We start from the raw sequence: 41,150 nt of genomic DNA on the forward strand, positions 1-41,150 counted from the left end.
GCGTCCGTGCCGTCGGCGACGGTGCCCGCGGACAAGCAGCAACTGGCGGCGCAATGGGACGAGTGGAAGTCGCACCAGCGGCTGACCGGGCCCGACGCCAAGCCGGACTACGCCAACCCCGCGCAGATGAACCACTTCACCTGGTACCAGGCGCACGAATGGAAGAAGCCGTACCCGGGCGAGGACAAGATCTTCGCTCCGGAGGACGTGCCGGGCGCCTACATCCCGTCGCCCGAGTCCGACGGCTGACGCGGCTAGTTCGCGTCACCGGGCCCCTGGCCGGCGTCATCGCCCGGCCAGGGGCTCCGCCTATCCCGGGACGCAGCACAGGGGCAGGGCGGCGAAGAGAATCCGGCGGACGGTGCTACGCCCGGAGCCCGCCGCGCCGATGCGTCAGTGCGGGAGAGGCGTGGGTGTTCCGCTGCACAGGTTGGCTGTTCAACTGCTGGCTGTCCGGCGCGCGGTCGCCGGTGTCCCGACGGTTCCACCAGGGGCCTAGACCGTCGGTGTGCCTCGAAAACTGTCTGCTCCCGCCGCGGCCGCGTCCATCCCGGCGGCCAGCCTCGTCCTTCCCACACCGGCCCAGGCCGCCCCGCTCGGCGGGTTCCGGCTCTCGGCGACCAACGGGACGGTCGACGCCTCCCCGATCTTCACCAGCGCGAGCACCTCGGCGCCCTGCCCGGCCGGCTTCGGGCGTAACGCCCAACTGCGAGAGGGGCCGCCCGGAGGGCCGTACAGCAACCTGGCCCGCCCGATGACCGACGGCGGGTACGACCAGCGGGCGGTCACGGCGCCGCGCTGGTCGGCGGGGGTGTGGCGCCGCGGTGGACTGCGCGGCGGCGCGCCCCCGCGGAGCATTGGCTGAGCCGGACCGGCGGCTGACGCGGACGCCGCGCCGAGCCCGCCCGCAGGCCACGACGATCGTTCCGGCTGCGAAGGATCACTGTCGCCGAGCTCGACTCACCCGCAGCGATGACCAGGCTGGTGGTGGGGCGCGGTGAGTAGGTAGGCGCCGCAGGAATCCCAGTCGACCCGCCAGCCGACCGCGAGCGCCTGCTGCAGCACGCCGCCGACGGCGCGCTGCCAGGCACTGGCCGCGGCCGGGTCGTCCCGTGCCATCCTCAGTGGTGAACGGACTGGCCGCCCGGCTTATCCCCGATCCGACACACCGTCGCCCGCCTTGGGGAAGGGCAGGGACTGCTCGTGCGTACTGCGAGCCAGGGGGTTGCATCATGAAGTCTTCGACCAGGGCGCGCTCGTAGGCGGCGACGACGTCGTCGGTCTGGTACGTGGTGGCGTAGGCGTCGAACTTCGGCGGAATGGCGGTGGCGATCGAGACGCTGGCAGTGGTGACCGGCGATCCAATCCACGTCGATGGCAGCGCTGATGCGCCAACTCCGTCGGTACACCACCGCTTGTTGGGGCTGCCCGGAGGTCGGCTTCGGCGTCGACACCGGCATGGCCTGCTACGTCGACGCCGACTCCGCCGACCAGCTGGTAGACGTCTGGCGCACGCTCGACGGCCTGGTCGAGCCGCGCTACCGCACAACCGATTCGGAGGACATGGTCGCCTGGTCCAGCGGCTGGGGCGACGGCGCTTACCCCACGTGGATCGGCTACGACACCTCCTGTGCCGTGACCTGTTTCATCGCCGACATGCTGCTATTTCCCATCAACTCGGAAGACGAGAACGACGAGGACGAGGATTGACGATTACGCCGCACCCGAATCTCGGCTTGTGAGTGCACGGGGTCGGATCGATCCGTGCGCCAGTTGGCTACAGAGGTGGACGGGCGTTTGGGTTGTGCCCATCCATGAGGAGTGCCCGTGTGGCTCCCGGCACCGGGTGGACTCGTTGACAGCCCGGGGCCCACCCGGCCAGGTAGGGGTGATTATCAGCCGATCGGGATGGCGCCGAAAACGCGCAGCCCGGGTTGGGGATCGGTTCCTGTCGATCCACCGACACCTACCCCATGCCTGCCGTGGCGGGTCCGAATGGATGGGCACGTCGTTCTCTTGATGACGGGAGGCCCCGATGGTGGGGCGGCGGGCGCGGTCGGATCCTGACGAGCCGGACATGCACGCCAACCCGCCCCGACGATGGACTCAGACACGCAGGGCGGGCTGGTCAGGCGGCGAGGCGGCGCGCGACAGCGGGGATCACGATCGCGGCCGCGACCAGGTGGGTGAGCATCAGCAGCACCTTGGTGGCCGCCCCGGCGTCGGCGATCACGTCCGGCACCAGCGACAGAACCGTCAGCACCACCGTCGTGCGGACGAACGTCCGCCGCGGACGCCGGGCGAAACGGAACAGCAGCGCGGCGATGACGACGCCGAGCAGCGAGAAAGCAGCGGTCAGCACGCCGAACCCCGCCACCGGAATCGGGGCACCGCCCATATCGAGGCTGACCCCTGCCGCGTGGCCGGCGGCGGCGACGGCCATGGTGGCGGCGCTCGCGGCAACCGCGGCGATGACACCGGTCCGGATCATCACACCGAAGGTCGAAGTGGTGGCGTGGGTCGTATTCACAGTGGTGGTCATCGTGCCCTCCAGTGGGTGTATGGACCGGCTCGGTACCGGGCTCTCACCAGGACGACGAAGAGGACCAACCCCAATCGACAAGCGCGCCCAAATCTTTTCGAAGACATTCGCCACCGGTATACGGCGAGGCAGTCCCGGGCGCGCTGCACGACGCGTTCGGGGCCGGGATCAGCCAGCGGCAGAACCAGAGCATCCGCTTCGACGCAGGGGGTTCTGTTCGGCGATCAGCGATGGCGAGGGCCCGCTGCACCAGCTGGGCGGTTACGCCTGGCCGGTGCAGGGCGACGTCGAGTACGAGGTCGCGCAGGCGGCACTGGGCTTCTTCGCCCACCTGCACAACGAGCGGTTCGGCGGCTACCCGGACACCAGCTCGCGCACCCCGCGAGTCGGGTCGCAATCCAGGGGGTGGTGACGAGCGTTTTTGCCCGGCCGGGGCATCGGACGGGCTGCAGTTTTGGCTGACCAGGAGGTGGCTGCGGTCGCCTCGGTGAGCCGGTTGGCCGACGCCGGGGGAGCGGGCCGGGAGCTTCGGGATGCGGTGAGCCGACGCGCGCGTGCGCGTTGCAGGGGAAAGCTCTGCGTCCCGTGTCCGGCGCCCATACGGGCGCGGGTCCTGCGCGACCGTGCCAGCCGATCAGGTGCCGCCGGTCCCGCAGCCGGAGATTGGGGAGCAAGTTGGGTCGCCAAGCCCGTGGCCTGCCGGAGCTCGACAATTCCCAAGCTGACAGTCGGTGCGAACTCTAGACCGTCCCCTGCTGTGGGAGTTGCTCCTCATCGCCGAGGCTCAGCATGAACGGCGATCCGGGTTGATCCGGCTGCCAGCCACGGTCAAGCGCTTGCCGTATGGCGCTAGCGACTGCCGAAGGCAGCACCGGCGAGGCCGGAGCGTTCATCCAGTTGCCAGGATGAGGGGACGCCAGCCGGACGATGAGGGTGGCACCGCCAGGCGGGTCCGCCCGCTCAACGGCAAAGCTCAGCGGCGACCAGGTCAAACCCTGGCTGTACGTCGGCTTCCGGCGGACGAACCAGCGGTAGCCGATCCCGTCGACAACGATCGGCCTACTGCCCCGCTTCTTGAGCGCCACCCGTTCTCCCGCCGTGTTGTGGCCAGCGTCCCGCCGCCATGCAGCCATTCGTACAGCCGAGACCGCTGGCCCAAGCCGACGTGATACGACAGTGACGGCGTGAGCAGGGGCAGGTTACCGTGACCAGTCATCCGCAATCTTCCTCCGATCCTCAGGCCGCTCCCGGCCGCTCGGCACCCAGAGAGGTTGCGACCGTTAAGGACGGTCGATGAGCGCAACCCCTCCGGCGATCGTTGCCGCTGCCTCCGGAGCCCAGCGATTCAACCAATGGACGATCCGCGTCCGTTCGTGCAGCTGCAGATCACCGTAGGGCTCATACCTCAGCCAACCGGAGTGCAGCAGCCCGATTGTGGTCAACCGCGCGTTGTCATGCCCTAGCAGTTCCAGCCACAAGTCTGGCCGGCACATCAGGGCCGCGACGGCGGTGTCCGGTCGCAGCATCAGCGCTGCTCGCAGTTGGTTCAGCGCGTCGGTCCCATGGTGATCAGCGAGGACTGGCGGACGGTCACGCCGTTTGCGAGCGAGTTGGCCCGGGACGCCCGAGTGGTACACGCGTACTCGAGTCGTTCTGGCCAAGATCTCCGCCACTGCACTAAGGGGGTTGCCGACCACGCCGTTATTCTTCTCGGCCGCAGACGCGACGACCAGTTTGAGTTCCCCCAAGTGGCAGTCTGGGAGCCACGCATGGGAGCCACCGGGGCGGACTGGTCCGGACCGGATGGTACCGACCGAGTTGTCGAGAGCCTGAGGACCAGGACCAGGCGGACAGCGTCGGACGGCCTAGACGTGGAGTCTTGGGAATCTACGGATCAGATGGTTGTTCGGGTAGAGGGCCCTCGTCGCATCAGCAGTGCGTCAGGCCCTGCAAGTCATGGTTGTCACCATGGTGCACGATCGAGTACCCATAATCGTCGCTATGTGACCCGCCGCGCCGCCCCGGCGCCAGTACCCGGCGGGGAAGTGCCGCGGTCCTGCTCCCGCCACTGGCCGGCGGTGTCGGCGCGCAGCAGGCGATCAACCATCTCCAGAGCCTGTGGCTCCGAGCCGAACTCCCAGCGCAGCACGTTTCCGGACTCCGTGTCCCCAGCCCGGGCCATCACCGTCCAGCGCGTCTGGCGGACCAGCCGCACGTCGCGCCGGGTCAGGCGCCCCCAGACACCGTTCCACCACCGCCGTACCACTTCCTGCACCCCCGCGATCGTACATACGTTCGATCAGGTAGCCGCCTCGGATGGCGAGCGTGTCTCGCACGCCCGTAGCGAAGGGCTACTCGCAGCGGTCCTCCGCGCCCCGGCCGTAGGGCTCGCAGCAGTCCGGGCGGTGCCGATACACCCGAAGATCACGTCCGCTACGGCGGGCGAACTCCGGCGTGATCTCGTACAAGCAGGCCCGCCACACGACGGTCTCCCCGCCGCCGGACACCGCCCGGCCGTCACCAGGCCCGCCGCGCAGCAGCACCTCCACCCCTACGACCGTAGGTGATCTGCGAGGGCCGGGCCCGAACTCGACCGATCACCCTTGCTGCCTTGGGCGGATCGAGAAGTGAGGGTCTCCGCAGCGTGACGTGCGCGCCGCGGGGACCGTGCGTCGGTGGCCTGCGCCCGGGGCGCTCGCGCTCTGGTCGGGCTGAGATGCTGGTGGCGAGGGCGCAGTCAGCATTTGCTCCGGCCGTGAGGGTCGCCGGGCCCGCCTATGGGGTGGTCTCCGTCATCGCCTTGCGTGCCTCGAGGAACTGGGCGGTGCGGTCGGCCTGCGGCCGGGACGAGAGGAAGGCGACGATGCCTACGGTCTGGTCGTCGGCCCAGGCGCAGGCGACGAGGTAGCTCTCTTGGTCGAAGCGGCCTTGGCCGCAGCGCGCCGTGCCGCCGAGGTCCCCGGGGTCGACCGGCTTGTGGGACGTGATGCGGTATGGCTGGAGGGAGCGTTCGATGAGCCCTTGCCGATCAGTGACGGTGCCGGAGACGCCGGTGATGAACACCATGTCGGCGTCGGTCCGTTGTTGCCGTAGGCCCAGCCGACGGCGCTCGTGGCGGGAGCGACCTCCCGCTTGAGCGTGTCGAGGTGTCGTTTGGCGGCGTCGACGGCTTCGCGGTCCATGTTCCGGGGCAGGCCGAGCAGCGTCTCCGGCATGCGCAGCTTACGGATGATCGGTGAGGGTGGTGCGGGGGCCGTGGACGCCGTCGCCGGCGGGGTGGTGGCTTTCGAGGTGCATGCGGCGGTGGGCAGCGTGGTGGCCAGCAGCGCGACAGCGATGCCTGCTCGGAACAGTTTCCTGGTGCTCTTCTTCATCCCGTCACATCCGTGGCCGATCCGGCTGCTGTTAGCGGTGCAGAGCCTACGGCCCGCGGTCTCGCCTCCAGCAGTTGGCCGTCGTGGTGGCAGACGGTGGTGGCGTCGGTCTCGCGGAGTGAATTCGCATCGTCGGTGACCGACTGGACGTCTCACCTTGCTCACCGGAGGCGTGTTCCCGTGCAACTGCCGGGCCGGCGACGGGCGACCGATGCTAGCCCTTTTCGTCGTATCGCTTCTGGGCCGGGTACCTGACTGTGGATTGCGGGTTGGGCAGCTGGGCGAGTCCTGTTGGCAGGGATTGTTGCCTGCGTGCTCGATGCTGAGCTGCAGTTGCGGGGCAAGCCTCACCCGTACTGCGCGATCATCGAACGCCGGCTCCGGATGCACGAGTTGAGGAAGCACGACGGTCGGATCGGTCCGGTAGCTTCGACAGGTGGTTGATCGAGCGGTGCGAGCCGGCGATGTCGCGGTGATGAGGCTGTCTGACGGCGCATGGGGTGCATGTCAGATTACGGGCGCCGAAGGCCGGGTGACCTCGGTGTATGCGCTGCTTTGGCACTCGGTGGAGCCTCCGAGCCTGGACGAGTTGCGTGGGGTTGAGCCGCTGAAACTCGATCATCATGCTCACGACGGGCAGCTTGCCCACTTGTCGATCGACAGATGGCATGCGGTGCCGCCGGGGTTCACCTGGATCGGAAGCTTGCCCGTACCGGAGGGTGTGCCAGCTTTCTCGAGCACGTACTCGGGCTGGCAGTCACTTGCCGACGATGTGGTCAGGCAGCGCCGCTGGGACCGGGAGCTACCGGCGGCAGTGAAGTCGGCCTATCGTGCGGCGGCCACCCGGGGTCAGGTCGATGTTGACTTCGGTGCCGGAGCGGTGACGATTGGCGCGGCCACGCCTCGACTGGATTTGAGCGGTGAGGGGCCGATGCGGGTGCCTACGTCCGGGCCGGTGCGCTGGTCCGCTCTCGATCAGTTGCCCCGCTGTACGGCGCTGGCGTGGACCGGCCCGGATCGGGGCCTGGCCCGCGCGTTGGCAGACCGCCCTGTTGTCTCGTCGCTGACGTGGCGGGACGCCCCGGCGGTCGTGGATCTGGCCGACACTGGTGTGCAGCACTTGTCGCTGGCTGGGGCGGATGTTTGCGAGGTGCGGCTGCCCGGTGGGCTGCACGGCCTTGAGCTGGCGGCAGTGAACCAGGGCCTCACCGTGTGCGCGGCGGACGGCGGCCGATGGCTTCATCTCACCCTGACGGGCGCCGACGCGGAAACTACGGTTCCTGCCGGCCTGCATGGCGTGCGAGAGGTCGCCCTGGACGGCAGCGGCGCTATGTCCGCTGCTGCCGTAGCGGAACTGAAGGACTTGGAGAGCCTACGGATCTACTGGCGCAAACCCCCGGGGCGGCTGGTCGACGCCGCGGCTCTGGCCGATCTGCCGCGTCTGGCGGTTATCCAGCTTGTCGATGGCTACGGCCTGGACGCGGACACCCTGCCAGACACGGCCTCGCTGACGCAGCTGAGCATCAGCGGACTACGCCGATCGATCGTGCCCGCCCTGAAGGCCCGATACCGCGGCGCTGCGGTGCGCCTGGTTGTTGAAGGCGCGAAGCCTGACACGTGGCTGGCCGCCAACCTCTACAACCCGTTCCGAGACTGGGTCGACGACGACGCCCGAGGTGGAGCCGCCGCCTGCAAGGCGTACGCCAACACCTTCCGCATCATCGACAAGCTTCCACAGGAAGGTGATGGGCGTGCCGACGAAGCAAAAGCGGCCTTGCGCAAGCTGGTCGAGACGCTCAACAGCATCGACCAGAAGTACGAGATCGTCGACACGCTACGCCGAGAGGAAGCCTTCGACGCGTTCATGAAACTCGCTGCCCGAGCCGGCGTGCCACCACATGTGGCCGAACAGTGGTTCGACGAGTGGCGTGACTTCTAACCCGCTCCATGTGGGCCTACTGCCCGCCGGTGCACGACGCTGCTGATCAGGCGGGTCTCGGGCCGAATCGGAGGGCTCAGGTAGCCGTTGGAGTCCTCACGAGGGCGAGATGGTAGGGGAGTATCTGCGGCTGAGGACGGTGAGGAGCCACTCGATGGCCCGGCCTTGCATCTGGGGCAGCTTGGCAAAGTGGTCACCGCGCCCGAGTGCTCACCGCAGCCGGACGCGGAAACGCGCTAACCTGCGGTGATGTGGACGAGCCGGCTGGCGTGACGTCCCAGAGGGGGCGCGAAGAATCACGGCCTACGGGAACTGGCGGGCCCGTAGACTGCCGCGCCATGGGAGAGATCGTCACGCTCGGCGAAGTCCGCTGCCCGTCTGGCCAGTTGGTCATCGTCGACGGGGGAATGCTGGGCATGTGGTCCGGAAGCAGACCTCCGAACGAGCTGGATCCGCGCGGTCTTGGAATCGAGGATCCCGACCTGCTGGCTGAGGTTGCCGGGGCAGCGGACTACACGGTGGTCGGCCCGGACGCCGAGCGCGCGGGGGCGTCGTTCCAGGTTCGGCCCGGGCGGTATCACTACGACATCCCCGCTTCGCGTCGCGACGACTGGGTGGAACGGTTCGGCGGTCACTGCCGGGAACATGGGTGGATGGCTGGGTTGGAGCGCTCCGAGACACAGGTGTCGCACCGGGAGCGGGCCCGCCGGTGCGCCGTCGAACGCCAGCGGGGGTTCAGTGTCTTCGGGCTGCCCGCGGTGGCGGTGGATGGTCTTCCGGGCAGGGCCGTCAGGGTGGAAGCGGAACGCTCGAACGGGCCGTGGGATGGCTGGTCCCAGATGATTGTCCGGGTCTGTGACGCGCCGGTTGCATCCACGGTCGACGTGGGCGTGGTCGGTGTCGACGCGGCCCGGCTGGCCTTCGCCGACGTGCACGCCCTCGATCTGTGGCGCCACGAGGAGCCGTTGGACGGCCTCGCCGATGTGGCGTTCTGGGGTGCCGACGCGCCGGCGGCAGCGCAGGAGTTCACCGCTGAGCCGCTGACGACGTCGGGTGATGAGGGCAGCTACGGCTGGACAGGCCTGCCGATCCGTTCCGCCCTCCGACGGGCGATGACGGTGCAGGCGTGGCGGGACGCCGAGCCCGGCCGGGGCCTGGCGGTCGACTTCCGGCCGCACTCCCACCACTGGCAGGTGATGCGCCAGGTACGGGCCAGCGACACGGAGAGCGGCACCCTGCCCCTCGGCGACGCGCAGATCTTGTTCGCCATGACCAGCTGGGGCGATGGCGTTTTCCCGGTCCAGGTCGACCGCGACGCTGCCGGCCACCTTCTCGCGGTCCGGATAACCCTCGCCGAGGGCTGAACAGCGCCAACCGGCGGTACCTCAAGAAACACCAGAGCAGCCGCCACGTGACGGCGGCTGGCTGGCGGGCGACGGACGAGTCGACCCGTCCGCCGGATTCTGGGTTCGGTGCATACTGGGCGCCTTGGGATGAGCACGGTGGCAGTGGCGGCGACAGAACTCGACAAGGCTGTTGCGCGGATCCAAGGCAGCGGCGGCTACCGCGGCCTGGTCTGGGGATACCGTTGCCTCGCCACCGGGTTGATCTTCGGTATGTTGGTCCTCGTATCGGCGCTCGTTCGCTGCCTGCCGGTGACAATGGCGTTGTTCGCCATGGCGGCACTGGCGGTGGCCGCCGGTGTGGGTCTCTGCTGGACGGGCATGATCAAGCTGCGGGTCGACCGGCTGATGCCGCTCGGCGGGGCCAACCGTCATCGAGCCCTGATGCGAGGACTGTGGCGCGACGTGCTCGAGCCAGTGCAGCGGAACCGGCGTGAGTAGCAGCTGGCAGCAACGGGCCGAGACGACGGAGACCGTGGTCGGCCCTGTGAGGACAGTCGCCCGAGGTGGCCGATGTCCTCGCACTCACGCGGACGCCCCCCGCAGTGCTTACGAGGGAGGGGTCCGATAGTCACGATGGGGCGCTGTCACCGGTTGGCGCTGGAGCATCGAGGCGGCGAGACGGGTGGGCCAAGTCTTCGGTACCGAAGTCAGTACCGGCCAGGAGATCGCGCTCATGTCCCGCTGGTTCTAGTTGGTCCATTGGACGGGCCCGATCTCCGTAACCTGGGCCCGGCCGATGGCCCGAAACTCGCGTAAAGGACGCTCTCGTGGACGACCTCGACGACGGTCCCAACTCCCTCGCCGAAGGCACCGCCCTGGCCTTGCGGGCTCACCTCCTTGCCACGGCGCGGCCGGAGCTGCTGATAGCGGCAGACGTGAAGCGTCATGGTGGTCCGGACCTCGTATGCTGGCAGTGGCAGCCCGGCCAAGCCTGGGTCTGGCAGCTCCGCTACATGCACGACCCTAGAGCACCACAGCAGTGGCCCGCCGCTGCGGTGCTCGCCGCAGCTGCCGCCGACCCACTGTCGGCCGGCCTTGAGGTCGTCGCCGGGCCGTCGATGCAGACGTTGGGGCTTCTCGTCGAGCAAGAGGCCAGCAACATGGCGGAGCCGGAAGAGGCGGTGACCGTCCGGGACGGCCCGATTCCAGGCCTCCAGCTTTACTCCATCGCCTGCCAGAAGGCGGAGAGCCCGGACTTCGCCCGACGAGAGGCGTCGATGCGAGCCGCGAAATACAGCGCCTCCCGCTGTAACCGTATGGTGGCCGCTGCACGGGCAGCCGCACAGCCTACATAGCACCAGGGTCGTGCCGCCGGCTTCCCCACAGGGATCCGGCGGCCGATGGTTACAGCGGCGTCGCCATTGGCGGGGGCGCTGACATCATCCGGCAGGCGCTCGCGGCGGGGTGGTCGACCAGTTGGGCATCTTGGACGCGGGTCGAGGTCTCGTCATCGAGCGGCGCTGCGGTCGGCTCATGACTGCGGACCCGGCGAATCGATGCCGGCCATTGACGGCTCGTCGGGGTCCTGACAACTACCATGACGTCATGGCCGAGACCCTCACGTTGACGTTGACGCTGGAGCAGCACGGTCCGGCTGGAGCATTCGTGCTGTCCGATGAGCAGGTGTCCGTCCTGGGGGAGGGCCGCAGGACGTTCCCGGTGCGGGTCAGTGTCAATGGCGTGACGCTGCCGCTGCGCCTGGCCCGGATGGGCGGGGAGAACCTGATCGGGTTGTCACGCGCGGCGCGAGCGCAGGCTGGGGTCAGCATCGGGTCCACGTACGAGATCGGCATCGCCCAGGACGCGGAAGCGCGTAACGTCGAGGTGCCCGGGGACCTGGCCGCCGCCCTGGCCGACGACGCCCAGGCGCAGGCGGCATTTGAGGCGCTGGCCCCCTCGCATCGCAAGGAGTTCGTCCGCTGGGTCACCGAGGCCAAGCGAGAGACCACCCGGACGCAGCGCGTCACCAAGACCATCGAGATGCTCCGTGCCGGCCGACACCGCTGAACAGGCGAACCCCTGAGCGGCCCCGGCGAGGAAATTGTGCGTCGCGCAAGGGCCGAGAACCACTTCAACGGGCGACTGACGGTCGGCAGCCACGCGGGAGAACGCGCTGCTCGGCGGGGCCGACCACGAAGAGACCGTGTCCTCAGGCGAACTCGCGCGCGGTGGATTCCAGCCGTTCGCGGTAGGCGGCCCACCACGCCTCGTCGCCCTCGACGACGTTGTCGCCGGGCCGCCGCCAGCCGACCTGGCCGTCGACCAGTTCGCGCACGATGTCGGCGTGCCCGGCGTGCCGGTTCAGCTCGGCAAGCACGTGCACGAGGATGAGGTGCAGCGTCACCGGCGTGTCTTGCCACCACCGCACCAAGCCGGGCGCGTCGATCGGGAGGGTCTCGATCGTGGCGTCCGCGTGTGCCCAGACTCGGTGCCACAGGCCGATGATGTCGTCGCGGGACTCGTCGGCTGCGGCCCACATGTCCGTGTTCGGCTCGGCGTTCTCGTCCAGGCCCGCGACGGGTTCGGGAAAGGGGCGGTCGAACACCTCGCCGAAATACCCCGCGGTCACCGAGGCCACGTGCTTGACCAGCCCGAGCAGGTTCGTCCCGGTCGGCACGAGCGGGCGCCGTACGTCGTACTCCGACAGCCCGTCGAGCTTCCCGAGCAGCGCCTCGCGCGCCTCCCGCAGGTACCGATAGAGATTCGCTTTGGCGTCGACGTCTGTCATGCCGCCCAGGATCTCACCGCCCGCCCGCCGCGATGCCCTGTACGCCCGCGTTCCGAACCGCGGCTCTGTGGCGGCGCCGGCGTGCCAGTGCTGGGAGGCACCTCGAGCATCTGTCAATCGACGATCTGGAAAAGTCCGACAGCCACGTCATGCTGCGCGGGAATCGCGCACTCCGGCGTGATGGCTGTGCCATAGACTCCGCCGGGTGTTTGAGGTGTCGGGGGACTTCGAGATCCACATTACGGCTCACGCCTATCACGCCGAGAAGCTGTCGGCGTTCGCCACCCAACATGGCGTGAAGTTCGTCCACATCGTGCTCGATCGTGGCGCGTACGTCTCTCAACCGATGCTCACCCTGACCGGGCGAGGCACCCTGGCCGAACAGCACGCCGCGGTGCAGCGTTGGAAACGCGAACTGCGCGAAGCAGGGATTCACCCCTGCCGTTCAAAGATCGAGGCGGCGCCGTGGTGCGTCGGGGTGCCAAAGTCGGATGAGCAGGCGGCAGTCGAGCCGGGTGGCCGGTACTTCGAGCATCACGTCAAACTGCTGCTACCGGGTACGGCGGTGGCGGATCTGGTGGCTCTCACCGATCTGGTCGCGCCGCACGGGGCGCGCCTGTCACGCAACGCGCGCCGGGAGTTCGTGGACGGCGCGCAGGAGCGGTTCGTCACCCAGCGCTGCCACGGTGCCGGGCTCGCCACGGCCACGAAGCGGCTCGACGAGCTGCCCGAGGCCCTCCGGGCCGCGGGCCACGAGCCCACGACGGTGGAGCAGGAGTACGTCGTCTTCGACAGCGACCTCCACCACGACCAGGGCTGGCTGGCCTCGCCCACAGCGGGCGCTAGCGGTTGGGCAATGGAGCGCGAGAACAGGATGAGGTACGCGCCGGCTGGCTCCCCGCACTACCCGCCGACCTACCAGCCACTACCCGCCAGCCCGACCGTCCGACAAAAGGCTGCCTTCGACCCCGCCCTCAAGCAGTACCCGAACGCCTACCGCGCCGGCGAGCCCGACTTCCTCGTGGCGGCCACCGGCCAGCAGTGGACCAACGCCAGACGCGCCGCCATGCGCCACGTCCTGGCGGCTGTCGCCGCAACCACCTGGGGTCAGCATCTGGTCCTGCGCGGCAGCGTCACCATGGCGGCCTGGGTCGGCGATGCCGCTCGCGAGCCGGGCGACCTCGACTTCGTCGTTACCCCGCACGCCCTCACCAGCGACAGCGCCGACGCCCGCACCCTGCTCGACGGCATCAAGACCGCCGTCCGAACCGCACCCGGCGCCGGCCTGCAACCAGACCGGATCACCGAGTCCGCCATCTGGACGTATGAACGCGCTGAGGGACGCCGCCTCCTCATCCCGTTCAGCACATCGGAGGCACCGGACGGCCACGTACAGATCGATGTTGTCTTCGGTGAAAAGCTCCCCCTCCCACCAGAGGTGCTGATACTGCCCGACGTCGACGAGCCGTTACTGGCCGCGCCCGCCTCGCTGGCGCTGGCGTGGAAGCTGATGTGGCTGGCCACCGACATGTACCCGCAAGGCAAAGACCTCTACGACGCGGTCCTGCTCGCCGAACACACCACCGTCGACCAAGCCCTCGTCCGCCAGCTCATGCGACCGGAACTCGGCGCCGAAGCCGATACCTTCACGGCCGAAACCGTCTTGTCCTGGCAGGTCGACTGGACCAACTTCACCGACGAGTATCCCGGAATTGCGGGCACCGCCGAGGAGTGGACCAGGCGACTGGCGCTGGCCCTCGATCACGCCTGGACCTGACCAGCCCGAACAGTTGCCCTGCACCAGACCGAAGCAGTCCGAGCGTGGTGGATGTGACCTGATGCGGGGCGCGAGGATGGACCAGTGGACGGCGATCTGTCTGTGGCGGTGGCACGCCTCAAGGAGGCGTTCGTTCGGTACCCGCGCAGGGTGGTGCTCGAAGGCTGCCCGCATTGCCGGGGGCCGGTGCCGGTCGACGATCATGACCTGTTCTCTTTGACCATCAGCCTCGGCAACACGGGGGTCACCCTCTCGGATCGAGAGCCGACAGCAGCGGCGACCTGACATCAGCCGTTGACATCAACTGTGCCGGCCGAGGTCGGACCAGCGCGGACGGTTGGCGCCTCCGGGCCGGCCCCGATGGACATCGACGGACGATAAGGCTCTCGCCGGAACCACCTTACAAGCGAGGGGTCGTCCGTCGAGAGTTGACTGCTGAGTAGGCCACACCGCTCGCGCCCGGGTGGTGCGTGGCAAGCGGTCCCTGAGGAGCAGCCGATCGGCAACGCCGAGGCGCTGCTCACTGGTCGTAGACCGATCCCGAGCGCTTCCGAGAGCAAGCGGAAGTAGGGAGTGAACCCCAGTGCAGATGTGAAGTTCAGTGCGGGCAAGAAACCCGTCCCGTTGACCGACCCCGGATGTCACCGACAGCACAGACGCGGCCCGGCTCCGGCGGGATCCTGAAGCGGGCTCCTACGGCCCGGTTTGACGCGCGCCCCGGTAGGGAATTTCGCGGACACCTCAATGAAGGAGGCTGTATGGAGACGTCCGCTAGCGCCGGGCGCAGTTACCGACAGCCGACACGCCCATGCGCGGCGGCGCGTGTTGCAGCGCCAACCACAAGGGGGCGAGCTTAATGGCTCGCGTCGGTCGCTACGGGATCCCAGGGTTCGTGTGGTTCCTGATCTGGCTCGTCGTCTGCATCTTGATCGTCATCCTGTTGGCCCTGCTCATTCACCACTTCGGAGGCGCCTCGCTATCACTCAAGCTCGGCCACTTCTACCTGAACATCGGGGTCACCTGACCCGCCGGATTCGTCGACACTCCGGCGTCGGGATTGCACAAGCCGTGTTAGCCGTCACCTTCGGTGACGGCTAACACGGCTTGGAAGCGAGCAATCGTGGAGTGCCAGCCCGGTACGCAAGCGCTTGCCGAGGGGGCTGGATAGCCCGTCGTTGCGGGAACTCGCTGGGCTCTCGCGGGGCGAGTACAGCGAGGCACGCGAGCTGATGGACCAGGTGGTCGACGAGTTGGGCTACCAGGCCGCGACGGATTTCTTGTACCCGTCGGGCAGCCGTAGCGCTGCAGCCTCAGCCTTCGTGAACAGGCCGACCTCAAGGTGCTCATCGCTGAGGACAGGAGCGCTCCCGGCGTCAGTGTGGCAGCCGTATGTCACGACGAAGACGTCCGCCCCATCGCGGATGTGGTACAGCCAGGTGTTGAGGATCGGGCCGATCGTTACTTCCCAGCCGATCTCCTCGGCGATCTCCCGTGCTAGGCGCCCTCCGGCTCCTCACCGGGGTCGAGCTTGCCGCCCGGCAACTCCCACTCGCCGCGATTCGCGTTGGCAGAAGCTGCTGCGATGCCTGCAGCAGGCCATGGTGCTCGAGGTCGGTATCGAACGCCCCGACGGGCCCGTCGTCGAGGCCCTCCTCAGGGCGGGGCTCACGGTCTTCGTGATCGCCCCGAACCAGATCAAGCACCTGCGCCGCCGCTACGGCGCAGCCGGCAACGAAGCGCTGGATCGAAAATCGCTCGCCGCGCTGAAGACCCCGTCGGCACAACGACTCGCCGACGCCGCGCTGTCCGGACAGCCACTGGCCTGGCTCAACCCGCCCCAACCGGCGACGTAGCTGCCCATTCCGACCCGACAGCCCGGGTGCCGCTCGTAGGATCGCAACCATGCTCGGGCAGCGGCCGTACCAGGCAGACAACCAACCCCATACGCTGCGGTGGCGCTGAGCCAAGCGGGCAGTCTGTGGGCGACCCTCGCGGTGACGCTGGTCCTGGGAGCCCTTCACCTGCTGGCGCCATACATCCGGCGGACGCTGCCGGTGCCCACCCAGGCGGCGACCTCACTCGGCGGCGGCATCGCCGCAGCGTACGTCTTCCTCTACCTCCTGCCGCGCCTCGCCGAGGGCAACGAGGCGGTCGCCCACGTCCTGGAGGAAGAGGTCCGCGCCGGCCGGGTGCGCGGATTCATCCTGTTCCTCGTCGCGCTGATCGGCTTCTTCACGTTCTACGCCCTGGAACGCGCCACCCATCGGACGAAAGGGCACGAGCAGGAGCCCACCCGGCTGGTCTTCGCGTGTCAACTCGGCTTCTTCGCGCTCTACAGCGGCCTGATCACGTACACCTTGGCCACGAAGCTGGACGCCGGCCTCGCACCGGCGGCGCTGTTCGCCGTCGCCATGGGGCTGCACGTGCTGGCCACCGACGGCGTGCTGGCCGAGCACTTCCCGGTCAGCCTCACCACGCGGTGGCGCCTCGTTCTCGTCGCCGGCGCCGGCGCCGGCTGGTTGACCGCGGTCGTCGCCCAGCCCACCAGCGTGGTGATGAATCTGCTCACGGCGTTTCTCGGTGGCGGGATCCTGCTCAACGTCTTCGTCGACGAACTGGCACCCGAGCGGCACTCGAGCTTCGCCTGGTTCACTGTCGGGCTGGCCAGCTATTCAGCGCTCCTCGCGATCGCGACCTTCACCACGGAGCTGGGGGCCGCATGACGGCGAGGAGAACCCAGTTACCAGCACCGTTACGGGCAGTGGAGCCGGCCGCCGGCGTTCGAAGGAGGTGGCCGGCGGGCTCGTCTCGACCGCCGACGACTACCTCGCCTTCGCCTCGGCCCTGCGCGCCGGCGGTTCCCACCACGGCGAGCGGGTGCTCCCGCGGCCATCGGTGACGCTGGGCCAGGTCGGTGTGCCCCACCAATGGCGGCACGCCAGCCCACCGTGTGCCGCGGTGCACAGGCGGCGTGTCGGCCACCCCGTTCCTCGGCTGCGGCTGCCCACCCGCCCAACACGTCGGCGACGTGGTCGCTGAAGTCCGCGAGGTCGTCGCCGGCAATCTCGACGAGCCGTGAGCCACCCGGGAGCAGGCGCTGCGGGTTGACCAGCCAGCGCCAGATCCGTACGGCTAGCCAGTCCCAATCGTCCCGCTGACGTCGTCAAGCTGCCGAGCGTCGGATTCCGGAGGCTGGCACCTGGGTGACCCGTCGCAGTGGGAAGCCAAAACGCGAGGACGTCCCGTCCTGGTTCGCTCGCGCTGACGGATACGCGCCTGCTGAGCTGCTGCCAGCACTTACAGTGGGGGAGTTGCCGGAGTCCTGGGGGATGAGGTTCGGTAAGTGAGGTCCTATCCGTTCGTTGAGTCACACGGCTTGATCGGCGACCTGCAGACGGCGGCGCTGATTGCGGATGACGGCACCCTCAATTGGTTCTGCGCGCCGCGGTTCGACTCGCCCAGCATTTTCGCCGGACTGCTGGACATCAATAAGGGTGGGTTTTTCCGTATCGCGCCCCATGGAGTCGGCAACGTCAGAACCAAGCAGTTGTACCTGCCAAAGACGCCGATTCTGATCACCCGTTTTCTGACGCCCGAAGGGGTGGGTGAGCTGATCGACTTCATGCCGGTTGTCGGCGACGTCGCCACCGATTGTCATCGTATCTTCCGGCTGTTCCATGTGGTCCGCGGCACCATGCGGTTCCGGATCGATTGCCAGCCGCGATTCAACTACGGGCGCGACCCGCACGAGTTGCAGATGTACACCGACGGTGCCGTCTTCCGGAGCCCGACGCTCAGCATCACGCTCCATCGGGTCCGCCACCACGACCAGCCCCCGCAGGAAGTCGAAATCGAACGCGACGGCGACGGGGTACGCGCCTTCGTCACCCTGCGCGAGGGTGCTATCAGCGGAGCCCTCGTCGAAACCGGGTCGACCGGGCCGCCCCGACTCATCCAGCCTCCGGAAATACACTCGATGTACGAGCAGACCCGGGACTTCTGGCGGAACTGGCTCGGCGGCTCCTGCTATCGCGGACGCTGGCGGGAAGCGGTGGAGCGCTCAGCCTTGACGCTGAAGCTTTTGACGTACGCGCCGACCGGTGCCCTGATCGCCGCCCCCACCGCCGGCCTGCCGGAGCAGATCGGCGGGGCGCGGAACTGGGACTACCGGTATGCCTGGATCCGCGACGCCTCCTGGTCGGTCACCTCGCTGCTCGGTCTCGGCCTCACCGAGGAAGCGCGCCGATACCTTCAATGGCTAAACGATCGGATCTGCGAGGCGGCCGGACGGGAAACCCCGCTGCACCACCTGTACCGCGTCGACGGCTCGACCGACCTCGATGAGCATGCGCTCGACCACCTCGAGGGCTACCGAGGATCCCGCCCCGTGCGGATCGGCAACGCCGCCGCCGACCAGCTCCAGCTCGACATCTATGGAGAAGCACTGGGCGCCATCCATTTCGCGGACGCCTATGGCCTGCGCAGCTCCTACCACGCGTGGCTCAACACGGTGAAGCTCATCGACTGGCTCTGCGAGCACTGGGACAGACCCGACGAAGGGATCTGGGAGACCCGCGGTGGCCGCAAGGACTTTACCTTCGGCCGCCTCATGTCGTGGGTGGCTGTCGATCGGGCCATCCGCCTTGCCCAGCGGCACGGGGCACCCGCCGAGATCGACCTCTGGACCACCGCACGAACCCGGATCTACCGCCAGATCATGAGTCGGGGATATCACCCCGCGCGACGCGCGTTCGTGCAGCACTACGACAGCGACGTCCTGGACGCGGCGCTGCTCACGATGCCGAACCTCGGGTTCATCTCGCCCGACGATCCGATGTGGCAGTCCACGCTGCGCGCGATCGACGACGAGCTCGTCTCCGACAGCCTCGTCTACCGGTACAACCCCACCGCGTCGCCCGACGGCCTGGCGGGCAACGAAGGCACCTTCAGCATGTGCACCTTCTGGTATGTCGAGGCACTGGCCCGCTCGGGACGCGTCTATGACGCGATGATCGCCTTCGAGAAGATGCTCACCTACGGCACCCACCTCGGTCTCTTCGGGGAGGAGATCGCTCCGACCGGCGAGCAGCTCGGCAATTTTCCCCAAGCCTTCAGTCATCTCGCGCTGATCAACGCCGCGATCACTCTCGATCACATCATGGACGCTGCACCGGGACCGTGTCGCGCGCCCCTGGAAACCCTCGGCGAACCCGGTCCACTGTCGAAGTGAGGATCTACCTGTGGTGCTGCGGCTTGACCACCCGGTCGAGGCCCCTGGGCGCGCGCCGGCCGGTGACGGTGTCGCTCTGCGGCCGTCACGCCTGACACCCGGCGGCTGGCGCGGAAAGGCGGGAAACACGGAGGGCCGCCGCAGAACGACAGTGCGTCGAGGTTCGGTGATGGGCCGGCAGCCGGCCGGGCCGCGCGGTCAGAACCGGCGCGGCGTGGGGGAGCGGACGCCGGTAGCATCGGCGAGTTGGCAGCGGTCGCGGGGTTGCGGCTAGGACGCCTCAGGAGCAGGGCTAGGCGGTGTCTTCAAAGCCTTACAGCCATTGCGGTAGCGCGGCGATGGTGAGGTGGCCTGGTACGACGTGGCGGTCTTGTCGTAGCGGGTGGCGACGCTTCGGCACTGCTTGAGCCGATTGAAGCAGCGCTCCACGACGTTGCGCCGTTTGTAGAGCTGCTTGTCGAAGACCGGTGGTCGGCCGCCGGGGCTGCGGCGGCCGACCTGCTGGTCGGCGCCTTCGGGGATGGTGTGCCCGATGCCGCGACGGCGTAGCTCGGCCCGGATCGCTCTGCAGCCGCAGCCCTTGCCGGCGATGACGTGGTCCGGGCGGACGCGGGGCCGGCCAGGCCCTGACCGCCCCACACGGAACGCGGCCATGACATGGGGGAAGCGGGTGCAGTCGTTGACGTTGCCGCCGGACAGGACGAACGCCAGGACCCGGCTGGCGCCGTCGCACGCCAGGTGGATCTTCGTGGTCAGTCCACCTCGAGATCGACCGAGGGCGTGATCTTGTGGTTCGTCCGTTTCTCGGCGCCCCCTTTAGCGCCGGCCGCGTGCTGGCGTGCCCGCACGATCGTGGAGTCCACCGACGCCAGCCAGTCGATATCGCCGGCGGCCTCCGCGTCGGTCTGCGCCCCGGCGAGCATGCGGGTGAACGTGCCGTCCAGGGCCCACCTGCGGAAACGGGTGTAGATCGACTGCCAGGAACCGTAGCGGGCAGGCACGTCCCGCCACGCCGCCCCGCCCGGATCCTCCACACGATCCCGTTGAGCACCCGCCGATCATCGACCCGCGGCCGACCACCCGTCACGGCCGATGGCAGGTACCTCGACAGGCCATCCCACTCGACATCAGACAACTCGTAGCGACGACCCCCGCGCTACATCATCCGCCATCAAGATCCTTTGAAGAGACTGCCTAGCCCTGGGCCAGCCGGCCCATCGGGCCGGCCAGAATCCCCGCGAACCGGGTGAACCGTCTGACAGAGTGGTCTCTGTGCGCAGGAAGGTGACCGGGAATCATGACGGGCACGGCGGCAGAGAGGGGCGACGTATGAGCGACGATCAGGCGCTCACCAGGCCGGGTACGCAGAGCCGTCGGGCCCTGCTCACCGGTGCGGGCGCGGTCGGCGCGGCGGCGGTTCTGGCCGCCTGCGGCGGCGACGACTCCGGCGACGGGGCCGGCGCCCCCACCACCGCCGTTAGCCCCACCCCCACGAGCACCAGCGGCGGCGGTCCGGCGGCCGGCCAGCCTTTGGCCAAGACCACCGACATCCCGGTTGGTGGCGGCAAGATCTTCGCCAAGGAAGGCGTCGTGGTCGCGCAGCCGAATCCGGGGGAATTCAAGGGCTTCAGTTCGATCTGCACCCACCAGAGCTGCACGGTTTCGCGCGTCGAGGGCGGCACGATCGACTGCCTCTGCCACGGCAGCAAGTTCTCCCTCGTCGACGGCTCGGTCAAGACGCCCCCGGCCACGCGGCCGCTCCCGCCTAGGGAGATCAAGCTCACCGGCGACCAGATCTCACTGGCCTGACCCGCGCTACACATCTCGGCCCCGGACGTCCTGGCACTGTAGTGGCCCGCCGTGACGGGGTGTGCGCGCAATACCCCGAGTCGGGGGCGACCGTTGCACCCTTTCGCGGCGGTGTCCACGTTGGCTTGGAAGTGGCTGACTGCGCGGTCAAGGCTGTCAGGCGGCCACCCCGGAGTCCAGGATTTGCCGTTGTCGCCACCAGCCGGGGCTGTTACCTGGGCCTTTGTGGTGATTGACCCTCCCGGACCGGTGCGGCTGGTCCGTCCAGCGGACTAGCTGAGGGGCGGCCGGCGGCCGGGTTGTGGCGTGAGTCGCTTTTCCGGGTAGGGGCCCCGTGCCGGTTCCTGTCGGCTCCGGCAGGGCCGGGGCGGAGTCCTCGTTGAGCAGATTGGCGACCTCGGGGATCAGCTGCGGCGGCGCGTGTCGCAGTCCGCGGCGACCACCGGTGGAGTACACCTATTCGATTCCTGCGCTATTCCCTGATCATGAGGGTGGCGTGGCGCTGCAAGGCCCGGCTCAGGTTGGGGCCCTGGTGCCAGTGGAGATCCCGACCGGCTATGACGGACGAGATGGACTCCACCGGGACGGCCATAACTGGCCCCGCCACGGGCTGACCGTCGCTACTCCCGGTTACCGAACGTAGTCGGCGCTGGTGCTTACCGGGCGGCGATTGGCGCCGACCCGCGCGTTGTCTGCGGCAGATCTGGTCGTTTGTGGGCAGGAGAGCCATAAGAGCCGACCCGCCCGCCCGGCGAGGTAACTTGTGCATCGGCCGGCGACCTCCGCCGAGCAAGCGACGCGCTTCCCGGACCGCACCCGACAGGCTCAGCGTGGATTGCGGGCCGCGATCCACCCGTCCCGGTACGGGGCCAGGAACCCGATCAGGGCGGCGAGCATCGCGTCCGGAGCCTGCTCGGCGACCCAGTGTGCGCAGTCGGGCAGGACCACGGTTTGCACGTCGTCCGCGACGAGGTCCATCCACTTGCCGACCTGTTCGCCGAAGCTTTCGGCTCCGCCGATCGCCAGGACGGGCATCGTCAGCCGCCGGGTCTTGCGCTGCTCGTTCTGCGCCTGGGTCACCGGGAAAGCGCGGTAGAGCTCAAAGCAGCCGCGCAGCGCCTCCGGGTCGGCCGCGAGGAGGTCGACGTAGTACTTGACGGCGTCGGTGGGCAGCATCTTCTTTCCGGCCGCGGCCGAAAACTTCGCGCCTAAGAAGATGTCCTCCCGCCCGCTGACGAGCTTCTCGTTGACCTCCGGAAGTGCGTTGAACGGGATGTGCCACAGGCGTTCGTTGAGTGGCGCGGGAAGGAACAGTGGCGGCGTGGGAGACACGCCCGGAAGAGGGGCTTCCCCGAGGGCCAGGCGGTCGACCCGATCGGGGTGATCAGCGGCCAGGGCGTAGCCGATGAGCAGTCCGGTGTCGCAGCCGACCATGGCGAACCGCTGGTGGCCGAGCGCGTCCATCAACGCCACAAGGTCGTTTGCGAGGGTTGCGGTGTCGTAGCCGTCCCGGGGCTTGTCGGACAGCCCCATACCACGCTGATCGACCGCGATCACCTCGAAGTTCTCGGCCAGCGCCGGCATCATCAGCCGCCATGCGTACCAGGTCTGGGGCCAGCCGTGTATCAGCAGCAGCGGCGGCCCGTCGCCTCCGATGACCGCGTGCAGGCGCACTGCCCCGGCGCCGACGTACCGGCTGGTGAACGTGTCCGTGAACCGGTCCGGCAGGTTCGGAGCCTGCGACACGGAGCCGGGGCCCTCCGCGGCGAACAGGCCGGTGGACGATGCGCCCATGTGGGGATCCCCTCTCACCGCAGATCACGGCACTGGCGTGCCGCCTCCGTCACGCCCTCTCTTGGGTGACGCTGCCACAACGCCGACGGCCATGGACGTGATTGCCATTGACCTTCCTCTGTTCGGCTGACAGCCGGCGGGTCTGCGACGCAAAAGGACCACTGCTCCGTCACGTCAACCCCACCGAATACCCGGCGGAGTGCAACTCATCATGTGGAACCGACGTGTTGGCCGCCGATGTAGCCAGCACGATCGTTGCCACCCGCGCATCTCGTGACCATGGCGCGGGATCGGTCGCATCGTGCGCCGCCAGCACGCCCCACGTCGAGATCGCCGCGAGCGCCAAGCCCAAGGAAGCAACCTCTCCAATCGTCCGGTCACCCACTCATAGTCGCTGACGGGCGCACAGTACTGCGGCCATGATCACCAACCATGTGCCGCGCACTCAATTCGGCATGTGCGTATACCCGCCGAGTCAACACTTCGTGACGCCGCGTAGCGCGCGGATCGCGGCATGAGCGGTCATGCGTGCGGCTGTGTGCGGGCGGGCCTTACCTTGCTCGGCCTCGCCCACCCGGTCGGCGTTGACGGGCCATGCCGGTTCACGGCTACAAGTGGGTGTTCGACCGGCCAGCCCTGGTATGGCGGCCGTCCAGGCGGATCGTCCACGGGGAGATCCTGTCGATCCGCAGGTGGGTGCCGCTCCACGGGTCCCGGCCGAGTACCGCCCGGACGGCTTGCTCGGACTCCGCCTCCATGGCCAGCACCACGCGCACGTCGTCGAGCGGACCGCCCAAAACGACGATCCCTTCGTCGACCAGCAGGTCCATGTACGACGCGTGCGCGAGCCAGCCGGTCTGTTCTTCCATCGGCCTCGCAAGATCCCAGTGCAGGCCGGCGTGCGACAGGTGAACGAGATACATGGCCTCGTCCTACCGCCGTGGTCCCACACTTTCGTTGTGAGCTGGTGCGGTCCGGCGGTGTGATGCTCGTAAGGCGTCCACCTGGCGGTCGGCGGCGTGGCTGTCGGTGGCGGCGCCGGTCTGTGATGGGATGCTGGTGCGTAGCGGGGTCTCGCGGATGAGCCAGGAGGCTGCGAACGCGATCACCGCGAGGGCGGCGGCGCCGAGGAGGATGCCGTGTAGGCCGCTGCTGACGGCTTCGCGTACGGCGTCGGCCATCGGACCCCGTAGGTTCGGCAGCCGCTCGGGTGTGAGTTCGCCGCCTCGCTCCAGTTGGCTGGTTGTGTCATGGCCGAGGCGCGCGGTCAGGTCCGCCTGCATCCGGGACGCGTAGAGGGTCCCTAGCAGGGCGATGCCCAGCGATCCGCCGATGGTGCGCAGCAGGGTGAGTGTTCCGCTGGCGGCACCCATGTCGCGCGGGTCGGCGCTGTTCATGGTGATCAGCGTGGTGCTCTGCATCACCAGGCCCATTCCTACCGCGATGACGAGGGTGAGTGCCGAGGCCGCCGCCGCGGCGGTGTCCGCGTCGAGCAGCAGCAGGGCGAGAGCCCCGGCGATCATCAGCGCGCCGCCGAGGATCGGATAGAGGCGGTAGCGACCGTTGCGGCTGATGAGCTGGCCGGTGGCCAGTTGCGCGCCGAGCATGCCGAACATCAGCGGCAGCAGCAGCATGCCGGCGGCCGCTGGCGAGGCGCCTTGGACGAACTGCATGTACTGCGGCAGGTAGTTGGTCACGCTGACCATGGCGGCGCCGACCAGGAAGCTGAGGATCTGGGCGAGGGTGAAGTTGCGGTCGGAGAATAGCCTGGGCGGGATGACCGGTTCGGCGGTTCGGCGTTCGACGGCGGTGAATCCGGCCAGGGCGAGTACGGCGACTGTGGCCAGTGCGAGGATCTGCGGTGAGGACCAGGGGTAGGTGGTGCCGCCCCAGCTGGCCAGCAGGGTCAGGGCCACGATGGCGACGGTGAGCAGGGCCGCCCCGCCGTAGTCGATGCGGGGCTTGACGCGTTCGGTGGGCGGGAGACGGATCCGGGTGGCGATGATCAGGAGCGCCAGGGCGCCGATGGGCAGGTTGACGTAGAAGGTCCAGCGCCAGCTCAGGTAGTCGGTGAGCAGGCCGCCCACGAGAGGCCCGCCGACGTAGGCGATCGGCATGATGATGCCGATCATCGACTGCAGTCGGCCGCTTTCGCGGGGCGGCACGAGCACGCCGATGATGGCGAGCGCGCCGACCATGAGCCCGCCCGCGCCGATACCTTGCACAGCGCGGAAGGCGATGAGCTGGCTGATGTCCTGCGACAGGCCGGCCAGTCCCGAGCCGAGCAGGAAGAGCGTGATCGCGGTGATGAAGGTTGCCTTGCGGCCGAGTAGGTCGCCGAGCTTGCCCCAGATCGGGGTGGTGGCCGCGCCGGCGAGCATGTAGGCGGTCACCACCCAGGCCAGGTGGTCCAGGCTGCTGAGGTCGCCTGCGATCGTGGGCAGCGCGGTACCCACGATCAGGCCGTCCAGCATGGCCAGGAACATGCCGAGCAGCAGGCCGAACACGCCGACGTAGAGAGATCGAGTCATGCGCGTCACGCCGCGTACGGCCGGAGGGCCTTGGCGTCGCGCAGCGCGTGCGCCCACCAGGCGAGCCGATCCAGCATCACTTTGGCGGCGGCCTCGGCGGCCGGATCGACTGCCTTGCCGTCGCCGTCGAACTGCTCCCAGACGCGCTGGAAGCCGACGCTGTCGCGGATGGTGACCGCGTGCAGCTCGGCCAGCACCAGGCGCAGCTGCTCGACCGCCCGCAACCCGGCGGAGAAGGCCCCGTAGGAGACGAAGCCGACCGGCTTGGCGTGCCACTCGGTGGTGTGCCAGTCGACGGCGTTCTTCAACATGGCGGGGAAGCTGTGGTTGTACTCCGGCGTGACGATGACGAAGGCGTCGGCCGCCGCCATGCGCGGCGACACCGCGGCCAACAGGTCCCTGGCCTCGTGGGACGCCGGCGGCTGGCCGAGGACCGGAAAGACGGTGGGCAGCGGCGTCTCGACCAGGTCGATGAGGTCGGCTTCCATATCGCCGCGCTGGGCGACCTGGTCGAGGATCCAGGTGCCCACGGCCGGGCCGAAGCGGCCGTCCCGGGTGCTGCCGAGGATGACGGCGATCTTGAGCTGGTTGTCGTTCATGAGGGGACAACTCCTCCGCTGTGTACAACGTATTGGTGAGATACAACGTACACAGAGGCCGTGTACGTTGTCTACTCGAGATACGCTGTATCCCGATCAAGCGAAGGGAGCCCGTATCCATGGCCACCGAGAAAGACAATCCGGGCGAACCGCTGTGGGCGCGCCTGGAACGTCCGGCCCCCGCTCCCCGCCAGACCCTCTCGCCGCAGCGCGTCGCCACCGCCGCGGTAAAGATCGCCGACGCGGAGGGCCTGGACGCCGTCACCATGCGCCGCCTGGCCACCGAGCTCGGCGTCGCGCCCATGGCGCCTTACCGCTATGTGTCGGGCAAGGATGACCTCCTGGAACTTATGGTCAACCATGTCTACGACGACCTGCGCCTGCCCGGGAACCTCGGCTGGCGCGAGACGATGCGCGCCCTGGCGCTTCAGACCCGCAAGCTGCTGCTGCGACACGTGTGGCTGGCTCAGTTGCCCCCGACGGCGATGCTCTCGCTTACCCCCAACCGCATGGCCATCGCCGAGAAGGCTCTGTCGGCCCTGGAAGGCCTGGGCCTGGACGCCGACGCGATGATGAGCGTGTTCCGTGCCGTGGACGCCTACGTGCACGGTGCCATGACCTACGAGATCGCCGTGCAGAACCTCATGCGCCAGCAGGGCTGGTCCGACGGCGGTAAGCTGCGCAGCGAGCTAGCACCGCAGATGATCTGGCACATGCAGACCGGGCGCTACCCCACCTTCCAGCACTACCTGAGTACAGCCACCCGCAAGGACGACGCGCGCTGGCAGTTCGAGACCGGCCTCGACTACGTCCTGGACGGCATCGTCGCCGGCCTGGACATCTAAGAAGATCTCGGGGATGCACGCCATCGGACACGGAGGGCGATCACGGCTACGCGCCTCGCGCCAAGGCCGAGTTCGGCCAGGCGCTGACCGACAATAGAAGCCGAATGAGGGGCCATCACCGCCGCGGCAACGGCCCTCGAAGCCGAACTGTCCTTCCCTTTGAGCCGACTCATCGACGAAACGCTCGACGTGCAGCGGCACCGGGCAGCTCCGGGATGAAAGGTCCGGCGGCGGGCGGTCAGCAGGATAAGCGCCACCGCCTACGAGCACCACCGATGGCGTCACCGGGTACGGTACGGGCAGCTTGTGCAGCGACGCCGCTGTCAAGCTGTCAACCGGTACGGCGCTTTGCCAGGTTCAACCAGGACGACCGGGCGGGCTGCGGCGTGGGTCACCGCCGTGGTGAAGCTGCCGTCGGCGAACTGGGCCACCGGCCCGCGCGGGGACCGGCCGACCGCGATGACGCGTGCGTCGATGTCGTCGGCGTGCTGAGCGAGGACCCGACCTGCAGCCGCGTGGTCGCCGACGCTGGCGAGTACCTGACCGGTGGCGACGATGCCCTGCGCGGCCAGCCGGTCGAGGTGGCCAAGGACCGCGGAGTGTGCCTGCTCGGCGTCCTCGGCGTCGATGGCCAGTTCCTCGACTACGGCGGTCTCGCGGACGTGGACAACCTCCAACGGGCGGCCGGCGTTGCGAGCGATTGCGGCGGCCGCGTCGACGATCTTGGCGGCGTCCTCGGTGGCGCCGACCGCCACGATGACAGGTTGGTACCCAGCCGGCGGTGTGGCCCCGACGCGCTGCAGGCTCGGGCGCACCGTCTCCCCCTCGACCATGCCCTTCTCGGCCGCGGCGACCAGCTTGTGGCCGGAGGCGAGAACGACGATGGCCAGGATGAAGGCGACGCCGCCGAGGTAGAAGGGGACGCTGAGGTTGGTGGCGTCGGCGAGCTTGCCCGCGGCGAATGGGGCGAGGCCGCCGCCGATGAACCGGACGAAGCCGTACGCCGAGGAGGCGACCGACCGCTCCACCGGCGAGACGAGCATGACCGCCTGGGTGGTCAGTGTGTTGTTGATACCGATGAACGCGCCACTGACGATGACAGCGCCGATGACCGCCGCCGGGGTCTTCACGCCGATCGCGATGATGGCCATGACGATGCCAAGGCCGAGCAGGTTGACGTAGAGCACAGGCGCGGTGCCGAACCGTGCCTGCAGCCGCGGGGCGAAGAACACGCTGAAGGCGGCGACCAGCAGGCCCCAGCCGGTGAAAACCAGGCCGAGCTGGTGGGCGTTGAGTTCCATGGGGTACGGCGCGTAGCCGAGCATGGTGAAGAAGCCCCAGTTGTAGAGCAGCGCCATGATGCCCATGGTCAGCAGGCCGCGGTGCCGCAACGCCTTGAGCGGCGCGGCCAACGATGTCTTGTGCTCTGGCTTCGGCAGTGCAGGGACGAACGCGACGGTCGCGACGAGGGCGATGAACATCAGCGCCGCGACTCCGAAGAACGGCCCGCGCCAGCTGATGCTGCCGAGCTCGCCGCCGAGCAGGGGCCCGACCGCGATGCCGAGACCCAGCGCGGTCTCGTACAGGATGATCGCCCCGGCGAAGCCGCCGCTGGCCGAGGCCACGATGACGGCGAGGCTGGTCGCGATGAACAGGGCGTTGCCCAGGCCCCAGCCGGCGCGGAAACCGACAATGCCGCTGATCGAGTTCGACGTGCCGGCGAGCGCGGCGAACACGACGATGAGGATCAGGCCGACGATCAGTGTGCGCTTGGCGCCGATTCGGCTGGATACCCAGCCGACTACCAGCATCGCGACCGCGGTCACGACCAGATAGCTGGTGAACAGCAGCGACACCTGGCTCGGCGTGGCGTGCAAGCTGCCGGCCAGTGCGGGCAGGATGGGATCGACGAGCCCGATGCCCATGAACGAGACGACACAGGCGAACGCCACGGCCCAGACGGCACGTGGCTGCTTGAACGGGCTCGGGGCCGCCCCATGTGATGCGGTCATGCAGGTTCTCCTGAAGGTCTGTGGATGCGCGTATTCAGTCGGACGCCCGGGCGGCCTCGACGAGCCGGGCGAGCGCGGGCAGTGCGGCGGCGATAGCGGCCTGGTCCTGCGGATCGAGGCAGTCGAGCAGGTGCTGCAGGGCGTCGGCGCGCTCCGCACGGCGGCGCCTGAGGAGGTCGAGGCCAGCGTCGGTCGCCTCCACCAGCACGGCGCGGCGGTCGTCGCTGTTCGCGGTGCGGCGCACCAGGCCCTCGCGTTCCATGCGGGTAACCAGCTGCGTCATCCCCGGCTGGGAGACGCCCTGGGCATGAGCCAGCTCCGTCAGCCTGTGGGGTCCGTCCCGTCCTAGGCGGCTCAGGGCGGACGAGGCTGCCGTGCTGAGGCCGCCGGCGGTGGAGACCTGGCGGATGAGCGTCACGAGGTGCTCGAGCACCACTACCAACTCAATGCCGGAGGCATTCGGTTGCATAACCCCATTATGCATAACCTCCTTTAGGCATAAGGGGCCGACCTGCAAGTGACCTGGAACTCACTTCTCGGTCGTACGGCTGGGTCTTTCCCAAGGGCGACCGGCTCAGTCCAGGTGAGGTGCGTTTGCGCAGGAAGTGGTAGCAGCCGTACGGACAGTCGCTTACTCCACGAACGCCACGTACCGGCGCGGCAAGTGATGCGGATCCTGACGCCCGGCCAGCGCCTCCAGAGCCCAACGCGGCACCGGTATCACCCCACATCTCGCCCGCAGCTCGCCAGATGTGCCCGAGATATATCGATCTGTTCCTCATTCCAGGTACCGCTTCGGTCAAGCTTGCGCAGCTGGCAGGAGAGACCCCTTGACGATCCAACACGATCGGGCGTAAACACAGAGGAAGTCACATCGAAACGGCGGTGAAACCAAGCGATGTATGCCGAGGAACGGCAGCAGGAGATCCTCCGCAGAGCCCGGGCCCAGGGGCGGGTCGACGTCATGGTGCTGGCCGAGGAACTGGCGGTGACCAGCGAGACCATCCGGCGGGACCTGACCGCGTTGGAGCGTGCGGGGGTGCTGCGCCGCGTACACGGCGGCGCGATCCCGGTCGAACGCCTCGGTTTCGAGCCCGCGCTCGCCGCCCGGGACGCGGTGCTGACCGCGGAGAAGGAGCGCATCGCCAAGGCCGCGCTCGCCGAGGTCCCGGAGGAGGGGGCGATCATCATCGACGCCGGCTCGACCACCGGGCGGCTGGCCCAGGTGCTGAACACGGAGCGCGAGCTGACCGTGATCGTCAACGCCCCGCCACTGGCCACCCTGCTGGCCGCCCGACCGAACCTCAACGTGATCATGCTCGGCGGCCGGGTCCGGAGTCGAACCATGGCGACGGTCGACGACTGGGCCATGCAGGCGCTCTCCCAGATCTACGTCGACGTGGCCTTCATGGCGACCAACGGCTGCTCGGTCGAGCGCGGGCTCACCACGCCGGATCCGGCCGAGGCCGCCGTCAAGCGGGCGATGATCGCCTCGGCCCGGCGTACGGTTCTGCTCGCCGACCACACCAAGTTCGGCGACGACTACCTCGCGCGCTTCGGCCGGCTCGCGGACGTCGACCTCATCATCACCGACACCGGGCTGAGTGCCGCCGCCGCAGGCGAGCTGCAGCACGCCGGTCCGGAGGTGATCCGGGCGTGATCCTCACCGTCACTCTCAACCCGAGCCTGGACCGGGCCGTCGCCATCGAGTCCCTCGTGCGGGGCGAGGTGCTGCGCGCCGCACCCGCACACCTCGACCCGGGCGGCAAGGGGGTCAACGTCTCCCGGGCCCTGCTCGCCAACGGCGTGCCGTCGCGGGCGGTCATCCCGTGCGGCGGCCCCGAGGGGGAGCAGTTGGTGCGACTGCTGGCGGCGGAGGGCGTACCCATGATCGCCGTCCCCATTGCCGGCCGTACCAGATCCAACATCACGTTGGCCGAGCCAGACGGCACGATCACGAAGATCAACGAGCCCGGCCCGGCGCTCTCCGGCGCCGAGCTGAAGGCGGTCGTCGAGGTGGTGCTCTCCGCCGCCGGCTCGGCCGACTGGGCGGTGGTCTGCGGCAGCATCCCGCCGTCCCTGCCGGTCGAGGAGTTCAGCGAGCTCTGCTCCCGACTGATCGAAGCAGGCGTCCAGCTCGCAGTCGACACCAGCGGCCCGGCGCTGGTCGCCGCGGCAGCCGCGGGAGCGTCGCTGATCAAGCCCAACCGGGAGGAACTCGCCCAGGCCACCGGGCGGGCCGTCAACTCGACCGAAGACGTCGTCGCCTCCGCCCAGCAGCTGCGCGCCCTGGGTGCCCAGGCGGTGCTGGCCAGCCTCGGCGCCGACGGCGCCGTGCTGGTCGACGAGGACGGCGTCGTCACCGGAACCGCACCCGTCGCCGCGCCCCGCAGCAACGTCGGGGCCGGGGATGCCCTGCTCGCCGGCTTCCTGGCCGGCGGGGCCGCCAAGGCAGAGGCGCTCGCCGAAGGCCTCACGTGGGCCGCGGCGGCGGTCAGCCTGCCGGGCAGCCGCATGCCCGGGCCAGGCGACCTGCGCCGCGACCACGTCCACATCCACCACCGGCCGGACCTGGTCCGGCAACTGCTCACCCGGGACTGACTGACCCAACTACAACCCCCACCCCACCACCGGCAATTCAGCCGGCAGTCGAACAGGAGGCCTCCCATGGCCACGGATTACACCCCCGCCGTCACGGGAACCGGCATCAAGGCAGGGATTCAGCGGGTCGGCGGCTATCTCGCCGGCATGGTCATGCCCAACATCGGCGCGTTCATCGCCTGGGGCCTGATCACCGCGCTCTTCATCCCCACCGGCTGGATCCCCAACGCCCACCTCGCCCAGCTCGTCGGCCCGATGATCACCGTCCTGCTTCCGGTGCTGATCGGCTACACCGGTGGCCGGCTGGTGCACGGCCAGCGCGGCGCCGTCGTCGGTGCCGTCGCCACGATGGGCATCGTGGTCGGCAGCGAGGTGCCGATGTTCCTCGGCGCCATGATGGTCGGCCCACTCGCCGCGTACCTGGTCAAGCTCTTCGACAACGCCTTCGAGCACCGCATCAAGGCCGGCTTCGAGATGCTGGTCAACAACTTCTCGGCCGGAATCATCGGCGGTGGCATGGCGCTGGTCGGGGTCTGGGTGATCGGCCCCGTCGTCCGTGCCATCACCAACCTCGCCGGTCACGGTGTCGACTGGCTCGTCGGCCACCACCTGCTGCCGGTCGCCTCGGTCCTGGTCGAGCCGGCGAAGGTGCTCTTCCTCAACAACGCCATCAACCATGGCGTTCTCGGCCCGCTGGGTGTCGCGCAGGCGACCGAGTCGGGCAAGTCCATCCTCTTCATGATCGAGTCCAACCCCGGCCCGGGCCTGGGGCTGCTCCTGGCCTTCCTGTTCTTCGGGCCCCGCGCTCTGCGCCCCAGCGTGCCGGCCGCGATCATCATCCACTTCCTCGGCGGCATCCACGAGATCTACTTCCCGTACGTGCTGATGAAGCCGCGGCTCATCCTCGCGATGATCGCCGGCGGGGCCGCTGGAGTCGGCACGTTCATGATCACCGGTGCCGGCCTGGTCGCCACCCCGTCGCCGGGAAGCGTCTTCGCCTACGCCGCCGTCACGCCTCGTGGCAGCTGGTTCGGAGTCGTCCTCGGCATCCTCATCGCGGCGGCGGTCACCTTCTTCGTGGCGGCGGCGTTGCTCGGCTTCGGTCGACTCAACGGCGACGCCCAGGCGGATGAGCCGGGTGCCGAGACCAGGATCCCGTCGGGCGGCGAGGTGGCGGCCGCGCCGCGCCAGACCGCCGGGACGGCCGCAACCGCCAACTCCACCGCAGTTTCGGAGGCGTGAACGACATGAGCACGATTCAGGGAAGCGACATCCAGAAGATCGTCGTGGCCTGCGACGCCGGGATGGGCAGCAGCGTGATGCTCGCCAGCCAGCTGCGCAAACAGCTCAGCAAGCACTCGGTGACCGTGGAGCACACCCCGGTCGATCACATCCCCGCCGACGCCGATGTGGTCGTCGTGCACACCGGGCTGGCCGCACGTGCCCGGGCGAACGCGCCCGAGAAGGTCATCGTGCCGTTCCAGGTGTTCATCGGCGATCCGGCGGTGGCCAAGGTGGTCGCCGCGGTCAAGAACGGCGGCGCGGTCGATGGCTGAGGTGGCAAGCGGGAACCTCGCCGCGCTGCTCGACCGCCGGTCGATCCGGCTCGACGAGACCACCGCCAACCGGGAGGACGCGATCCGGCGCAGCGGTGCGGTGCTGGTCGAGATCGGGGCCGTCGACCCGTCCTACGTCGAGGCGATGCTGGCGCGGGAGCGGTCGGTCTCGACGTACATGGGGGAGGGGGTGGCGATCCCGCACGGCACGCTCGCCGGCAAGGACGCCGTACGCCGTGACGCGCTCGCGGTGCTCCGCTTCCCCGCCGGTGTGGACTGGGGCGGCGAGCAGGTCGTGCTCTGCGTGGCGATCGCCGCCCGCGGCGACGGTCACCTCGCGCTCCTGGCCCAGCTGGCCGAGGTCCTGCTGGATCCGGAGCGGGCCCGGGCGTTGCGCGAGGCCACCGAGGCCGACGAGATTCTCCGGCTGCTCACGCCGGTCGACGAGGAGACAGACTGATGAAGGTTGTTCGCTTCCATGCTCCGGGTGACGTGCGGATCGAGGACGCACCCGAACCGACCCCGGGACCGGGAGAGGTCAAGATCCGGGTACGCAACTGCTCCACCTGCGGCACGGACGTGAAGATCTCGCGATTCGGCCATCACCACATCGACCCGCCGCGGGTGATGGGCCACGAGGTCGCGGGCGAGGTCACCGAGGTCGGCGCCGAGGTGACCGGCTGGCAACCCGGTGACCGAGTCCAGGTCATCGCCGCAATCCCGTGCGGGCGGTGCGACCAGTGCCGCCGCGGCCGGATGACCGTCTGCCCCAACCAGGAGTCGATCGGCTACCACTACGACGGCGGCTTCGCCCAGTACATGGTCGTCCCGGCCAAGGTGCTCGCCGTCGACGGCCTGAACCGGATCCCGGACGGGGTCAGCTTCGCCGAGGCGTCGGTGACCGAGCCGCTGGCCTGCGTCCTCAACGGCCAGGAACTGGCCCGGGTCGGCGAGGGTGACGACGTCGTCGTCATCGGCTCCGGCCCGATCGGGTGCCTGCACGTACGGCTCGCCCGGGCCCGCGGCGCCGCCCGGGTCACCCTGGTCGACCTCAACCGGGACCGGCTGGACATGGCCGCGGCGCTCGTCGCGCCCGACGCCACTGTCTGCGCCGCGGAGACCGACCCGGTCGACGCGGTGCTCAAGCTGACCGACGGCGCCGGAGCGGATGTCGTCATCACCGCGGCGGCCTCCGGGGCGGCGCAGGAGCAGGCGCTGCAGATGGTCGGCCGCCAGGGCCGGATCAGCTTCTTCGGCGGACTGCCCAAGGACAAGCCGGTCATCGCCCTCGACGCCAACCTGGTGCACTACCGCGAGCTCACCATCGTTGGCGCCAACGGGTCCAGCCCGGCGCACAACAAGGCGGCGCTGCAGCTGATCGCCAGCGGTGCGGTGCCGGTCGCGGATCTGATCACGGACCGGCTGCCGCTGGAGAACGCCCTTGAGGCATTCGACATCGTCTCCCGCGGCGCCGGCATCAAAGTCACCATCGAGCCCTGACCGGCTCGGATCCACCCGGATCCATCACCCCTAGGAGTCGTCATGCCCGAACGTACCGTCTCCGTCGGGTCGACCAGCGGGCTGCACGCCCGCCCCGCCGCCATCTTCGTCGCGGCCGCCGCCGCCCAGCCCGTCGCGGTCAGCGTCCGGCGACCCGGCGGCCGGCCGGTTCCCGCCCGCAGCATGCTCTCGGTCCTGTCACTCGGCGCCACCCACGGCACGGAGGTGATCCTCGCCGCCGAGGGCGACGGGGCGGAGGCCGCCCTGGACGCGCTCGCCGACCTGCTGCGTTGCAACCTCGACGAGGAGCCGGCCGATGTCTGAGCGGCTGACCGGCATCGGGGTCAGCGCCGGCCTGGTCGCCGGGCCGCTGCTGCGGGTGGCTCCGGCGCCCCGGCTGCCGGAGCCGGCCGCAGTCACCGATGTCCAGGCGGAGCTGGCGCGAGCCAGTGCTGCCTTGGCCGCCGTCGCCGCCGAGCTGCGCCGCCGCGCCGATGCGGCGCGGCGGCCGGAAGCGGCCGAGATCCTGCAGGCCCAGGCGATGATGGCCGAGGATCCGCTGCTCAACGAGACGATCGCCGACGCGATCCGGGGCGGTCGGGACGCCGCGCACGCGATCGCCGACGCCTTCGCCGAACACCGCCGGGCGTTCCAGGCGGCCGGCGGCTACCTCGCCGAGCGGGTCACCGACCTGGACGACATCCGGGACCGCGCGGTCGCGGCAAGCCTCGGGCGGCCGATGCCTGGCATCCCTGCCCCGGGTCATCCGTACGTGCTGGCCGCGCGCGATCTCGCTCCGGCCGACACCGCGGACCTCGACCCCGAACAGGTGCTCGCACTGGTCACCGAGGCGGGCGGCCCGACCAGCCACACCGCCATCCTGGCCAGGGCGCTCGGCCTGCCCGCCGTGGTCTCCTGCGCCGGCGCGCTGAGCGTGCCCGAGGGAACGGTGGTCCGGGTGGACGGCAGCTCCGGCGAGGTGCTCACCGATGCCGACGAGGCGCTCGTGACGGCCACTCGCGCCGCCGCTGCCGCCCGGCGCGATCGAGACACCCGGAGCCAGGGACCCGGCCGAACCTCCGACGGGCACGAGGTGAAGCTGCTGGTGAACATCGGCTCCGCGGCCCAGCTGCGCGGCGACGGGGCCGCCGGGGCCGAGGGCGTCGGGCTCTTCCGTACCGAGCTGCTCTTCCTCGACCGCAGCACGGCACCCGGTCTGGACGAGCAGGCACGGGCGTACGCCGAGGTCTTCGCGGCGATGTCGGGCCGCCCGGTGGTGATCCGGACGCTGGATGCCGGCGCCGACAAGCCGCTGCCCTTCCTCGACCAGGCCGGCGAGCCCAACCCGGCCCTCGGCGTCCGCGGCCTGCGGGTCGCCCGACGCCGACCCGAGGTGCTCCGGACCCAGCTCGAAGCGATCGACCTGGCCGCCCAGCGGACCGGCGCCGACGTCCGGGTGATGGCGCCGATGGTGGCCACCGCCGCCGAGGCCCACGAGTTCGCCACGATCGCGCGCGCCGCTGGCCTCAGCAACGTCGGCGTCATGGTGGAGGTGCCGGCGGCGGCGCTGCGCGCCCGGCAACTGCTCGACCAGGTCGACTTCCTCAGCATCGGCACCAATGACCTGAGCCAGTACGTCTTCGCCGCCGACCGGCAGTGCGGCGACCTGGCTGAGCTGCTCGATCCGTGGCAGCCAGCGCTGCTGCAACTTATCGCCGCCTGCGCGACCGCCGGGGGCGCAGCCGGGAAGCCGGTCGGCGTCTGTGGTGAGGCGGCCGCCGATCCGCTGCTCGCGGTGGTGCTCGCCGGCCTCGGCGTGACCAGCCTGTCGATGTCACCGCGGGCCCTGGCGCCCGTGCGGGCGACGCTGGCCGCGCACACCCTTGCCGACTGCGCCCGACTGGCCAGGCTCGCCCTGGCCGCCGAGGATGCCGAGCAGGCACGGGCCACCGTCCGGAGCGAGGCCAGGCCGGTGCCGGACTGATCCGGCAGCTCGCCGGAAGCCGTCGGAGATCTCCTGTGTGGCACGATCTCCGACGGCTGTCTTGGCCGGCAACCTGCAACGCCCGACCGCGGTCTCGGAGGCCGGGAATCGATCATCGACGGGTGATCGAGAGCGTGTTCCCGTCGAGGAACCGACGTTTGTGGCGCGCTTCCTTCTCAGCGCCGAAACGGATACCGAAGAGTCGGTGAGCAACGTCGCTGCATTCGTCGAGCTGCCGCCCGGATCTGCGCCTCCACCGCATCCACGATCGAACCCTTCGCCGCCCGCCGATACCGCGGCGGCTCATCACTGGCCAGGGCCTTCTTCACGGTGCGAGACATCCTCAACCGCAGTGCGATGGCCTGGATCGCCATACCCTCCGACCGCCGCAGCCGCCGGATCTTCGCCCAGTCCTCCACGATCAGCACCTCGCCGAGAGCACGACGATCATGGCCGACCGGGCGGGACGAAGCATCTCAGGATATGCCGCTCTGAAGATGAGCGGGTCATGCAGAATTCGTTTCCAGCCGGGTCGCACAGCACGGCCCAGCCGTCGCCGTCGGGCGTGCGGTGATCGGCCAGCATGGTCGCGCCCAGCGCGAGGACGCGCTCGACCTCCCTGTCGCGGTCCCGGTCCGCGGGCTGCAGGCACACGTGCACCCGGTTCTTGACAACCTTGCCCTCGGCGGCAACTAGCAAGAAACGGACATCTTTGGATGAGTGACTGAGGGCAGCCTTGTCGAACCAAGAACCGATGCCTCGGCAGGCAGGCGGCTCAGCCGCGATCGCAGCCGACGGGTCGGCGAACCCGGGCCACGGCCACGTCCAGGTCGTGGCTCGAGGGGCCGGCTGCCTGCCCACGCTCGCCGGATCCAGCTCACCACCGGCGAGGGCACCGGCCCAGGGTTGGAGCATGATGTGCTGGCGAGCGACGGGCACTTTACGAATCGGCACTACGCAAGTGTCTTGTCGCCCCGCTCAGTCGGTGCACGCCTTCGGATAGCTGGGCCAGGTCGGCCGTAGCCGCGAAGCCGAGACGTAGATACGCCCCTGTGGGCTCGGCGGCGAAGTAGCCGCTGCCGACGCTGACCGCGACGTCTCGCGCGTGGGCAGCATCGGCGATCGCGGTAGCCGACTCGAGGGGTCCCGGTATGCGTACCCACAGATGCAGGCCGCCCTGGGGGACGCTGGAGAGCGTCCATTCCGGAATCTCCGTGGCGAGTGCGGCGGCGAGGGCCGCGCAGCGTTCGCGCAGCGCGGTGGCCAGCCCGCGCAGGTGCCGATCCCATGACGGTGTGCTGATCAGTTCGACGGCGGCTTCCTGCAGCGGTCGGGCGAGGAAGAAGTCGTCGACGAGCCTGGTCGCGCGCAGCCGGTGGGCCACGGGGCCGCGGGCTATCAGTGCGCCGATGCGAAGGCTCGGTGACGCGGGCTTGGTCAGGGAGGTCAGGTAGACCACTGTGCCGTCGTTGTCGTCGGCTAGCAGAGGGCGAGGCATCGGTCCGCCATGGCCGAGCAGTCGCGCGAAGTCGTCTTCGAGAATGAACGCCCCCGCGGCGCGGGCGATGTCGAGGACCTGGCGGCGGCGCTCGGGTGGCAGAACCGCGCCGGTTGGGTTGTGGAAGGTCGGTTGGCAGTAGAGCAGCCGGGCGCCGGTCGTCGCGAACGCGTCTGCGAGCAGGTCGGGACGGATGCCGTGGGCGTCGATCGGGACGGGAATGGGGCGTAGTCCGGCGGCGCGCGCGGCGGCCAGGGCGCCTTGGTAGGTGGGCGACTCGACCAGGATTGGGCTGCCGGGCGCAGCGATGGATCGAAACGCCATGGAAAGGGCGTCTTGTCCGCCGCTGGTGATTAGCACGTCGTCGGCGTCGACGTCGGCGCCGGCAAGCCGGGCGAACAGCGAACGCAGTGTTTCCAGTCCGGCGGTTGGTGCGCGGTCCCAGGCGTCGGGTCGCCGGGCTGCCCGGCTCAGCGCCGCGCCCAGGGCTTTGGTCGGTTGCAGGGAGCGGTGTAGGTAGCCGCCCGCCAGGGTGATCGTGCTCGTCGGTGGCGGGCTGAGCAGGTCGGTGGCGGTGCGGGCGTCGACGATGCGGTCGCCGAGCGCGATCGTCTGCCACGACGTATCAACCGCGCCATGGGGCGTGCGCGACCGGCGGGGCGCCACGAAGGTCCCGCTTCCGGGCCTGGTCACCACTGTGCCTTCGGCGGCCAGCGCCGCAACTGCCCGCGCCACCGTCACTGGGCTCACGCTGTGGCTACGCACCAGGTCACGATTGCTGGGCAGTCGGTCACCGGGTGCCAGCCGGGCGATCTCCGCCCGCAGCGTGGAGACCAGAACGGCAATAGTGCTATTCTCAACCATGAGGCAACATGATAGCGCTATCGCCGCTTCTGGAGAAACGCTCCTCGACCTCACCGCCCTACGGGCCGACACCCCCGGCTGCGAGTCGGTAATCCACTTCAACAACGCCGGCTGCGGCCTGCTCGCCCGGCCGGTACACCAGGCGATGGTCGAGCACCTGGACCTGGAGGCGCGCATAGGCGGCTACGAGGCCGCCGACGTCCGCGCCGCCGAGGTCAGCGATTTCTACGCCGCCACCGCGGAGCTGATCGGTAGCCAGCCTGGCGAGATCGCCTTCGCGGCCAGCGCCACCGATGCCTACACCCGGGCGCTGTCGTCCATCCCGTTCCAGCCCGGTGACGTCATCCTCACCACTCGCAACGACTTCATCTCCAACCAGATCGCCTTTCTGTCGCTACGCAAGCGGTTCGGCATCGAGATCGTGCACGCACCCGACCACCATGACGGCAGCGGCGTTGACGTCGACGCGATGGCGCAGCTCATGCGAACACGGCGTCCGCGATTGGTCGCGGTAACCCACATCCCCACCAACTCCGGGCTGGTCCAGCCCATCGCGGAGATCGGCCGTCACTGCCGGGACCTGGACCTGGTGTATCTGGTCGATGCCTGCCAGTCGGTCGGCCAGTACCCGATCGACGTCGACGAGATCGGCTGCGACTTCCTGACCGCCACCTGCCGCAAGTTCCTGCGCGGACCACGCGGCACCGGCTTCCTCTACGTCGCCGACCGGATCCTGCGCGACGGCTTCGAGCCGTTGTTCATCGACATGTACGGCGCGCGCTGGACCGGTCCCGACACCTATCGCCCGGTCGACACCGCGGCGCGGTTCGAGGACTGGGAATTCCCCTACGCAGCCGTCATTGGCAGCGCCGCCGCCACCCGCTACACGCTACGCGTGGGCATCGAGCCGATCTCCCGGCGCACTCCCGCCCTGGCCGCCCGGCTACGCGACCAGCTCACGCAGATTCCCGGCGTACGCGTGCTCGACCGCGGTCCGAACCCCGCCGCGCTGGTCACCTTCGACGTCGCCGGCTGGGAACCGGTGCCGTTCAAGCAGGCCCTGGATACCCACCGGATCAACTCGGCACTCAGTTACCAGCACTTCGCCCAGTACGACTTCGCCGACAAGGACGTCGCCTGGGCGCTGCGGCTCTCGCCGCACTACTACAACACCGAGGACGAGGTCGATGCCGTCGCCGACGCCGTCGCCCACCTCGCCGCCAGCCGACGCACCAACGAAGGGTAGCAAGGTCGTGCAGACCCTGGACATGACAGACCAGGCATCGACGGTCGGCCCACCGGCAAGCCTGTGGCGCAACCGGGACTTCCTCAAGTTCTGGCTCGGCGAGAGCATCTCCCTGCTCGGCACGCAGGTCACCACCCTCGCCATACCACTGACCGCGATCAACGCCTTCGGCGCCACCGACGAACAGGTCGGCCTCCTGCGCTTCCTGCAGCTCGTCCCGTACCTCGGGCTCGCCGTGCTGTTCGGGGTATGGGTCGACCGCGCCCGGCGCAGACCGATCATGCTCGCCGCCAACCTGGCCCGGATGCTGCTGCTGGCCCTGGTGCCCGCGCTGTACTGGACAGGCGCGCTGAGCATAACTCCGCTGATGATCATCGCGTGCGCTGTCGGTGTCGCCTCGGTGCTGTTCGACGTGAGCTGGATGTCGTATGTGCCCACACTCGTTCGTGACCCCAGGCACTACGTCGAGGCCAGCGCCAAGATGGGCATCAGCTCCTCGGCCGCCGACATCGCCGGGCCGGGTCTCGCCGGGGCCCTGATCAGCGCGGTGACCGCGCCGGTGGCCATTGTCGTGAACGCTTTCTCGTATCTGGTCTCGCTGGTGTTGCTTCTGCTGATACGGACCCGAGAACCCCAACCGCCGGCCGCCGAACGCCGCCACCTGAGGACCGAGTTGCGCGACGGCCTACGATGGGTGATCGACAGCCGCATCCTGCGCTGGCTTGCGGGAATCGGCTTCTGCTGCAACTTCTCGATGATCACCGTGTGGACGATGTTCCTCCTCTACGGCACCCGTGATCTGCAGCTGAGCTCGACCATCCTTGGTGGCGTCTTCGCAACGGCGTCGGTCGGTGGGCTGCTCGGCGCGGTCATCTCGCGCAAGGTGATCCAACGGTTCCCCATCGGGCGGGTCTACCTCGTCGCCCAGTCAGCCCTGCTGCTCGGCCCGACGCTGATCGTCGTGGCAGCCGGTCCGCGACCGCTGGTTGTCGGGCTGTGCGCCCTGTCGTTCTTCATCACGTACCTCGGACTCGGCGTGGCCGGCGTCATCATCGTCAGCCTCCGCCAGGCGGTCACCCCACAATCGATGATGGGCCGGATGACCGCCGTCTTCCGCACCCTGCTCTTCGGCGGCGGAGCGCTCGGCGGACTCACCGCAGGTCTACTCACCGGCGCCATCGGCGCCAAAGCAGCGCTGGCCGTCGCGGCCACCGCCTCGGCCGCCGTGGTGATCGTGCTCGTCGCATCACCCGTGAGCCGGCTGCGCGCCTTCCCTACGGCGGCAACGGCGAAATAGCACAGACAAGGACGCCTG

41 protein-coding genes and 3 pseudogenes (1 of these 44 cut by a window edge) are annotated in these 41,150 nt (G+C 69.1%); 27 read left to right on the plus strand and 17 right to left on the minus strand.

Going from position 1 to position 41,150, the window contains the following annotated elements; all coding sequences use genetic code 11:
• Together IEY96_RS17120 and IEY96_RS17125 are read left to right on the plus strand one after the other, a co-directional pair.
• Window positions 1-249: the 3' end of a bifunctional YncE family protein/alkaline phosphatase family protein gene (locus tag IEY96_RS17120; protein ID WP_189195808.1), read on the plus strand. Its footprint begins 2,508 nt before the window's first position; only the last 249 of its 2,757 coding nucleotides appear in the window; the start codon falls outside the window, past its left edge; the stop codon is at window positions 247-249.
• A 259-nt stretch (window positions 250-508) separates the two neighbouring features.
• Entirely contained in the window at window positions 509-865 is a 357-nt protein-coding gene (locus IEY96_RS17125; protein ID WP_189195809.1) for a hypothetical protein, read from the plus strand.
• A 95-nt stretch (window positions 866-960) separates the two neighbouring features.
• Here IEY96_RS17125 and IEY96_RS17130 read toward each other — a convergent pair whose 3' ends face one another.
• Window positions 961-1,119, minus strand: coding sequence for a hypothetical protein (locus tag IEY96_RS17130; RefSeq protein WP_189195810.1), 159 nt, complete (start codon window positions 1,117-1,119; stop codon window positions 961-963).
• Window positions 1,120-1,374: 255 nt separating this feature from the next.
• On the opposite strand from IEY96_RS17130, the gene IEY96_RS17135 reads away from it, so the two are divergent.
• Window positions 1,375-1,710, plus strand: a complete 336-nt coding sequence (locus IEY96_RS17135; RefSeq protein WP_189195811.1) for a DUF4241 domain-containing protein — start codon at window positions 1,375-1,377, stop codon at window positions 1,708-1,710.
• Window positions 1,711-2,128: 418 nt separating this feature from the next.
• Here the strand turns inward: IEY96_RS17135 and IEY96_RS17140 are convergent, their stop codons facing one another.
• Window positions 2,129-2,542 carry a DUF6069 family protein gene (locus IEY96_RS17140; RefSeq protein WP_189195812.1) on the minus strand — a complete coding sequence of 138 codons (414 nt, stop codon included), beginning with the start codon at window positions 2,540-2,542 and terminating at the stop codon, window positions 2,129-2,131.
• 274 nt (window positions 2,543-2,816) lie between these two features.
• On the opposite strand from IEY96_RS17140, the gene IEY96_RS32690 reads away from it, so the two are divergent.
• Window positions 2,817-2,954 carry a hypothetical protein gene (locus IEY96_RS32690; protein WP_229791633.1) on the plus strand — a complete coding sequence of 46 codons (138 nt, stop codon included), beginning with the start codon at window positions 2,817-2,819 and terminating at the stop codon, window positions 2,952-2,954.
• A 328-nt stretch (window positions 2,955-3,282) separates the two neighbouring features.
• Here the strand turns inward: IEY96_RS32690 and IEY96_RS17150 are convergent, their stop codons facing one another.
• The 4 genes from IEY96_RS17150 to IEY96_RS17165 form a co-directional block, all read right to left on the minus strand.
• Entirely contained in the window at window positions 3,283-3,627 is a 345-nt protein-coding gene (locus IEY96_RS17150; RefSeq protein ID WP_189195813.1) for a hypothetical protein, read from the minus strand.
• A gap of 914 nt (window positions 3,628-4,541) precedes the next feature.
• Window positions 4,542-4,817 (minus strand): hypothetical protein, encoded by a 276-nt coding sequence (locus IEY96_RS17155; protein ID WP_189195814.1) that lies wholly within the window; start codon window positions 4,815-4,817, stop codon window positions 4,542-4,544.
• A gap of 76 nt (window positions 4,818-4,893) precedes the next feature.
• Complete coding sequence (locus IEY96_RS17160; protein WP_189195815.1) at window positions 4,894-5,091, minus strand: hypothetical protein; 198 nt, start codon at window positions 5,089-5,091, stop codon at window positions 4,894-4,896.
• 226 nt (window positions 5,092-5,317) lie between these two features.
• The gene (locus tag IEY96_RS17165) at window positions 5,318-5,608 is read right to left on the minus strand and encodes a hypothetical protein (RefSeq protein WP_189195816.1); all 291 of its coding nucleotides are present in this window, start codon (window positions 5,606-5,608) and stop codon (window positions 5,318-5,320) included.
• 744 nt (window positions 5,609-6,352) lie between these two features.
• Here IEY96_RS17165 and IEY96_RS17170 point away from each other — a divergent pair.
• From IEY96_RS17170 to IEY96_RS17190, 5 genes are all read left to right on the plus strand, one after another.
• Window positions 6,353-7,855 carry a hypothetical protein gene (locus IEY96_RS17170; protein WP_189195817.1) on the plus strand — a complete coding sequence of 501 codons (1,503 nt, stop codon included), beginning with the start codon at window positions 6,353-6,355 and terminating at the stop codon, window positions 7,853-7,855.
• 338 nt (window positions 7,856-8,193) lie between these two features.
• The gene (locus IEY96_RS17175) at window positions 8,194-9,219 is read left to right on the plus strand and encodes a hypothetical protein (protein WP_189195818.1); all 1,026 of its coding nucleotides are present in this window, start codon (window positions 8,194-8,196) and stop codon (window positions 9,217-9,219) included.
• Between the two features lie 129 nt (window positions 9,220-9,348).
• Window positions 9,349-9,699, plus strand: coding sequence for a hypothetical protein (locus IEY96_RS17180; protein ID WP_189195819.1), 351 nt, complete (start codon window positions 9,349-9,351; stop codon window positions 9,697-9,699).
• A gap of 329 nt (window positions 9,700-10,028) precedes the next feature.
• Window positions 10,029-10,556 (plus strand): hypothetical protein, encoded by a 528-nt coding sequence (locus IEY96_RS17185; protein WP_189195820.1) that lies wholly within the window; start codon window positions 10,029-10,031, stop codon window positions 10,554-10,556.
• Window positions 10,557-10,806: 250 nt separating this feature from the next.
• Window positions 10,807-11,268: a YdeI/OmpD-associated family protein gene (locus IEY96_RS17190; protein WP_189195821.1), complete on the plus strand. Its 462-nt coding sequence runs from the start codon at window positions 10,807-10,809 to the stop codon at window positions 11,266-11,268.
• A gap of 142 nt (window positions 11,269-11,410) precedes the next feature.
• Here the strand turns inward: IEY96_RS17190 and IEY96_RS17195 are convergent, their stop codons facing one another.
• Entirely contained in the window at window positions 11,411-11,989 is a 579-nt protein-coding gene (locus IEY96_RS17195; RefSeq protein ID WP_189195822.1) for a DinB family protein, read from the minus strand.
• A gap of 205 nt (window positions 11,990-12,194) precedes the next feature.
• Here IEY96_RS17195 and IEY96_RS17200 point away from each other — a divergent pair, with 205 nt between their 5' ends.
• From IEY96_RS17200 to IEY96_RS17220, 6 genes and pseudogenes are all read left to right on the plus strand, one after another.
• Window positions 12,195-13,766 carry a nucleotidyl transferase AbiEii/AbiGii toxin family protein gene (locus IEY96_RS17200; RefSeq protein ID WP_189195823.1) on the plus strand — a complete coding sequence of 524 codons (1,572 nt, stop codon included), beginning with the start codon at window positions 12,195-12,197 and terminating at the stop codon, window positions 13,764-13,766.
• Window positions 13,767-13,850: 84 nt separating this feature from the next.
• Complete coding sequence (locus IEY96_RS17205; protein WP_189195824.1) at window positions 13,851-14,051, plus strand: hypothetical protein; 201 nt, start codon at window positions 13,851-13,853, stop codon at window positions 14,049-14,051.
• A 607-nt stretch (window positions 14,052-14,658) separates the two neighbouring features.
• The gene (locus IEY96_RS33160; protein WP_260428364.1) at window positions 14,659-14,790 is read left to right on the plus strand and encodes a hypothetical protein; all 132 of its coding nucleotides are present in this window, start codon (window positions 14,659-14,661) and stop codon (window positions 14,788-14,790) included.
• Between the two features lie 727 nt (window positions 14,791-15,517).
• Window positions 15,518-15,619, plus strand: a pseudogene (locus IEY96_RS33480) (HD domain-containing protein); the annotation flags it as partial.
• 99 nt (window positions 15,620-15,718) lie between these two features.
• Window positions 15,719-16,489 carry a hypothetical protein gene (locus IEY96_RS17215; RefSeq protein WP_189195825.1) on the plus strand — a complete coding sequence of 257 codons (771 nt, stop codon included), beginning with the start codon at window positions 15,719-15,721 and terminating at the stop codon, window positions 16,487-16,489.
• 620 nt (window positions 16,490-17,109) lie between these two features.
• Window positions 17,110-18,996, plus strand: coding sequence for a glycoside hydrolase family 15 protein (locus IEY96_RS17220; protein WP_189195826.1), 1,887 nt, complete (start codon window positions 17,110-17,112; stop codon window positions 18,994-18,996).
• Window positions 18,997-19,309: 313 nt separating this feature from the next.
• Here IEY96_RS17220 and IEY96_RS17225 read toward each other — a convergent pair.
• Window positions 19,310-20,131, minus strand: a pseudogene (locus IEY96_RS17225) (IS5 family transposase).
• A gap of 194 nt (window positions 20,132-20,325) precedes the next feature.
• Between IEY96_RS17225 and IEY96_RS17230 the strand changes: the two are divergent.
• The gene (locus IEY96_RS17230) at window positions 20,326-20,805 is read left to right on the plus strand and encodes a Rieske (2Fe-2S) protein (RefSeq protein WP_189195827.1); all 480 of its coding nucleotides are present in this window, start codon (window positions 20,326-20,328) and stop codon (window positions 20,803-20,805) included.
• Window positions 20,806-21,630: 825 nt separating this feature from the next.
• Here the strand turns inward: IEY96_RS17230 and IEY96_RS17235 are convergent.
• The 4 genes from IEY96_RS17235 to IEY96_RS17250 all read right to left on the minus strand — a co-directional run bounded on the left by IEY96_RS17235 (window position 21,631) and on the right by IEY96_RS17250 (window position 25,729).
• Window positions 21,631-22,599, minus strand: coding sequence for an alpha/beta fold hydrolase (locus IEY96_RS17235; protein ID WP_189195828.1), 969 nt, complete (start codon window positions 22,597-22,599; stop codon window positions 21,631-21,633).
• A 608-nt stretch (window positions 22,600-23,207) separates the two neighbouring features.
• Window positions 23,208-23,522 carry a YciI family protein gene (locus IEY96_RS17240; RefSeq protein ID WP_189195829.1) on the minus strand — a complete coding sequence of 105 codons (315 nt, stop codon included), beginning with the start codon at window positions 23,520-23,522 and terminating at the stop codon, window positions 23,208-23,210.
• 9 nt (window positions 23,523-23,531) lie between these two features.
• Window positions 23,532-25,130, minus strand: a complete 1,599-nt coding sequence (locus IEY96_RS17245; protein WP_189195830.1) for an MDR family MFS transporter — start codon at window positions 25,128-25,130, stop codon at window positions 23,532-23,534.
• Window positions 25,131-25,135: 5 nt separating this feature from the next.
• The gene (locus IEY96_RS17250; RefSeq protein WP_189195831.1) at window positions 25,136-25,729 is read right to left on the minus strand and encodes an NADPH-dependent FMN reductase; all 594 of its coding nucleotides are present in this window, start codon (window positions 25,727-25,729) and stop codon (window positions 25,136-25,138) included.
• Window positions 25,730-25,848: 119 nt separating this feature from the next.
• Here IEY96_RS17250 and IEY96_RS17255 point away from each other — a divergent pair, with 119 nt between their 5' ends.
• A complete protein-coding gene (locus IEY96_RS17255; protein ID WP_189195832.1) occupies window positions 25,849-26,574 on the plus strand; it encodes a TetR/AcrR family transcriptional regulator C-terminal domain-containing protein in 726 nt (241 codons plus the stop codon).
• A gap of 323 nt (window positions 26,575-26,897) precedes the next feature.
• Here IEY96_RS17255 and IEY96_RS17260 read toward each other — a convergent pair whose 3' ends face one another.
• Window positions 26,898-28,586 carry an MFS transporter gene (locus IEY96_RS17260; protein WP_189195833.1) on the minus strand — a complete coding sequence of 563 codons (1,689 nt, stop codon included), beginning with the start codon at window positions 28,584-28,586 and terminating at the stop codon, window positions 26,898-26,900.
• A gap of 34 nt (window positions 28,587-28,620) precedes the next feature.
• A complete protein-coding gene (locus IEY96_RS17265) occupies window positions 28,621-29,055 on the minus strand; it encodes a MarR family winged helix-turn-helix transcriptional regulator (protein WP_229791634.1) in 435 nt (144 codons plus the stop codon).
• Window positions 29,056-29,484: 429 nt separating this feature from the next.
• Here IEY96_RS17265 and IEY96_RS17270 point away from each other — a divergent pair, with 429 nt between their 5' ends.
• From IEY96_RS17270 to ptsP, 8 genes are all read left to right on the plus strand, one after another.
• On the plus strand, window positions 29,485-30,246 hold the full coding sequence (locus IEY96_RS17270; protein ID WP_189195835.1) for a DeoR/GlpR family DNA-binding transcription regulator: 762 nt from the start codon (window positions 29,485-29,487) through the stop codon (window positions 30,244-30,246).
• On the plus strand, window positions 30,243-31,187 hold the full coding sequence (locus IEY96_RS17275; RefSeq protein ID WP_189195836.1) for a 1-phosphofructokinase family hexose kinase: 945 nt from the start codon (window positions 30,243-30,245) through the stop codon (window positions 31,185-31,187). The genes IEY96_RS17270 and IEY96_RS17275 overlap by 4 nt, the downstream gene beginning before the upstream one ends.
• A gap of 66 nt (window positions 31,188-31,253) precedes the next feature.
• Window positions 31,254-32,429: a mannitol-specific PTS transporter subunit IIC gene (gene mtlA / locus IEY96_RS17280; protein WP_189195837.1), complete on the plus strand. Its 1,176-nt coding sequence runs from the start codon at window positions 31,254-31,256 to the stop codon at window positions 32,427-32,429.
• Window positions 32,430-32,434: 5 nt separating this feature from the next.
• Window positions 32,435-32,743, plus strand: coding sequence for a PTS lactose transporter subunit IIB (locus IEY96_RS17285; protein ID WP_189195838.1), 309 nt, complete (start codon window positions 32,435-32,437; stop codon window positions 32,741-32,743).
• A complete protein-coding gene (locus IEY96_RS17290; RefSeq protein WP_189195839.1) occupies window positions 32,736-33,203 on the plus strand; it encodes a PTS mannitol transporter subunit IIA in 468 nt (155 codons plus the stop codon). The genes IEY96_RS17285 and IEY96_RS17290 overlap by 8 nt, the downstream gene beginning before the upstream one ends.
• Window positions 33,203-34,243: a zinc-dependent dehydrogenase gene (locus IEY96_RS17295; protein WP_189195840.1), complete on the plus strand. Its 1,041-nt coding sequence runs from the start codon at window positions 33,203-33,205 to the stop codon at window positions 34,241-34,243. Before IEY96_RS17290 ends, IEY96_RS17295 begins: the two co-directional genes overlap by 1 nt.
• 42 nt (window positions 34,244-34,285) lie before the next feature.
• Window positions 34,286-34,567, plus strand: a complete 282-nt coding sequence (locus tag IEY96_RS17300; protein WP_189195841.1) for an HPr family phosphocarrier protein — start codon at window positions 34,286-34,288, stop codon at window positions 34,565-34,567.
• Entirely contained in the window at window positions 34,560-36,227 is a 1,668-nt protein-coding gene (gene ptsP / locus IEY96_RS17305; RefSeq protein WP_189195842.1) for a phosphoenolpyruvate--protein phosphotransferase, read from the plus strand. Before IEY96_RS17300 ends, ptsP begins: the two co-directional genes overlap by 8 nt.
• A 239-nt stretch (window positions 36,228-36,466) precedes the next feature.
• On the opposite strand, the pseudogene IEY96_RS17310 reads toward ptsP, so the two are convergent.
• The 3 genes and pseudogenes from IEY96_RS17310 to IEY96_RS17320 form a co-directional block, all read right to left on the minus strand.
• Window positions 36,467-36,655, minus strand: a pseudogene (locus IEY96_RS17310) (IS21 family transposase); the annotation flags it as partial.
• A 19-nt stretch (window positions 36,656-36,674) separates the two neighbouring features.
• Window positions 36,675-37,181, minus strand: coding sequence for a VOC family protein (locus tag IEY96_RS17315; protein WP_229791635.1), 507 nt, complete (start codon window positions 37,179-37,181; stop codon window positions 36,675-36,677).
• Window positions 37,168-38,589 carry an aminotransferase-like domain-containing protein gene (locus IEY96_RS17320; RefSeq protein ID WP_189195843.1) on the minus strand — a complete coding sequence of 474 codons (1,422 nt, stop codon included), beginning with the start codon at window positions 38,587-38,589 and terminating at the stop codon, window positions 37,168-37,170. The genes IEY96_RS17315 and IEY96_RS17320 overlap by 14 nt, the downstream gene beginning before the upstream one ends.
• On the opposite strand from IEY96_RS17320, the gene IEY96_RS17325 reads away from it, so the two are divergent.
• Both IEY96_RS17325 and IEY96_RS17330 read left to right on the plus strand, forming a co-directional pair.
• Window positions 38,552-39,835 (plus strand): aminotransferase class V-fold PLP-dependent enzyme, encoded by a 1,284-nt coding sequence (locus IEY96_RS17325; protein ID WP_229791636.1) that lies wholly within the window; start codon window positions 38,552-38,554, stop codon window positions 39,833-39,835. The genes IEY96_RS17320 and IEY96_RS17325 overlap by 38 nt on opposite strands.
• Before the next feature lie 7 nt (window positions 39,836-39,842).
• Complete coding sequence (locus IEY96_RS17330) at window positions 39,843-41,132, plus strand: MFS transporter (RefSeq protein ID WP_229791637.1); 1,290 nt, start codon at window positions 39,843-39,845, stop codon at window positions 41,130-41,132.
• The last annotated feature ends 18 nt before the right edge of the window (window positions 41,133-41,150 follow it).

The organism is Micromonospora fulviviridis, from assembly GCF_014648395.1.
Taxonomy (GTDB): Bacteria; Actinomycetota; Actinomycetes; order Mycobacteriales; family Micromonosporaceae; genus Micromonospora; species Micromonospora fulviviridis.

Coding starts and splice junctions, on each gene's coding strand:
- IEY96_RS17130 (WP_189195810.1), bottom strand. CDS start 1,119: ATGGCACGGGACGACCCGGCCGCGGCCAGTGCCTGGCAGCGCGCCGTC.
- IEY96_RS17135 (WP_189195811.1), top strand. CDS start 1,375: ATGGCAGCGCTGATGCGCCAACTCCGTCGGTACACCACCGCTTGTTGG.
- IEY96_RS17140 (WP_189195812.1), bottom strand. CDS start 2,542: ATGACCACCACTGTGAATACGACCCACGCCACCACTTCGACCTTCGGT.
- IEY96_RS17165 (WP_189195816.1), bottom strand. CDS start 5,608: ATGGTGTTCATCACCGGCGTCTCCGGCACCGTCACTGATCGGCAAGGG.
- IEY96_RS17175 (WP_189195818.1), top strand. CDS start 8,194: ATGGGAGAGATCGTCACGCTCGGCGAAGTCCGCTGCCCGTCTGGCCAG.
- IEY96_RS17180 (WP_189195819.1), top strand. CDS start 9,349: ATGAGCACGGTGGCAGTGGCGGCGACAGAACTCGACAAGGCTGTTGCG.
- IEY96_RS17190 (WP_189195821.1), top strand. CDS start 10,807: ATGGCCGAGACCCTCACGTTGACGTTGACGCTGGAGCAGCACGGTCCG.
- IEY96_RS17195 (WP_189195822.1), bottom strand. CDS start 11,989: ATGACAGACGTCGACGCCAAAGCGAATCTCTATCGGTACCTGCGGGAG.
- IEY96_RS17230 (WP_189195827.1), top strand. CDS start 20,326: ATGAGCGACGATCAGGCGCTCACCAGGCCGGGTACGCAGAGCCGTCGG.
- IEY96_RS17235 (WP_189195828.1), bottom strand. CDS start 22,599: ATGGGCGCATCGTCCACCGGCCTGTTCGCCGCGGAGGGCCCCGGCTCC.
- IEY96_RS17240 (WP_189195829.1), bottom strand. CDS start 23,522: ATGTATCTCGTTCACCTGTCGCACGCCGGCCTGCACTGGGATCTTGCG.
- IEY96_RS17245 (WP_189195830.1), bottom strand. CDS start 25,130: ATGACTCGATCTCTCTACGTCGGCGTGTTCGGCCTGCTGCTCGGCATG.
- IEY96_RS17250 (WP_189195831.1), bottom strand. CDS start 25,729: ATGAACGACAACCAGCTCAAGATCGCCGTCATCCTCGGCAGCACCCGG.
- IEY96_RS17255 (WP_189195832.1), top strand. CDS start 25,849: ATGGCCACCGAGAAAGACAATCCGGGCGAACCGCTGTGGGCGCGCCTG.
- IEY96_RS17260 (WP_189195833.1), bottom strand. CDS start 28,586: ATGACCGCATCACATGGGGCGGCCCCGAGCCCGTTCAAGCAGCCACGT.
- IEY96_RS17265 (WP_229791634.1), bottom strand. CDS start 29,055: ATGCAACCGAATGCCTCCGGCATTGAGTTGGTAGTGGTGCTCGAGCAC.
- IEY96_RS17270 (WP_189195835.1), top strand. CDS start 29,485: ATGTATGCCGAGGAACGGCAGCAGGAGATCCTCCGCAGAGCCCGGGCC.
- mtlA (WP_189195837.1), top strand. CDS start 31,254: ATGGCCACGGATTACACCCCCGCCGTCACGGGAACCGGCATCAAGGCA.
- IEY96_RS17285 (WP_189195838.1), top strand. CDS start 32,435: ATGAGCACGATTCAGGGAAGCGACATCCAGAAGATCGTCGTGGCCTGC.
- IEY96_RS17290 (WP_189195839.1), top strand. CDS start 32,736: ATGGCTGAGGTGGCAAGCGGGAACCTCGCCGCGCTGCTCGACCGCCGG.
- IEY96_RS17295 (WP_189195840.1), top strand. CDS start 33,203: ATGAAGGTTGTTCGCTTCCATGCTCCGGGTGACGTGCGGATCGAGGAC.
- IEY96_RS17300 (WP_189195841.1), top strand. CDS start 34,286: ATGCCCGAACGTACCGTCTCCGTCGGGTCGACCAGCGGGCTGCACGCC.
- ptsP (WP_189195842.1), top strand. CDS start 34,560: ATGTCTGAGCGGCTGACCGGCATCGGGGTCAGCGCCGGCCTGGTCGCC.
- IEY96_RS17320 (WP_189195843.1), bottom strand. CDS start 38,589: ATGGTTGAGAATAGCACTATTGCCGTTCTGGTCTCCACGCTGCGGGCG.